Origin of the sequence: Actinospica durhamensis (assembly GCF_018139695.1) — a bacterium.
GTDB classification, from domain to species: Bacteria; Actinomycetota; Actinomycetes; order Streptomycetales; family Catenulisporaceae; genus Actinospica; species Actinospica durhamensis.
Window position 1 is genome coordinate 1 of the sequence record NZ_JAGSOG010000043.1, and the last position, 42,963, is coordinate 42,963.

37 protein-coding genes and 1 tRNA gene are annotated in these 42,963 nt (G+C 71.5%); 19 read left to right on the top strand and 19 right to left on the bottom strand.

Annotation, left to right across the window (positions count from 1 at the left end; translation table 11 throughout):
• Positions 1 to 2: 2 nt before the first annotated feature.
• The 4 genes from KDL01_RS44500 to KDL01_RS11570 form a co-directional block, all read right to left on the bottom strand.
• Entirely contained in the window at positions 3 to 1,442 is a 1,440-nt protein-coding gene (locus tag KDL01_RS44500) for a hypothetical protein (RefSeq protein ID WP_212528426.1), read from the bottom strand.
• 50 nt (positions 1,443 to 1,492) lie between these two features.
• Entirely contained in the window at positions 1,493 to 2,611 is a 1,119-nt protein-coding gene (locus tag KDL01_RS11560) for a ComEC/Rec2 family competence protein (protein ID WP_212528427.1), read from the bottom strand.
• A 163-nt stretch (positions 2,612 to 2,774) separates the two neighbouring features.
• Entirely contained in the window at positions 2,775 to 4,289 is a 1,515-nt protein-coding gene (locus KDL01_RS11565) for a ComEC/Rec2 family competence protein (RefSeq protein ID WP_212528428.1), read from the bottom strand.
• Entirely contained in the window at positions 4,286 to 5,251 is a 966-nt protein-coding gene (locus tag KDL01_RS11570) for a ComEA family DNA-binding protein (RefSeq protein WP_212528429.1), read from the bottom strand. Before KDL01_RS11570 ends, KDL01_RS11565 begins: the two co-directional genes overlap by 4 nt.
• A gap of 190 nt (positions 5,252 to 5,441) precedes the next feature.
• On the opposite strand from KDL01_RS11570, the gene KDL01_RS11575 reads away from it, so the two are divergent.
• Positions 5,442 to 6,293 (top strand): DegV family protein, encoded by an 852-nt coding sequence (locus KDL01_RS11575; RefSeq protein WP_212528430.1) that lies wholly within the window; start codon positions 5,442 to 5,444, stop codon positions 6,291 to 6,293.
• Between the two features lie 77 nt (positions 6,294 to 6,370).
• Here the strand turns inward: KDL01_RS11575 and KDL01_RS11580 are convergent, their stop codons facing one another.
• The 10 genes from KDL01_RS11580 to KDL01_RS11625 form a co-directional block, all read right to left on the bottom strand.
• Positions 6,371 to 9,583, bottom strand: coding sequence for an AfsR/SARP family transcriptional regulator (locus KDL01_RS11580; RefSeq protein ID WP_212528431.1), 3,213 nt, complete (start codon positions 9,581 to 9,583; stop codon positions 6,371 to 6,373).
• A gap of 25 nt (positions 9,584 to 9,608) precedes the next feature.
• Positions 9,609 to 10,106, bottom strand: a complete 498-nt coding sequence (locus tag KDL01_RS11585) for a pilus assembly protein TadG-related protein (protein ID WP_212528432.1) — start codon at positions 10,104 to 10,106, stop codon at positions 9,609 to 9,611.
• Entirely contained in the window at positions 10,103 to 10,549 is a 447-nt protein-coding gene (locus KDL01_RS11590; protein ID WP_212528433.1) for a TadE/TadG family type IV pilus assembly protein, read from the bottom strand. The genes KDL01_RS11585 and KDL01_RS11590 overlap by 4 nt, the downstream gene beginning before the upstream one ends.
• Before the next feature lie 28 nt (positions 10,550 to 10,577).
• A complete protein-coding gene (locus KDL01_RS11595) occupies positions 10,578 to 11,036 on the bottom strand; it encodes a TadE/TadG family type IV pilus assembly protein (RefSeq protein ID WP_281415351.1) in 459 nt (152 codons plus the stop codon).
• A gap of 13 nt (positions 11,037 to 11,049) precedes the next feature.
• Complete coding sequence (locus KDL01_RS11600) at positions 11,050 to 11,301, bottom strand: hypothetical protein (RefSeq protein WP_212528435.1); 252 nt, start codon at positions 11,299 to 11,301, stop codon at positions 11,050 to 11,052.
• A 25-nt stretch (positions 11,302 to 11,326) separates the two neighbouring features.
• Positions 11,327 to 12,163, bottom strand: a complete 837-nt coding sequence (locus KDL01_RS11605) for a type II secretion system F family protein (protein WP_212528461.1) — start codon at positions 12,161 to 12,163, stop codon at positions 11,327 to 11,329.
• Positions 12,164 to 12,225: 62 nt separating this feature from the next.
• Positions 12,226 to 13,101: a type II secretion system F family protein gene (locus KDL01_RS11610; protein ID WP_246576294.1), complete on the bottom strand. Its 876-nt coding sequence runs from the start codon at positions 13,099 to 13,101 to the stop codon at positions 12,226 to 12,228.
• Positions 13,098 to 14,396, bottom strand: coding sequence for a TadA family conjugal transfer-associated ATPase (locus KDL01_RS11615; protein ID WP_212528436.1), 1,299 nt, complete (start codon positions 14,394 to 14,396; stop codon positions 13,098 to 13,100). The genes KDL01_RS11610 and KDL01_RS11615 overlap by 4 nt, the downstream gene beginning before the upstream one ends.
• Position 14,397: 1 nt before the next feature.
• The gene (locus KDL01_RS11620) at positions 14,398 to 15,492 is read right to left on the bottom strand and encodes a CpaE/TadZ family protein (RefSeq protein ID WP_212528437.1); all 1,095 of its coding nucleotides are present in this window, start codon (positions 15,490 to 15,492) and stop codon (positions 14,398 to 14,400) included.
• A 9-nt stretch (positions 15,493 to 15,501) separates the two neighbouring features.
• Positions 15,502 to 16,065: a hypothetical protein gene (locus KDL01_RS11625; protein WP_212528438.1), complete on the bottom strand. Its 564-nt coding sequence runs from the start codon at positions 16,063 to 16,065 to the stop codon at positions 15,502 to 15,504.
• Between the two features lie 501 nt (positions 16,066 to 16,566).
• Here KDL01_RS11625 and KDL01_RS11630 point away from each other — a divergent pair.
• Together KDL01_RS11630 and KDL01_RS11635 are read left to right on the top strand one after the other, a co-directional pair.
• On the top strand, positions 16,567 to 17,232 hold the full coding sequence (locus KDL01_RS11630) for a hypothetical protein (RefSeq protein WP_212528439.1): 666 nt from the start codon (positions 16,567 to 16,569) through the stop codon (positions 17,230 to 17,232).
• A complete protein-coding gene (locus tag KDL01_RS11635) occupies positions 17,217 to 18,356 on the top strand; it encodes a hypothetical protein (RefSeq protein WP_212528440.1) in 1,140 nt (379 codons plus the stop codon). The genes KDL01_RS11630 and KDL01_RS11635 overlap by 16 nt, the downstream gene beginning before the upstream one ends.
• 37 nt (positions 18,357 to 18,393) lie before the next feature.
• Here the strand turns inward: KDL01_RS11635 and KDL01_RS11640 are convergent, their stop codons facing one another.
• Together KDL01_RS11640 and leuS are read right to left on the bottom strand one after the other, a co-directional pair.
• Complete coding sequence (locus KDL01_RS11640; RefSeq protein ID WP_212528441.1) at positions 18,394 to 18,870, bottom strand: prepilin peptidase; 477 nt, start codon at positions 18,868 to 18,870, stop codon at positions 18,394 to 18,396.
• 87 nt (positions 18,871 to 18,957) lie between these two features.
• Positions 18,958 to 21,822, bottom strand: a complete 2,865-nt coding sequence (leuS, locus tag KDL01_RS11645) for a leucine--tRNA ligase (protein ID WP_212528442.1) — start codon at positions 21,820 to 21,822, stop codon at positions 18,958 to 18,960.
• A 354-nt stretch (positions 21,823 to 22,176) separates the two neighbouring features.
• On the opposite strand from leuS, the gene KDL01_RS11650 reads away from it, so the two are divergent.
• The 7 genes from KDL01_RS11650 to KDL01_RS11680 all read left to right on the top strand — a co-directional run bounded on the left by KDL01_RS11650 (position 22,177) and on the right by KDL01_RS11680 (position 28,536).
• Positions 22,177 to 23,154: a peptidoglycan-binding domain-containing protein gene (locus KDL01_RS11650; RefSeq protein WP_212528443.1), complete on the top strand. Its 978-nt coding sequence runs from the start codon at positions 22,177 to 22,179 to the stop codon at positions 23,152 to 23,154.
• Positions 23,155 to 23,264: 110 nt separating this feature from the next.
• Complete coding sequence (locus tag KDL01_RS11655) at positions 23,265 to 24,005, top strand: M50 family metallopeptidase (protein WP_212528444.1); 741 nt, start codon at positions 23,265 to 23,267, stop codon at positions 24,003 to 24,005.
• Between the two features lie 265 nt (positions 24,006 to 24,270).
• Positions 24,271 to 25,671 carry a DUF6421 family protein gene (locus tag KDL01_RS11660; RefSeq protein ID WP_212528445.1) on the top strand — a complete coding sequence of 467 codons (1,401 nt, stop codon included), beginning with the start codon at positions 24,271 to 24,273 and terminating at the stop codon, positions 25,669 to 25,671.
• Positions 25,672 to 25,777: 106 nt separating this feature from the next.
• Entirely contained in the window at positions 25,778 to 26,836 is a 1,059-nt protein-coding gene (locus KDL01_RS11665) for a threonine aldolase family protein (protein WP_212528446.1), read from the top strand.
• A gap of 105 nt (positions 26,837 to 26,941) precedes the next feature.
• Positions 26,942 to 27,014, top strand: a tRNA-Lys gene (locus KDL01_RS11670).
• A gap of 289 nt (positions 27,015 to 27,303) precedes the next feature.
• Positions 27,304 to 27,831: a hypothetical protein gene (locus KDL01_RS11675; RefSeq protein WP_212528447.1), complete on the top strand. Its 528-nt coding sequence runs from the start codon at positions 27,304 to 27,306 to the stop codon at positions 27,829 to 27,831.
• Positions 27,832 to 28,044: 213 nt separating this feature from the next.
• Positions 28,045 to 28,536, top strand: coding sequence for a hypothetical protein (locus KDL01_RS11680; protein ID WP_212528448.1), 492 nt, complete (start codon positions 28,045 to 28,047; stop codon positions 28,534 to 28,536).
• Positions 28,537 to 29,044: 508 nt separating this feature from the next.
• Here the strand turns inward: KDL01_RS11680 and KDL01_RS11685 are convergent.
• Together KDL01_RS11685 and KDL01_RS11690 are read right to left on the bottom strand one after the other, a co-directional pair.
• Complete coding sequence (locus KDL01_RS11685; protein WP_212528449.1) at positions 29,045 to 29,569, bottom strand: hypothetical protein; 525 nt, start codon at positions 29,567 to 29,569, stop codon at positions 29,045 to 29,047.
• Positions 29,570 to 29,897: 328 nt separating this feature from the next.
• Positions 29,898 to 30,263, bottom strand: a complete 366-nt coding sequence (locus KDL01_RS11690) for a hypothetical protein (protein WP_212528450.1) — start codon at positions 30,261 to 30,263, stop codon at positions 29,898 to 29,900.
• Positions 30,264 to 30,697: 434 nt separating this feature from the next.
• On the opposite strand from KDL01_RS11690, the gene KDL01_RS11695 reads away from it, so the two are divergent.
• From KDL01_RS11695 to KDL01_RS11710, 4 genes are all read left to right on the top strand, one after another.
• On the top strand, positions 30,698 to 31,168 hold the full coding sequence (locus KDL01_RS11695) for a hypothetical protein (RefSeq protein ID WP_212528451.1): 471 nt from the start codon (positions 30,698 to 30,700) through the stop codon (positions 31,166 to 31,168).
• 276 nt (positions 31,169 to 31,444) lie between these two features.
• Positions 31,445 to 32,917 (top strand): glycosyltransferase family 2 protein, encoded by a 1,473-nt coding sequence (locus KDL01_RS11700; RefSeq protein WP_212528452.1) that lies wholly within the window; start codon positions 31,445 to 31,447, stop codon positions 32,915 to 32,917.
• Positions 32,914 to 34,086: a glycoside hydrolase family 113 gene (locus KDL01_RS11705; protein ID WP_212528453.1), complete on the top strand. Its 1,173-nt coding sequence runs from the start codon at positions 32,914 to 32,916 to the stop codon at positions 34,084 to 34,086. The genes KDL01_RS11700 and KDL01_RS11705 overlap by 4 nt, the downstream gene beginning before the upstream one ends.
• Positions 34,086 to 35,819: a glycosyltransferase family 39 protein gene (locus KDL01_RS11710; RefSeq protein WP_212528454.1), complete on the top strand. Its 1,734-nt coding sequence runs from the start codon at positions 34,086 to 34,088 to the stop codon at positions 35,817 to 35,819. The genes KDL01_RS11705 and KDL01_RS11710 overlap by 1 nt, the downstream gene beginning before the upstream one ends.
• Positions 35,820 to 35,835: 16 nt before the next feature.
• On the opposite strand, the gene KDL01_RS11715 is transcribed toward KDL01_RS11710, so the two are convergent.
• Positions 35,836 to 37,026: a UDP-N-acetylglucosamine--N-acetylmuramyl-(pentapeptide) pyrophosphoryl-undecaprenol N-acetylglucosamine transferase gene (locus KDL01_RS11715; RefSeq protein WP_212528455.1), complete on the bottom strand. Its 1,191-nt coding sequence runs from the start codon at positions 37,024 to 37,026 to the stop codon at positions 35,836 to 35,838.
• A 111-nt stretch (positions 37,027 to 37,137) separates the two neighbouring features.
• Here KDL01_RS11715 and KDL01_RS11720 point away from each other — a divergent pair, with 111 nt between their 5' ends.
• From KDL01_RS11720 to KDL01_RS11740, 5 genes are all read left to right on the top strand, one after another.
• Positions 37,138 to 37,659 carry a GNAT family N-acetyltransferase gene (locus KDL01_RS11720; RefSeq protein WP_212528456.1) on the top strand — a complete coding sequence of 174 codons (522 nt, stop codon included), beginning with the start codon at positions 37,138 to 37,140 and terminating at the stop codon, positions 37,657 to 37,659.
• A gap of 418 nt (positions 37,660 to 38,077) precedes the next feature.
• Positions 38,078 to 38,233, top strand: coding sequence for a hypothetical protein (locus tag KDL01_RS11725; protein WP_212528457.1), 156 nt, complete (start codon positions 38,078 to 38,080; stop codon positions 38,231 to 38,233).
• Between the two features lie 55 nt (positions 38,234 to 38,288).
• A complete protein-coding gene (locus tag KDL01_RS45210) occupies positions 38,289 to 40,724 on the top strand; it encodes an FxsB family cyclophane-forming radical SAM/SPASM peptide maturase (protein ID WP_212528458.1) in 2,436 nt (811 codons plus the stop codon).
• Between the two features lie 40 nt (positions 40,725 to 40,764).
• Positions 40,765 to 41,547: an AAC(3) family N-acetyltransferase gene (locus KDL01_RS11735; RefSeq protein WP_212528459.1), complete on the top strand. Its 783-nt coding sequence runs from the start codon at positions 40,765 to 40,767 to the stop codon at positions 41,545 to 41,547.
• Positions 41,548 to 41,662: 115 nt separating this feature from the next.
• Positions 41,663 to 42,961, top strand: coding sequence for a TIR-like protein FxsC (locus KDL01_RS11740; RefSeq protein ID WP_212528460.1), 1,299 nt, complete (start codon positions 41,663 to 41,665; stop codon positions 42,959 to 42,961).
• Positions 42,962 to 42,963: the final 2 nt, after the last annotated feature.

The following is a 42,963-nucleotide window of genomic DNA, read 5'->3' on the forward strand; positions in this document are numbered from 1 at the left end:
CCTCAGCCGTGGGCGGGGGGCTGGAGCACTGCGGCCAATTGCTCCCCCTGCTTGCCGGGCATCATCGTCGCGACCATGGAGCCGTCGCTGAAGTGCAGCTCGGCACGCGGGGTGCGCCCGTGCTTGAGCGCCTCCTTGCCGTTCTCCAGCCGCACGCCCGAGATGACCGTGCGCGGTATGCCGTAGACGAGGCGCATGTCCGAGCCGCCGACGCGGGCGCCGCGGAAGACGAGGTAGCGCTGGTTGGTGACGGCGCCGTACGCGCCGGGCCCGTAGTCCTCGGCGGTGGCCCGGACGTAGCGCACGAGCCAGCCGGCCTGGCTGGTCCAGCCGCCGGTGAACACCGGCCCGGCCAGACTCCGGAACAGCGCGTCGTTGGCCTTCTCGGTCAGCTTGTCGGTGAGCTTCTCGTTGAGCGCGTCCATCGGGTTGGCCGCCCACTTCATGCCCTTGTTGATCTTCGCCGAGGCCCGGTGCACGTCGCCGAGCAGGTGGTGCTGGCCCGCGATGCCGATCTTGAAATCCTCCGGGGTCTCCTCGATGGCGGAGTCCAGCTTGAGGATGAAGCCGTAGAAGACCTGCTCGCCCGGCTGCAGGAAGGGGCGCGCGCCGTTGAGGAACGCGTCGCGCACCTTCGGCGGGTTGGCCGGCGGCGGGAACGAGACGGGCGCGCCGCCGGACTGGTCCGGCGACGGAAGCTGCGCGGAGGACTGCGAGGCCGAGGGCGAGAACTGCTGCGGGATCTGCGGCGCGACGGGCTGCTGCGGCGGCTGGGCGGCCTGCGGCGGAGCGGTGGGTGCCTGGGCGACGGCTCCGCTCATGCCGAACGGGGGGACGTAAGCGTGCTGCTGCGGCTGCGGGTATTGCTGCGGCATCGGCTGCTGCTGCGGGGGAGCCTGCGCGTACTGCTGCTGCGGGACGTACGGCTGCTGCGGGGGCTGCGGCGCGGGCGGGTACGGCTGCTGGACGTAAGGCTGCTGCGGATACGGCTGCTGGGGGTAGGGCTGCTGCATCGGCGGCTGCGGATACTGCTGCGGCGGGACCGGCGCGCCCGGGTAGCCCTGCTGCGGCGGCTGCGCGTACTGCTGCGGCGGCATCGGCGGCTGAGGGTACTGCTGCTGCGGGACGTACGGCTGTTGCTGCTGCGGATAGGGCTGCTGGGCCTGGGGATACGGTTGCGGCGGCATCGGCGGCTGCGCGTACTGCTGCTGCGGTACGGGAGGCACAGGATAGCTCTGCTGCGGCTGCTGCGGATACTGGGCCTGCTGCTGCATCACGGGCTGCGGATAGCCCTGCTGCGGGTAGTTCTGTGGCGCACCGTACGGCGCGGTCGGGCCGTAGTGGGGCAGCTGATGGTCCGCCGGCCCGGCGGGTGGCTGCGGCCCACCCGCGTCGGGTTCTGGCGACCACTGCTGCGGAATCTGCTGCCCCGACTGATCCATGACCCCACCCGTAGTCTCTCGACAGTGAACTGCTTCAAAGCCATCTGAGTCTAGAGATAGGACATCAGGCGGGCAAGGGGCCTGACATGCCCGAAATGGACATCTGATGCTCGGATGGTGAGAAAGGCGTGGGAAACGCCGAGGCCCTCGTCGCGGCTCCCGCCCTCGCCGCCGTGCGTGCGCCGATGTCGGCTGTGGGAGTGTGAGCCGCCCTGTGTCCGGCCGAGGCCGCTCGGGGTCGGCTCGGCGGTCGGGACCACGCCCTCGCCCTTGTCGGCGCGTACCGGGATCGGCGCGTTCGGTCCGTCGGGGGCGCCGATGAGCACCATGCCGTCGAGGTCCGTGCGCAGGACGCGGGCGCCGTCGTCGCCCGCGAGGTAGACGGTGCGCGGCGAGGGATGGCCGTACGGATTGCCCGCGCCGACGGAGATGACGCTGACGCTGGGATGCACCGCCTCGAGGAACGCCGGGTCCTGATTCGCGCTGCCGTGGTGCGGCACCTTGAGGACGTCGGCCGGGAGGTACGGCGCCCGGTCGGCCAGCAGGATCTGCTGGACGGGGGTCTCGATGTCGCCGGTGAGCAGGATGCGCAGCGGGCCGTGGTCGGTGCGGACGGTCAGTGCCATGACGATGGAGGAGTTGTTGGGGCCGGAGTTCTCGCCCGGGCCGTCCTCCGCCATACCGCCACCGCCACCGTCGGCCCCCCGCATGCGCATCGGCTGCGCGAGGGGGTGCTCGGCCTGCGGCCACAGCACCCGCCAGGACAGCGGGCCGAGGGTGCGCTGCTCGTCCGGGGCGACGCGGCCGACCGGGATTCCGGCGGCGGCCGCGATGCGCTGGACCTGTGCGGCGCCGGCCGGCGGGTCGTCCACGGTCGTGGTCTCGATCGCGCCGACGCTGCGGCCGCGCAGCAGGCCGGGCAGGCCGTCGATGTGGTCGGCGTGGAAGTGGGTGAGGATGACGAGCGGGACCTTGGTGATGCCCAGCCGGGTGGCGCAGGCGTCTTCTTTCGCCGGGTCCGGGCCGGTGTCCACGGCGACCGCCTCGCCCGCGCCGGTGGCCAGGAACAGCGCGTCGCCCTGGCCGACGTCGCAGACGGCGAAGACCCACGGGGCGGCGGCGGTCGGCGCCGGATTGCCGCGCCACCACAGCAGCCAGGCTCCGAGCAAAGCCGCCGTAAGCAGGCCGACGAGCGCGATCGCCAGTGTTCTGCCCTGCTTTCGGCCCCGGCCTGTCCGCTCCCCTCCGGGCGTCAGACCGTTCGTCCCCTGAGCGCTGCTCGCGCCCCCGGCCGTTCGCCGGACGTGGGCGCCGCGCGAGACATCGCGTGGGTCACCCATTCAGATCACCGAAGGGGCCCTTAGGTTGCATCGATCGGCAGACTTTTGCGCCACATCCGTAAGCCGCGAGCAATGCGAGGCAGCCGAGCACCCCGCGCGGCCACGGCACCGTCGCGCCGGGAATACGGGCCGTGACGTGTCCCACCAGGCAGATCCAGCGCGTGGGCCACTGCGCGAGCCACGCGGCGGCGTGCCCGGCCGGCGGCCAGAGCGCCTGGCCGGCCATCGCGGCGGTGCCGAGGACGGTGGCCGCGGGCGCGGCCGGAACGGCGAGGACGTTGGCGGGGACGGAGAGCAGCGGCAGCCGGCCGGTGAAGGTGACGAGCAGCGGTTCGCAGTACAGCTCGGCGGCAGCGGTGAACGCGGCGGCGGTCGCGATCATGACGGGCACCCTGCGGATGATCAGCCGGTCGCGCCAGCGCGGGGCGGTGATGAGCAGGCCGGCGGTGGCGGCGACGGAGAGGATGAAGCCGTAGGCGTTGGCCAGCCAGGGATCGATGAGCAGCAGGATCAGCGCCGCGCCGGCGGTCGCGGTCAAACCGCGGAAGCGTCGGCCGGTGGCCAGGGCGGTGCTGGCGAGCAGCGCCGTCACGGTGGCCCTGACCATCGGCGGTCCGGGCCGGGCGAGCGCGGTGAAGCCGAGCGCGACCAGCGCGCCGAAGACGGCGAGTGCTCGGGCGCGCAGGCCCATCCGCTTGGCCAGGGGCAGCAGGGCGGCGCTGATGAACACGAGGTTTTCTCCACTGACGACCGTGAGGAAGCTCAGTCCCGCGGTCTTGAGGTCGAGGGTGGTCTGCGACGGCACGGCCGAGGTGTCGCCGAGGGTGAGGGCGGGCAGCACTCCGGCCGGTTCCGGCGGGAGCCCGGCGACGGCCCGGCGCAGATCGGCCCGCAGCGCCCCGGCGATCCGTTGCAGCAGATCCGGGCCGCCGATCACCTGCGGGGGCTGATTCACCAGCAGGGTCGCGGCGTCGCCGGAGCCGGTGTCCTTGGGCTGCACGAGCCGCCCGGTGAGCCGGATGTGCATGGAGGGAAGCAGCCCGGCCCACGCGGCCGCGGACGTGGGGCTGCTCACGTGCGCGAGCACGGTCGCCTTGTCTCGCAGGCGATACGCGTGTGACAGGGCCTGCAGTTCTTCGATCCGCACCGGGAGCAGGATCAGGCTTTTGACGGTCTTCGGGTCCCCGGTCACCTCGGCGTCGACCCGCACTCGGGCTCCGGTGGCCGCGAGGGTCGCCGACGGGCCGCGCCGCACGGCGTCCGCACGCAGCGCCGCCGCGGCGGTGAGTACGGCGCCGACCAGCAGGGCCGCGCCGACCGGGAGCAGCACGACGGCGCCGGGCCGCCTGCTCGGCACGCACAGGCAGCCGATGCCGACGAGCGCGGCGGCGCCGGCCAGCACGTACGGGGCGGCGCCGGGCAGGCTCAGCCCGAGGCGGGCGCCCACCGTACCCGCGAGGACGGGCGCGAGCAGCCGCAGGTCGGGCACGTTCTTGCGGCGGCTCACAGCGTGATCAGGGGTTCGAGGTTCTGGAAGCGCGAGCCGCCGAGCCCGCTGACCTGCTGCAGTTCGTCGACGCTGTGGAACGGCCCGTGCGCGGCCCGGTAGTCCAGGATGCGCTGGGCCAGCGCGGGTCCGATGCCCGGCAGCTGTTCGAGGTCTGACAGCGTCGCGGTGTTCAGCCGCACCGGCGTCAGCTGCCCGTCGTGCGCCCGCTTGCCGCCCGGCCGGGACGGGGAGGTGCCGGCGCCGCTGCCGGGCGGCGGGCTGATGCCGACCAGGATCTGCTGGCCGTCGACGAGCACCTGCGCCTGGTTGAGCGTGCTCAGGTCGGTGCCGGGCAGAGCGCCGCCCGCGGCCGTGAGGGCGTCGATGACGCGCGAGCCGCTCGGCAGGGTCCGCACGCCCGGGTGGGCGACCTTGCCCTCCACGTCGACGACGACTCCGGGGTCGGCACCGGAGCCCGAACCGCCCACCGACGTGGCGTCGAGCGGCGGGTAGGGCAGCGGCGTCGGCATCTGCGGCCGGGACCGGGGGTCGGCGGGCGCGGCGCGGGGCGGCGGCAGTTCGGGCATGGGGCGGGCGGAGCCGGCTTCGTCCACGCCGCCGGTGCCCTGGGCCACCGGGTGCGTGCGCGCGACGCTCAGCTCGTGCGGCCTGGCCCGCAGCCAGTTCCAGCCGCCGAGCACCACGGCCACCAGCAGGACGCTGACCACGAGCACGATCGCCGTGGTGCGGTCCAGGCTCCACCGGCCGCGCAGGGTGGCCGGGAGCCGGTCGGCGACGGCGTCGCGCCAGCGCTCGAGGCGGGTGGGGCCGACCGGGACACCGCTCGCGGCCTCGCCCGACGGCCCGCCGCCGATCCCCTCGGCGGCGGGCCCGGGGCCGGCCGCCGAGCCGCGCCGGGCCGAGGCGCCGAGCACGCCGTCGGGCGTGGCCCAGCGCCAGTGATTGTCCTGATCTGTCATGGTCTCGACGCTAGGCGGCCGATCCGGCGTCGGGCGAGGCCGAGTTCGCCGGCTGTGGACAAACCCGGCCTGTGGACGAAGGTCATCGCTCGAAGGGAGGGATGATTCGTAGGACTATGACGCCGATTCAGCGAGTACTTGGGCCCCGTGCCTCCTGTCTGGTGAGCGATCTTCGGCTATCGTGCGATTTATGAGCGGCCCGACGGTGGTGGTGACGGACTCGACGGCGTGCCTGACGCCCGAGCGTGCGGCTGCGGCGGGCATCGTCGTGGTGCCGCTGCAGTTGGTGGTGGGCACGGAGACCTACACCGAGGGCACACCCGACGCCCAGGCGGCGCTGATGAACGCGCTGCGGCGGCGGCTGCCCGCGACGACCTCGCGGCCCTCGCCCGAGCAGTTCGCCGCCTGCTACCGGACGCTGGCCGAACAGGGCGCCGGCGGCATCGTCTCGGTGCACCTGTCCGAGCAGCTCTCGGCCACCGGCGAGGCGGCCAGGCTGGCCGCGAAGAGCGCGTCGGTGCCGGTCGAGGTGGTCGATTCGCACAGCCTGGGGATGGGCCTCGGCTACGCCGCGCTCTCGGCGGCCGAGCTCGCCGCCTCCGGGGCCGGCCCGCTGCTGTGCGCCGACCTCGCGTCCAAGCGCGCGACCATGACGACCATCCTGTTCTACGTCGACACGCTCGAGTACCTGCGGCGCGGCGGACGCATCGGCAAGGCCGAGGCCTTCGTGGGCTCCGCGCTCGCCGTCAAACCCCTGCTGCACCTGGTGGACGGCCAGGTCGCGCCGCTGGAGAAGGTGCGCACCTCGGCCCGCGCGCTGGCCCGGATCGAACAGGTCGCGGTGGAGCGGGCAGGGGACGGGCCGGTGGACGTGGCCGTGCACCACCTGCACTCGCTGCCCCGGGCGGAACTGCTGGCGGAGCAGCTGCGCGGACGGCTGGCCGGGCTCGGCGAGCTCGCGATCAGCGAGGTCGGCGCGGTGATCGGGGCGCACGCGGGACCGGGCGTCCTCGGCGTGGTGATCTCGCCGCGGGTGAACTGAGCCGCCGGGAGCCGCTGGGAGCCGCGGGACGAGCGTGGCGGCCCGGACGCGGCCGCCACGTCGGAGCCGACCCCGCGTCAGCCCGCCGGCTGGGCCGAGCTCGCCGGGGCGAGTTCGGAGATCAGGGCCTCGGTGCGCGGGTGCAGTTCGCGCACGCCGTGCACCCGCCAGGTGCGGTCCCTGAGGTGGGCGATCGCCTCGGTCAGCCGGTCCTGGTCGCCGGTGGCGAAGACCGCCCGCAGCATGCCGCGCCACAGTTCCTCGTCCTCGGGGCTGGCCCGCAGGCCCGCCTCCACGGCGGCGATCGCGCGCTCGGCGGCGCCGTTGGCGATCCGGGCGTCGGCCAGGCGCAGCGCGGTGTCGGCGATCTGGGCCGGGATCTGGGCCTCGACGATCTCGTAGGCGAGCCAGCCGTAGCGGCCCTTGGCCCGGTTGGCCAGGAACCGGCCGCGCACCAGGTCGAGGGCGGCGGTGAGCAGGTTGTCGAGGTGCACCGGGGACTGCAGGTTCGCGTCGTAGAAGGCCCGCGCCTGCAGCGACTCGAACAGGTCCCAGTCCGACCACACGTAGCGGCCGAGCCGGATCCGCCCGTCCACCTCGATCAGCAGGTTCGGCTCGCCGTGCGGGTCGAGGCCGAGCCAGTGGCCGAGCCGGTCCACGGTGGCGCGGGCCACGTCGGCGGTGGTGCCGCGGGGCCAGAGGGCGGCGGCCAGCACGCTCGGGTGCACGCCGTCGCGGTGGTGCAGCAGGAACACCAGCGCCTCGTGCAGCAGCGGGGCGCGCTCCGGCTCGGCCAGCCCGGTGCCCACGGTCTCCAGCTCGCCGAGTACGCGGACGAACACGGCCGGCTGCTCGTCCGGCAGCGGGCCGGTGTAGCCGACCCCGGACACCCGCGCCACGCCGCCGCCTCCGCCGCTGAGCGGCACCCCGTCCACGTCGCCCACGGCCCGGAACAGGCCGAGGATCGCCGCGTACTGGTCGGCCGGCAGCAGCTGCGCCTTGGCCTCGAGGCCGAGCCGGTTCTCCCGGACGGTGCCCTCCTCGTCCACCTCGAGCCGTCCGACCGCGCCCGCCACGTCGCCGGCCACCACGAAGCCCATGCCCACCCGCGCGGTCTTCGGCGCCACCGAGATCAGCCGGCTGAGAATGGCCGGGTGCGGCTCCTCGGCGACCAGCACGAAGTGCGGGGCGAAGGATCCGGCCTGGGAGGCGCGGATGCGAGAGTCGAGCACCGAGTCGAGGCCGGCCGCGGACAGCGCGGCGGCGCGCTCGGCGGCCTCGGTCTCGAGCACCGGCAGCACCTCGTCGAGCACCTTCACGTGCCGGACCCGGGCCGGGGCCAGCGGGGTCAGGTCGCCCGGGAAGCCGACCAGGGTCACCGACATCCGGTCCGACCAGGCGTTGGTGGCCAGTTCCACCGCCATCGCCGCGACCAGGGCGGCGACCTTCTCCGAAGGCCCGGTGACCGCGAGCAGGCCGCGCACGGCCTCGAGGTCCACCAGGATCCGCTCGTCCCCGCGCTCCCCGCCGGTCCCGATCGAGACCAGGCCGGGGTAGGGGGCGAAGCGCACCCGGGCGGCGTCCGCGTCCACCTGGCCGATGGCCGGGCGCGGGAAGTTCCAGGACCGGCCGTCGGAGGCGGTGAACCAGGGCAGCGGCGCCTGCTCGGGGGCGGTCGGGTCGGCCGGCTCCTCCAGCATCAGCTCGATGCCCTGGGCGCGCAGGCGCAGCCCGGCGGCCGGGGGCAGCGGGCGGTCGCGGCGCACGAGTTCGGCCGAGAGGCCGCGCAGGGCCAGGTCGAGGAACCAGACCTCGACCTCGCCGGCGCCGACCCTGATCGACTCCTCGGCCACCGCGGCGTCCCCGGTGGGGGTGGTGGGCCGGCGTCCGCCGACCCGGTTCCACAGCTGGCGGCGGCGGTGCCGGCCGAGGGCGAGGAGCAGTCCGGCGGCCATCAGCGGGGCGCCCGCGATGCCGTAGAGCACGCGCTCCTCCACCGGGCCGAGCTGCCGCTCGTCCGCCGAGGCGCCGCCGCGGTGCGAGGTGCGCGGCACGCCGGCGCTGATGATGGGGCCGCCGCCCTGGCCTGACGGGTTCTCACCGTCGGCCGCCTGGGCCGCGGCGGCGACCGCGGAGGCGATGTCCTCGGCGGCCTGGCGCACCCGCACGCCCTGCGGGTTGGCCGGGGTGAGCTTGGAGGACGCGGTGGCGGAGGAGGCGACCCCGGTGGCCGAGTCCGCGCCGGCCTGCTGCGCGGTGTGCGCCGAGCCGGTGGAGTCGGTGGAGGCCTGCTGCGCCGTGCCCGAGGTGGTCCCGGCCGTGGACGAGGTGCCCGCGGTGGAGGTGGTCCCGGCCGTGGATCCGGACGTCTGGGCCGAGGAGCCGGTCACGGTGGAGGACGGCGCGGCCAGCGGCATCTGGGTGATCAGGTCGCCGCCGGTCGCGTCGGCGGGCATCTCGAGGATCCAGCCGGGCTTGATCAGCGAGGCCTCGGTGAGCTTCTGGCCGTCCGGCTGCACCCGGTCCTTGTTGAGCTCGTAGATCTCCTTGTAGCGCCGCCCGTCGCCGAGGTGGCGGTCGGCGATCTCCCAGAGCGAGTCGTGGTTGCGGCCCTGCGGCGGCTGGACCCGGTAGAGCTTCGTGCCAGCGGTGCTGTCGACGGAGACCGCGGTGAGCGAGCCGCTGTCCGTCCGGGCCAGCTGCTGGCCGGAGGCGCTGCGCAGCGAGGGCAGATTGGCGGCGGTGGCCACCGCTCCGCCCGCCTTGATCGCGGCCGGGGCGCCGGCGACCGCGCCGCGGCCCGGGTAGAGCTGTGCGGAGGCGGCCGTCTGCGCCCTGGGCATGGCCACCGGGGTGTGCCCGAGGTGGGTGATGTCGGGGGCGAAGGACGCGGCGGTCGCGGTGAGCATCAGCAGTGCGGCCACGAGCTGGCGGGCGACGAACTGGCTGGGCCCGGCACCGGGCACCCGCGCGGGCAGGCCCACCCCGTGCCGGGCGTTGGCGAACTCCACCAGCACGCAGGCGGTGAACTGGGCCCAGGCCAGCCAGACCACCACGGCCAGCGCCTTGAGCAGGGTCTGGTCGCTCAGCGGCTGCCGGAAGGTGTCCGCGGTCGGCATCTCGTGCGGCAGCGGCCAGCCGATGAAGTGGACGAGCGCCGTGGGGATGCCCCCGAGCAGCACGACGAGGACGAGCAGTGCGCCGAGCGCCTTGAAGACGTCGCCTATCGTGCGACGGTACTTCCTGGCCCGCCCGGTCTGCAGCTTGACCGGCTGCGGTGTGTACGTCATCTGGTTCCCCTCCCGCCCTCTCGCGCTATTGCGTACCCGATTGCGCCGTCGCCGTACCGGTCTCGCGGACCGTGATCGTGCCGACGCCGAAGATGTTGAAGATCAGTGGTGAATAGGTCAGATCCACCGAGACCGTGACGGTGTCGCCCGGTCCGAGCCGACACCCGTCCGGACCGTCGGCCGGGCCCTCGTTGCCGAAGGTCCTGTCCAGGCTGGCCGATCCGTAGTGCACGGTGCCGACCACCGATTTGTTGGTCAGATACGTCTCGGCCCGCTCGCAGCCGTCCTTCACGATCGCCACGGTGCCCGCGGTGCGCAGGTTGTTCAGGTTCAGGTTCTGCGCCTCGGCCCGCGCGGCCTGGTCGGCGAGGTCGGCCGCGCGTTCGCGCTGCGAGATGGCCAGGCCCACGTCCACCACCACGGCCAGCAGCACCCACAGCAGGATCGCCCAGCCGATCAGGATGAACGAGACAGACCCCTGTTCTCGCTCCGCCCGCGTGCGGGGCCGCAGCAGCGCTCTCACTGTTGGCCGCCGAAGAAGTCCAGCGGCGCGTACGACGACTCCGTGATGGAGTAGCTGACTCCGAGCACCCGCACGTCGCAGGTCACGGTGATCTTGATGGTGTGGGTGGTGCTCTCGGCCGAGGTCGTGCCGGCCGGCGGGCTGCCCGGCAGCGCGATGTTCATCGTGGCGGAGGAGATCGGCAGGCTGGTGCCGCTGTCCCGGTTGCAGGTGCCGGACAGGTCCGACCAGGCCGCGAGCCGGGCCGTGGTGCGCACGTTCGTGGTCTGGTACTGCACCGAGGCCATCCGCGCCGCGTCCGCCGCGGCCGCCTGCACCTTGGAGACGCTCTCCGCGTAGTAGCCGAGGAAGAACAGGGTCAGGATGAACAGCGTCATCACCGGCGCGGCGAGGACGACCTCGAGGGTCGAGACGCCTTCCTCTCCGCGCCGGCGCGCCGCCATCCGGTCACGTATCCGATCGCCTATCCGATTACGGGGCAACGCACTTCCCCGCCTTCGAGTAGTAGCACTCGATCGGTCCCTGGCTGGTCGCGTCGATCGTGAAGTGCCAGCCGGGAACCGCCGAGACGATCTGGAAGGAGACGCTCACGCCGACTTCGGGGTAGGTCGCGCCCTGCGGGCCGATGGTCTTCGGCTGCCAGCCCGTGTTCAGCACGAGGCCGCCGATCAGCTCGTTGACCCAGTTCTTGGCCACGCCCCGCGCGCTGTTGCGCCAGGCCGTGTTGGTCTCGGCCTGCTCGCGCGCGGTACGCGCACCCTCCTGGGCAGCCGTGACCGCCACGTGGCGGGCGAACATGGCCAGCCCGAACTGGATCGAACCGAACATGAACAGGAACAGCAGCGGGGTCCAGGCCACGAACTCGATGGCCGAGGCTCCCGACTCCCGGTCCCGCCTTGTCCGGCGCGACGGGCGCGACACTCCCCTCATCGCGGTCCCGGCCTCAGGTGCAGCTCGTACCGGCGCCGGTACCCCCCGCGCCGTTGATGTTGGTACACACCTGCTTGGCCTTGTCCTCCAGGGCGTTGGTCAGCCAGATGCCGACCGCGAGGACGATCACCACGACGATCGCCGAGATGATCACCCATTCGACCGCGGAGGCGCCCAGTTCGGTGTCTTCGGACCTGGCCTTCGCATAGCGGGCCGCTAGCGTGACCCGCAGGTAGTCCAGCGCGGGGCCGAACACGGTGTTCATGGCTTTGCTCCTTTCATCGGTCTTGCTACTGAAGGCCGGTGATCTGAATGATCGCCGGAAAAATGAGGTAGATCAGGAAGCCGGTGCACAGCAGCAGCTGCGCCACCAGCATCGACTGCGAGCGCTGACCCGCCTGGCCCTCGATCTCGGCCAGTTCGCGCCGGCGCATGGTCTCGGCCCGGGAGGCGAGCGACTGGCGGATCTTCGCGCCGTCGTCCGCGGTGAGCGCGATCGCGTGGCTCAGGTCCACGAGCTCTTCCACGCCCAGCGTGGTGCCGAGCGCGCTCAGGGCCGCCCACTGCGTCTGGCCGCCCAGCCGGGCCGACGTCAGGGCATTGCGGATCCGGATCACGGCCCAGCCGTTGCTGATCTCGGCCGCGGACATGATGGCCTCGGGCAGGCCGCGCCCGCCGGCCAGGTTCATCGACACCAGGTCGAGGAAGGCGGCGACCACGCGGCGGAAGTCGGCCCGCCGGGCCTTCGCGTCCCGCCGCACCTCCAGGTCCGGCAGCATGAACAGCAGCGCGGCCAGGGTCAGCGCGAGCCAGACCGGGATCAGCACGGAGACGTGGATGCCGCCGTACCATGCGGCGACGTAGAGCACCGGCGAGAGGATGAAGCCGACCGCCGCGAGCGAGAGCTTGGTGGTCAGGAAGGTCTCCCAGCTGCGGTCCAGGATCGCCAGGTCGGACCGGATGGAGCGCATCTGCCAGCCCTGGCGGGCGTAGAACTCGGCCAGCCTGCGCCCGATCATGTCCCTGAAGGAGGCCGGGCGCTCGCGCGCCTCGTTGCCGTACGGACCGAGTTCGCGCAGCGCGTCGATCTGGGCCACGGTCACCGCGGCGCTTCGGCGGCTCGGCATCAGGGCTATGACGAGCAGGAACAGGCCCGCGCCGATCAGCGCGCCGAGCGCGATGGCGTCGATCACTGATTCACCTCGACGCGCAGCAGGAAGCGCTCGGGCGTCTTCATCTCGGCCAGCCGGCGCAGCCAGAGGAAGCCGCCGGCGAAGAAGCACACGACGATCAGCAGTACGCCCTGGCCCACGGCCGAGTCGTACGCCTCCACGTATCTGTGGTCGAACAGCGCGAGCCCGAGCACCACCACCGTGACGCAGATCGCGATGATCTGCACCGACCGGCGGGTGCTGGCCCGCTGCGCCATGACCCGGTGGCGCATGTCCACTTCCTCGCGGGCCGAACTCGCCAGCGCCCCGAGTACGTCGCGCAGTCCGGGCCCGCGCAGGCGCGCGTTGAGGATCAGCGCGGCGATGATGAGGTCGGCGCTCGAGTCGTCGATGTCGTCGGCCAGCAGGTGCAGGGCCGCGGCCAGCGGCATCCGGGCCCGCAGCCGGTCGACCAGCAGGTCCAGGTGCGGGGCGAGCAGCGGTCCGGCGGAGCGGGCGGCCGAGGGGATGGCCTGTTCGAGCCCGACGGCTCCGGCGATGGTGTCGCGCAGCGATTCGGTCCAGGTCGCCAGCGCCTCCACCCGCTGCAGGCCGAGCCGCTCGCTGGACAGGCCGCCGAACAGCGCGTTCCAGAAGAAGATCAGCACGGCGATCGCGGCCCCGGCCACCGGCCAGTGCGTCAGCACCGCCACGCCGATGCCGATCAGCAGCGCGATGGCCAGGCGCTGCCCGGCCTTGCGCAGCCACGCGCCGAGCTTTTCGCCGATGCCCGCGCCCTCCTTCGGGCGCAGGCCGACCAGCGCGGCGATCAGCAGCGCCACGCCCCCGCCCGCGACGATGCCGGCCAGCAGCGCCTCGAGCGTGGGTACCTGCATCAGTTCCTGAGGCGTCATCGCCACACCCCGCTCGGCTGGTATCCGTGCGCCATGAGTTCCTCGAGGCAGGCGACCGGGGAACGCGGCATGGCCCGGCCGTCCGGGCCCTCGGCGAAGACCTCCGAGGACAGCACCCGGCCGTCCACGCCGTTGACCTCGCGCACCGAGGTCACCACCCGGCGCATGGTGCCGCCGCGGTGGAAGTCGTTGCGGCGCTCGAGGAAGACCACGAAGTCGATCGAGCCGGCGATGAGCATGTGGGTGGCCTCCACCGGCAGCCGTTCCTGCGCCTGCACCGCGTAGGTGGAGATGCGGTTGAACACCTCGAGCGAGGAGTTGGCGTGGATGGTGGAGAGCGAGCCGTCGTTGCCCTGGGACATCGCGTTGAGCATCGTCACGATCTCGTCGCCCAGCACCTCGCCGACGATGACCCGGCTGGGGTTCATCCGCAGCGAGCGGCGTACGAGCTCGGCCATGGTGATCGCGCCGAGGCCCTCGGAGTTGGGCAGCCGCTCCTCGAGCGCGACCGCGTTCGGGTGCAGCTCGGGGAACTGGTCGAGGCCGAGTTCGAGCGCGCGCTCGACCGTGACGAGGCGCTCGTGCGGCGGGATCTCGTTGGCCAGGGCCCGCAGCAGCGTCGTCTTCCCGGCGTTGGTGGAGCCCGCGATCATGATGTTCTTGCGCGCCTGCACGGCCGCGGCGAGGAAGGACCCGAGCTCGGTCATGATGGTGCCGTTGCCGACGAGGTCGGACAGGAACACCTTGCCCATGCGCGCGCGGCGGATGGACAGGGCCGGGCGGCGGGTGACGTCCATGACCGCGCTGAGCCGGGAGCCGTCCGGCAGCCGCAGGTCCAGTTGCGGGTTGGCCACGTCGAAGGGGCGCGAGCTCAGACCCGAGTAAGCGCCGAGGATCTGGATGAGCTCGACCATCTCCTCGTCGGACTCGGCGACCGGCTCCACCATCACCTCGCGCCCGTCCGCGTACGAGACGAACACCCGGTCGCAGCCGTTGACGTCGATGTTCTCGATGTCCGGGTCGTCGAGCAGCGGCTGGAGCCGGCCCACGCCGAACAGCGCGGCGTGGATGCCGGCGGCGAGCGCCTCCTCCTCCTCGGCGGTGGGCGGGCGCCGGCCTCCGGTCATCTCGGTGTGCGCGTGCTCGGCCAGGATCTGGCCGATGACGGCGCGGGCGTACTGCCGCTCGTCCTGCGCGGTCATCACCGGCAGGCCGCTGAGCTGGTCGAGCCGGCGCTGCTCGGAGATCCGGTCGCCGACCTCCTGACGCAGCCGTTTGACGAGGGCGTGGTCCATCTCAGGCCACCGTCCGGTCGCTCGGGTGCGGCACGCTCTTGAGGTTCGCGGCCGTGGTGGGGACGCCGCGCGGGTTGGTGAAGTACGGGTTCGTCGCGCCGTTGTGCACGGAGCCCGGAGTGACGGACGTCGGAGTGATCGGCGTCGTGGTCACGGTCTGGGCCCCGGCGGGATAGGGGTTCTCGGCGGCGGCGCCGTAGGTCCGCTGCGGTTGGGGCTGCGGCGGCTGCGGTGCGGCCGGCTGCGCCGGGGCCTGCTGCGGGGGCTGTTGCTGCTGCGGCGGGGGCGGGGCCTGCGGGCGGATCAGGCCGTAGCGATGGGCGACCGTCGCGGCCAGCTCCCGCGCGGTGCGGGTGAGCAGCGCCTTGTCCACCCGGCCGCGGCCCCGGCCGGCCAGCGCCGCGGCGCCGGTCTGGTCGTACGCCAGGACGCCGAGCACCTCGGCCCCTGGCGTGGAGGCCGCGAGCAGCTCGCCCACCTGCCTGGCCACCTGCTTGGCCTGGTGCGGCGCGGCGATCAGCACCACGCCGATCGGCGGGCGGGCCAGTGAGACCGCGCTGCCGCCCTGGGTGGCGTGCAGCCGGGCGGCGAGGCTGTTGACCCGGTCCCGCACGTGCGCGATCTGCTCCGCCTCGGCCCTGGCCACCAGCAGCACGAGCCCCGCCTGGGCCAGCAGGTCGACGGTGGGTGAATCAGGGCCGATACGTCCGCAGTCGGCAATCACGTCGGCGCCGTGCGCCAGTTCGCCGAACCGGTCGAGGGCGCGGCCGAGCTGGGCCCAGAGCCCGGCCATGCCGTGCGCCTGGTCCGCGTTGCCCAGGCCCACCAGGATTTCCAGGCCGCCGCGCAGCCGCTGGGTGTGCTGCGGCAGCACGCCCACGTCGAGGCCGCGCCGGGCGTCGACCGCCAGCGAGACCAGTCCGCGGTTGGGGTCGAGCGGGCCGCCGTGGTCGGCCGGCATCCGGTACACCAGGTCCCCGCCGTGCGGGTCGCACTCCGCGTAGAGGGCACGCCTGGGCCAGACGGCGGCCAAGGCCACGGCCGAGGTGGTGACCCCGGGAGAGCCCTTGTCCGCCGCGAGCGCGATCAGTGTCATGACATGGGCCTAGGTCGCCGCGGAGCTCGAGGCGCTGGGCGAGGGCACCGTCGCGCCGGGCGCGGAGTTGCCGCTGCCCGCGGTGCTCGCGCCGCTGGTGAACACGAGGTGGCTCTCGTCCGAGGCGGCCAGCACGTTCATCGCGTCGGCCTTGTCCACGGAGACCTCGAACACGTTGTTCGCGCTGCCGTCCGAGGAGCCGCCGACCGGCAGCGAGAGGATCTTCACCGTGGTCGCCAGCAGGATCGTGACGTCCTGGGAGGAGGAGTTCGAGTTCGCCGGCGGGCCGACGTAGTACGCGGAGACCGTGTCGCCCACCCCGAGGCTCGGCGGGTACTGGTCGTCCTTGAGCGCCACCGCGATCGTCATGAGATTGCTGCTCACCGCAGGCGTCGTGGTCAGCATCGGCCCGATCAGCAGCGTGCCGGGCACCAGGTCGGTCTCCGCCGTGTACTGACTCAGCAGGCCGCGCTGCGCCCAGGTGACGTAGTTGATGGACGAGTCCTGGGCCACCATCACCTCGGTGATGTCCGAGTCAGTGATCTGCTGCCCTTGAGGCACGTGTTGCGTCACTTCGATCACTCCGACTCGGTTTCCCGCCTGCATCTGCAGGTAAACCGAGGCGAGCACGCCTGCTGCGATAAGCAGCAATGCCAGGGCGGCGAGAGCGGGTTTGCGCTCGCGCGCCGCCGTGGGCGGACGCACCGGTCCCGGCGCCGGGGCAGGCGCGGTCGACCGGGGTGCGGGGGAACCAGAAGGCTTCCATCCCGTCATCCCGGCGACATTGTTCTCCGTGCTGCTGCTCACGATCCGCATACCCCCGGTGTGGCCGACTGGCTCCCGATAGTAGCGGCGCGACCGCAAAACTCAACAGACCCCACCCGAATATGTGGCAAACCGCAATCGGAACTTCAAGATCATCACAGGGTACTGGCAAGATCGTCTAAGGACACGGTTTTGCTACACGTATACGCTCCGGCGTTATCGGACTACCGGCGGCTTGGTCGGCCCGGTACGATCCGGTGTCGACCCATCTGTCGGGATAAGAATTCCGGGACCTACGCAGGGGGAACTGTGCGTTCGCGGACCGTCGCTCTCGTCTTCGCCACCACACTGTGCGCGGCGCTGTACGGTTGCTCGAGTTCCGTACAGCAGACCGGGACGATTTCCGGCGCGGCCACCGGGAACGCCCCGACCGCATCCGCCGCGCCCGTGACCTCGCCCTCCGCCTCGCTGGCGGCGGTCGCCGGCCTTTCGATGACCTTCCGGATCCCCTCGGATCTGACCCTCGACTTCCAGACCTCTGATCTGGGTTCGGCCACCGCGAACCAGATCGAGACGGTCCTGGTGTACCAGTACGAGGGCTTCATCGAGGCGTTGAGCTCGAGCGAGGCGACCGAGGCGAACTACAAGTTCCTCACCGTCAGCGACGCGCTGTCCACCGAGAACGGCGAGCTCGACTGGTGGAAGCAGAAGAAGGAACGGCTGACCGGAGTCGACCGGCTCTACGACTTCACCGTCAAACTCTCCGGCACCGACCAAGCCGTCTACTCGTACTGCGAGGACTCGACCCGACTCGGCTACGTGAACCTGGCGAACAGCCAGACGATCCAGAACACCGCAGGCACCACGGAGAACTACACCCTGCGCCAGGGGATCCTGGTCAAGGGCAAGGGCGAACTGTGGGCGGTCCAGAGAATCCTGACCCAGGACGGAGCGGCCTCATGCATCGGAAACTGAGCGGGCGGGCGGTTCTGGCCGCCGCGATCCTGACCTTCTCCTGCGCGCTGTCCGCGGCCTGGTCCGCGGCGCCCGCGCAGGCGGCGAGCGGCTCGAGCTCCTGCCAGAGCAGCGGCGGCAGCAGCGGCGGAGGCGGCGGCTCCGACGGCGACTACAAGCTCTGGGTGGCGGTCAACTCCCAGATACCCTCGTGCCCGGGCGGCGGCAACGCCTCGCAGTCCGACGGCACCGGCGGCGGGGTCAGCGTGCACGTCCCGTGCTGGTGGGGCGAGGAGTTCGACCCCGCCGGTCTCGAGGGCTACGTCCAGGGCTTCGAGGCGACCAGCTCCACCGACAACTGGTACATGATCCTGGCCGCCGAGTACGACAAGAACGGCACCGATCCGTTCACGGCCGGCTACACCTCGGACGCCGGGCCGCCGTGGGAGAGCTACAACGTCGGCTCGTCCCCGCCCGGCGAGTGGTACGGCCTGATCCTCAACAACGGCGACACCTCGGACCAGCTCACCGCGTGCACGAACGAGGAGGACGCCCGGGCGCCGGAGATGTTCTACTGGGGCGACAACGGCAACCCGCCGGCCGACCTGCCGACGAACGCGCCCGGCTTCACCGCCGAAGACCTCGCCAAGTACGTCGAGAGCGTCGTCCAGCTGCCCTCCGCGGACGTGCTCACCAGCCAGGGCAAGGGGACGAAGGCCACGGTCGGTCTGCCGATCTGGTACTGGCAGGACGAGGGCACGGCCGCGACCCTGATGAACTACGAGGTCTGCGCGTTCGACGTCTGCGTCCACTTCACCGCCAAGGCCGTGTCGTTCTCGATCGTGGCCGACACCGCCAAGAGCCCGGCCACGACCTGGAGCTCCGGCTGCACGGCGCACACGGCGACCAACACGCTCGGCACGCCCTACACGAGCCAGCCCGCGTCCACCAATCCCAGCTGCGGCGTGCTCTACACCGCCCGCGCCACGCAGGTGAGCCCGCTCGTGCTGACCACCTGGCACGTCGCGATCACCTGGGCCGGAGGCCGGTGGAGTCCGCCGGCCAACCCGGTGATCACCACCGTCCTGGACCAGAGCGCGGTCCAGGACATCCAGTCGGTGAATCAGGCCACCTCGACGCCGTGAGCGGCGCCGCGGCGCGGCCGTCGAGTTCGCAGCGGACTCAACCGCGCAGCAGATGCACGGCCTGGGCGGCCGACGCCGCCCAGGCGCCGAGGATGAGATAGGCCCCGAAGGCGACCTGGGACTTGCGCTTCGCCCGGCCCAGCGCGATCCGGCCGAGCGAGACCAGCATGGCGACCACCATGCCGCACAGCAGGCCGGCCATCGCCAGCGGCAGGCTCGCCCAGCCGAGGAAGAGCCCGAGCAGCCCGGCCAGCTTCACGTCGCCGAAGCCCATCAGGCCGAAGAACCACTGCGCCCAGAAGAACCCGTAGAAGACCGCTGCCACGCCCAGCGCGAGGAGCAGTCGCCACCACTCCTCGCCCGCCCAGGACGCCGCCGCGAGCCCGAGCAGCCCCCAGGCGTAGAGCGGGAACATCACCTTGTCCGGCAACCGGTTCGTGCGCGCGTCGACCGCCGCGAGGACCGCGCTGCCGAGCAGGAATCCCGCGTACACCACCCCGACCACCCACTGCATGCAGGCGACGATACCCCGACCGAACGCACAGGGGTCGGCGCGCAGCGTGCGCACCGACCCCTGGAGGGCGGGAAAAGGCGAAACCCGTTACGCCGGCACGATGTTGACCAGCTTCGGCGCCCGCACGATCACGGTCCTGACACCGCGGCCGTCCAGCGCGCGCTGCGCGCCCTCGGTAGCCAGTGCCAGCTCCTTCAGCGCCTCGTCGGTGATGTCCGGCGCCACCTGGATCTTGTCGCGCACCTTGCCCTGCACCTGGATCACGCAGGTCACCTCGTCCGCGACCAGGAACCGCGGGTCGGCCTGCGGGAACGGCGCGTAGGCCAGCGAGCCCTCGTGGCCCAGCCGGGACCACAGCTCCTCGGCCAGATGCGGGGCGAACGGCGCGACCGCCAGCACCAGCGCCTCGGCCGAGGACCGCGGCACCCGCTCCAGCTTGGTCAGGTGGTTGTTCAGCACGATCAGCTTCGCCACGGCGGTGTTGAACCGCAGCCCGGCCACATCCTCCTGGACGCCCGCCACCGCCTGGTGGGTGGCCCGCGCCGTGGCCAGGTCCGGCTCGTCCTCGACCACCCGCAGCGCGCCGGTCTCCTCGTCCACCACGTTGCGCCACAGCCGCTGCAGGAACCGGATGGAACCGGCCACCGCCTTGGTGTCCCAGGGCTTGGAGACCTCCAGCGGCCCCATGGACAGCTCGTAGACGCGCAGGGTGTCCGCGCCGTACTCCGCGCAGAACTCGTCCGGGGAGACCGAGTTCTTCAGCGACTTGCCCATCTTGCCGGCCTCGCGGGTCACCGCGGCGCCCTGCCAGAAGTAGGCCCCGTCGCGCTCCTCGACCTCGCCGGCCGGGACCGGGAAGCCCCGGTCGTCGCGGTAGACGTCGGCGGTGATCATGCCCTGGTTGAACAGCTTGTGGAACGGCTCCTTGGAGGAGACGTACCCCAGGTCGAACAGCACTTTGTGCCAGAATCGGGCGTACAGCAGGTGCAGCACCGCGTGCTCGGCGCCGCCGATGTACAGGTCCACCCCGCCGGCCCGCTTGTGCGCGGTCGGGCCCATCCAGTACCGCTCGTTGGCCGGGTCGACCAGGTCCACGGCGTTGTCCGGGTCGACGTAGCGCAGCTCGTACCAGCAGGAGCCGGCCCAGTTCGGCATCGTGTTGGTCTCGCGGCGGTAGCGCCGCACACCGCGGCCGTCGCCCAGGTCCAGATCCACGTCGACCCAGTCCGCGTTGCGCGACAGCGGGGTCTCCGGCTCGCTCGCGGCATCCTGCGCGTCGAAGGTGCGCGGGGAGTAGTCCTCCACCTCGGGCACCTCGACCGGCAGCATCGACTCGGGCAGCGCGTGCATCGCGCCGTCCTCGTCGTAGACGATCGGGAACGGCTCGCCCCAGTAGCGCTGTCGGCTGAACAGCCAGTCGCGCAGCCGGTAGTTGACCGTGCCCTCGCCGATCCCCTTGCCCTCCAGCCACTTCGTGATCGCGGCCTTGGCCTCGACCACACCCAGCCCGTCCAGCGAGACCTCCGCGTTGGCGGAGTTGACCAGCACGGCGTCGTAGGCCACGAAGGCCTCGTCCCAGCTCGCCGGGTCCTCGCCGCGGCCGTCGGTGGGCTTGACCACGCAGCGGATCGGCAGCCCGAAGGCGCGGGCGAAGGCGAAGTCGCGCAGGTCGTGCGCGGGCACGGCCATGATCGCGCCGGTCCCGTAGCCCATCAGCACGTAGTCGGCGATGAACACCGGGATCGACTCGCCGCTGACCGGGTTGACCGCGTAGGCGCCGGTGAACACGCCGGTCTTGGTCTTGGCGTCCATCTGCCGGTCCACGTCGGACTTGGCCGCGGCCATCGCCCGGTAGGCCTCGACCGCCTCGGCCGGGGTGGCCGCCCCGCCGCGCCACGGCTCGGGGGTGCCCTCCGGCCAGGCCGCGGGCACGATCGAGGTCACCAGCTCGTGCTCGGGCGCCAGGACCATATAAGTGGCCCCGAACAGGGTGTCCGGGCGGGTGGTGAAGACGGTGATCTTCCCCCCTTCCACGGCGAACTCGACCCGCGCGCCCTCGGACCGGCCGATCCAGTTGCGCTGCTGCAGCTTGATCGCCTCGGGCCAGTCCAGCAGGTCCAGGTCGGAGATCAGCCGGTCGCCGTACGCGGTGATACGCATCATCCACTGGCGCAGCTTGGACTTGAACACCGGGAAGTTGCCGCGCTCGGAACGCCCGTCCGCGGTGACCTCCTCGTTGGCCAGCACCGTGCCCAGGCCCGGGCACCAGTTGACCGAGACCTCCTTGGCGTAGGCCAGCCGGTACTCGCCCAGCACCTCGTCGCGCTCCACGGCGCTCAGCTCGGCCCAGGCGCGCCCGTCCGGAGTCGGGCGGGTGCCCGCGGCGAACTGCTCGATCAGCTCACTGATGGGGCGGGCGCCGCCGCGGGCCGGGTCGTACCAGGAGTTGAAGATCTGCAGGAAGATCCACTGGGTCCAGCGGTAGTACTCCGGGTCGATCGTCTCGATCGAGCGGCGCGGGTCGTGCGCCAGGCCCAGCCGGTTCAGCTGCCGCCGGTAGATCTCGATGGCCCGCTCGGTGGAGGCGCGCGGGTGCTCGCCGGTGGCCACGGCGTGCTGCTCGGCCGGCAGCCCGAAGGCGTCGTAGCCCAGGGTGTGCAGCACCGTGTAGCCGTTCATCCGCTGGAAGCGGCCGTAGACGTCGGTGGCGATGTAGCCCAGCGGGTGCCCGACGTGCAGCCCGGAGCCCGAGGGGTAGGGGAACATGTCCATGATGAAGCTGTGCTTGGCTTCGGAGACCTCACCCTTGAGCGAACCCACCGGGTTCGGCGCCTCGAAGGTGGCGTGGGTGCGCCAGTAGTCCTGCCAGCGCTCCTCGATGTCCGAGGCCAGCTTCGCGTTGTAGCGGTACGCCGGTTCGTCTCCGGCCGCCGCGACCGTGCTCTGAGTCATGGTCCGTTCCTCGCAGTCAGTCGCAAGTGCTTAGTCGGAAGTGCTCTTGTGCCGCAATGAAAAAACCCCTCGCACAGGAGGGGTCGCCACGCTGAGGTCAATTCCGTCAGCGCGGCCGGCCAAGAAGCAGGCGTACCGCTTGCATGCCAGCAGGATACCACTCGATCACGGCCGGTCCGTCGGATATCCGCGCTGTTCGCGCCAGGGGCGCGCGACCCCGGGCGACGCGCTGGGCGAATCGGCGCGGCCCGAGCCCGGTGGCGGCGACCCGAACACTCTTAACTTCCGCCGCGTAATGCGATACGGTCCGGTGGGCCCACCCGCACCCACATCCCTCTCCCCGCGCGAGGACCCTTGGACGCAACCCAGACCTCTGATCCGACCGGAGTAGGCCCGGGAACGCCGGGTCAGGCTTCGGCGTTCCGTCGCGCGCTGGACGAACAGGCGCTGCCCGGTGAGGCCAAAGAGGGACCGCTGGATCTGACCGTTCCGCTCAACTTCGCCGAGATACGCGCGGCGCTTTCGAGTTCGGGTTCGAACCTGAAGAAGCCGCCCGCGCCCGAAGCCGCCCCGGTCCCGACCGCGGGCGGCGCGCGTCACGGCGGCCGTCGCCGCGGCGGCGGCCACGCGGCCGCGCCGGTGCACGTCGGCTCCAAGCGGCTCGGCCGGATCGGCGTGTTCGTCGCGCTGGCCACCGCGCTGTCGATGGGCACGGCCGCCGCGCTCGTGTTCTCCAGCGGCGGTCAGGGCAACTCGGTCTCGCTGCCCACCACGAACGGGAACATCCCGGTGGCCACGGCCCCGGCCGCCGGCGGCGGGCAGTCGCCGCTCGGCTCCCCCACGCCCTCGGCCGCCCGCGCGTCCTCCGCCTCCGCCACCCCGGACGCGGCGAGCGCCTCGGCCGCCGCCTTCGCGGCCCCGACCTCGGCTTCGGCCGCGCCGGACCCGAGCGCTTCGGCCACGGCCACCGGCTCCCCCTCGGCCTCGGCGTCCTCACAGGGTTCTGCCTCGCCCTCGCCGACCGGTTCGCCGTTCACCACGCTGCAGCAGGGCTCGACCGGTACCGAGGTCTCCCAGGTGCAGCAACTGCTGGTCGAGATCGATCTGCTGATGGCGCAACGCGATCACCGCCGCACCGTGTTCGTGGACGTCGAGGACTACGCGCTGGCCGACCCCAGCGGCTCCTACGGCCAGGCCACCGCCTCCGCCGTGGCGGCGTTCCAGCAGGCCGCCGGCGTGGGCGCGGACCCCGGTGTGTGCGACCAGGCCACCTTCGAGGCGCTCTCGGCGCAGGCCTCGGCCCAGTCCTCGGCCCAGGGCGGCGACTACTGAGCCGACCGGGCGGGCGCGGGCCGGGCGAGCCGCGCGCCCGCACCCGCGCCCGCGGCGCCGTCCATGCCGCTCATGACCCGGCTCTCATCCCACTGTCCTAGGGTGTGCGCATGTCCGTGACGAGTTTGACCGAACTGTGGCACGAAGTCGTGGGTACGCAGGTGGATCCGCCGCGCTGGCAGATCATCGGCGCCGGCGCCGCGGCCCTGGTGGCGGTCGCCCCGCGGCCGATCTGGCGGCTGACCAGAAACGCCGTCACCATCGCGCACGAGGGCGGGCACGCGTTGGTCGCGCTGTGCACCGGCCGCCGGCTGAGCGGGATCCGGCTGCACGCGGACACCTCCGGGGTGACCGTCTCCTACGGCAAGCCGCGCGGCCCCGGCATGGTGTTCACGGCGCTGGCCGGATACGTTTCCCCGGCCCTGCTCGGCCTCGGCGGCGCGGCCCTGGCCGGCGCCGGGCATATCACGGCCCTGCTGTGGGCGTGCGTGGCGCTGCTCGCCTTGATGCTGCTCATGATCCGCAACTTCTACGGCCTGCTCACCCTCGTGGCCACCGGCGCCGGGGTGTTCGCGGTGACCTGGTTCGCCACCGCGCAGGTACAGGGGGCGTTCGCCGACTTCGCGGTCTGGTTCCTGCTGTTCGGCGGGATAAGGCCGGTGTTCGAGCTGCAGTGGCAGCGCAGCCGCGGCCGGGCGCCGCAGTCGGACGCGGACCAGCTGGCCAAGCTCACCGGCGTACCCGGGCTGCTGTGGGTCTTCGTCTTCGGCGTGGTGGCGCTCGGTGCCGCGTTGCTCGGCGCGCACTGGCTGGTGCCGCACTGGACCACCGTCGCGCTGCCGGGGCGCTGAGGCCCGCTCCGCCGTTCCCCTGCTTGGGCGCCCGCCCGCGCCGCCTGATCCCTCCAGCCTGATCCCTCCGCACGGCCGTCCCACCTGCCCCTGCGGTCCCACACGAACCCCCCGCCTGCTCGAGAGGCGGGGGGTTCGCGGCGTCTCCGCCCTGGTCAAGGCCCCCTCTTCTACCCCTGCCTTGCCGTTCAATCCATGATCTACGATAATTCTTACAGTAGATCTGCGATTCAAGCGTAAATTTTTCCGTGGAAGGAGCCGGGTGATGGCAAGCGTGGACGAAGCCGTGCTGGAGCGTACGGCCCCCGTGGCAGCTGTGGACGCCGAGTTCCCGGCGTGGGGCCGTCTGGTGGAGGCGATCGAGCGGCTGCGCCCGCTCCAGGCCAAGGACGGCTCGGTCGAGCCCGACGCGGCCGCCCGCGAGACGGCCGGGGCCGCCGTGGACGCGATGCTCGATGCGATCGCGGAGCTCGCCCCGGCGTTCCCGCACGACGCCGACTACCTGCGCGCGTTGCTCACGGACCTGCGCCGGTGGGCCGCCGAGGGCTTCGGCGTGCCGGACTTCCTGGACTCGCTGCTGGCCTTCCGGCCCGAAGCGCGGCGCGAGGACGGCCTGCGCCACCTGGTCGTGTTCCCGATGTACACCCAGAACGGCAACCCGGACCGCAACTTCGAGGCCGTGCTGCTGCGGGTGTTCTGGCCGGACTGGCTGGCCCGGCTCGAGGCCGAGCGCTACGACAACCCGCAGTTCCTCTCGATCTCCTTCGAGGCCTTCACGGCCGGCTACGACACGAACTCCGCGGTGCTCTTCCCGGAGACCGTGGCGGTGCGCGAGGTGCCCAAGTTCACCTGGGGCGCGATCTTCAGCGACCGCGAGGCGGCCCGCTTCCGCACCGTGACCGCCGCCGCGGCCGAGGTCACCCGGCTCGAACTGCCCGAGGACGCCGCCCGGCTGGTGGCCGACCAGGCCCTGGCCCAGGACGCGTTCGGCCTGTGGGACATGATCCACGACCGCACGCACAGTCACGGGGACCTGCCCTTCGACCCGTTCATGATCAAGCAGCGTATGCCGTACTGGCTCTACTCGCTCGAGGAGCTGCGCTGCGACCTGAACACCTTCCGCGAGGCGGTGCGGCTCGAGGCCGAGGGCCTGACCCAGGCCAAGGCCGTGCAGCAGGCGATCTTGTTCGACCGGCTCTTCCGCTTCCCGATCAGCGGCGACCGGGTGCGCAACTACGACGGGCTCGGCGGCCAGCTGCTGTTCGCCTACCTGCACAAGAACGGCGTGCTGCACTGGACCGACAACCGGCTGCGGATCGACTGGCCGGCCGTCGCCCCCGCCGTGATCGCGCTGTGCGAGCAGGTCGAGCGGCTGTACCGGGACGGCATCGACCGCCCCAAGACCGCGCACTGGATCGCCGCGTACGAGCTGGTGGCCGGCTACGTCACGCCGCACCCGGGCTCCACCTGGGCCCGCGGTCTCGCCGGACACCCGGGCGCCCAGCCGTGGGCCGACGTGCTGCCGCTGGACGGCCCGAACAAGGGTCTGGTGGACCTGGTCCTTTCGGACGAGTTCCCGCTGAGTATGTTCTACGAGGCCCTGGAGAAGAAGCTGCGCCCGGTGGTGGCCGCCACCCGCGGTATCACCGCCGACGCGCGCAGCTGAGCTCCCAGTTCTTCCCCCGGGCGTCTCTGGACGGGACGCCCGGGGGGTTCCAACCCGACTCCACGCCGACTCCACCCCAACCGAACGACGGAACAGGACCCGCACCGTGCCCGTGCAGCGCCGACACGACCCGGAATACCGCGGCTTCGCCAGCGACAACTACGCCGGCGTCCACCCGGAGGTTCTCGAGGCGATCGCCCTCGCCAACGGAGGCCACCAGATCTCCTATGGTGAGGACGCGTACACCGAGCACCTGCAGGAGCTCTTCCGCGAGCACTTCGGCCCGAGCGCCGAGGCGTTCCCGGTGTTCAACGGCACCGGCGCGAACGTGATCGCGCTGCAGGCGATGACCGACCGCTGGCAGTCGGTGATCTGCGCCGACAGCGCCCACATCCACGTGGACGAGTGCGGCGCGCCGGAGAAGGTGGCGGGCCTGAAGCTGCTGACCGTCCCGACCCCCGACGGCAAGCTGACCCCCGAGCTGGTGGACCGGCAGGCCTACGGCTTCGACGACGAGCACCGGGCCCAGCCGGCTGTCGTGGCCATCACCCAGACGACCGAACTCGGCACCTGCTACACGCCCGAGGAGGTGCGCGCGCTGGCCGACCACGCCCACAGCCTCGGCATGAAGCTGTACATGGACGGCGCCCGGCTGGCCAACGCCGCCGCGAGCCTCGACGTCCCGCTGCGCGCCTTCACCACCGACGCGCACGTGGACGTGCTCAGCTTCGGCGGCACCAAGAACGGCCTGCTGCTCGGCGAGTGCATCGTGGTGCTCGACCCGCAGGCCGTGCACAGCGTGAAGTACCTGCGCAAGGCGGGCATGCAGCTGGCCTCGAAGATGCGCTTCCTGTCGGTCCAGTTCGACGCCCTGCTCGGCACCGACCTGTGGCTGCGCAGCGCGCAGCACGCCAACGCCATGGCCCAGCGCCTCTACCAGGCCGTACGCGAGGTTCCCGGCCTCGAGATCCCCCGCCCGGTCCAGGCCAACCAGGTCTTCGCCGTGCTGCCCAAGCCGGTGACCGAGCGGCTGCAGAAGCGTTTCCGCTTCTACACCTGGAACGAGCACACCGGCGAAGTGCGCTGGATGACCTGTTTCGACACCACCGAGGCCGACATCGACGCCTTCGCCGCCGCCATCGCCGAGGAGTTGCGCGCCGGCTAGCCCCGCGCCACCCCCCGGCCACTGCGCGCCCCCCGACGATTGGGCGATCAGCCCCAGGATCGGGTATCGTATTCCTCGCACCGGCCGCGCAGGCGGACCGGACGCGCGCCGTTAGCTCAATAGGCAGAGCAGCTGACTCTTAATCAGCGGGTTCGGGGTTCAAGTCCCTGACGGCGCACCGAACGAACGGCCGGATCGCACCAGCGATCCGGCCGTTTCGCTTGTCCGGGGCAGGCCGGGTAGGTCCGGACGCGCCGCGACACGCCCGGGGGCGCAGCGAATCACTTCCCGCCGGCATTCCAGATCCCCCGTCAGGCGTCGCTTATCGGACGAGCCGACCGCAGGATTAACCCAGGTCTGATTTGTTTGCGTCTATCGGCCTCGGCCACCCGGGAACCGCACCTGCCCCCGCCTATACTTTCGCCTCCGAGAACTCATTTCGGACATTGAAAGAAACGGGGCTACCCATGCAGGCTCTGACATCCCTCACACCGGTGCGGACGTTCACCGTCGCCGCGTCGCTGGCACTGACTGCCGTCTTCGCGGCGGCGCCGTTGGCGAGTGCGGCCATTGGCGATCCCTCGCTCAACACCCCGCGCGTCCTGGACAACGGCAGGACCCTGAGCCTGCCGTTCGACGTGAGCGCGGACGAGGTCGGCAACACGGCGATGGCGCAGGATCTGGCCGCCTCGCTGGTGGGCGGATGGGCCGGGCAGCTGATCGGCTACGCCGCGGCGAACGCGCAGCAGGAGCCCGCGACCTGCCACGCGACCGTGACGGCGAACGATTCCGACGGAGCCAGGGGCACCGGCTCGGTGGACGTTCCGGCCGGGGCGACGATGGAGACCGTGGCGATCGCGGACGAGGCGCGCGACACCAGGTGGGGGGTGGGCGACGTGGACCACTTCACCCTCAAGTTCGCCTGCACCGACGTGCACCGCAACAGCAAGCTGAGCGAGGTCGAGGTGGAGCAGGCCGCGATCGCCGGGTCCTGAGGGCCCGGTCCTGGCATCGCGTGACGAAATATCCTACGAGGATTTGAAACACCCAGATGATCACTCGTTAGGGTCTATTGCCACGATACGGCGGGCACTCGGTGTACGTTTGAAGGCGACGCGCAAAGGTGTCATACCTCGACCCCGTCAGCTTTCGGTGTCGCGCGTCATTAAATACGATTATCACTCACGTGTAGGCGGAGGATCATTACTATGGCTTTGCTGAAGAAGGTCGCCACCATCGCCGTGCTCGCGGGCTCGGGCGTCATGGCCACGGCGGGCATCGCGTCCGCGGCTTCGGGCGACGACCACCTGCAGCAGGACGGTCTGGTCGCCGTCAACGCTCTGAACAACGTCGACATCTCGCCGAACCTCGGCTGCGCCCTGGACCAGACCGCTCCGGACCTCACCGCGCAGAGCCTGATCGGCCTGATCCCGATCGGCGTCGGCCTGAACCACGCGCTCGAGCACGCCAACCTGAACGTGCTGGCCAACGGCAACACCACGACCGATGTCGAGGACAACTCCTGCACCTCGAACCAGGGTTCCTCGCAGGCGGGCAACAACAGCCACCACAGCGTGGGTGCCGGCAGCTCCTCCTCCGAGCACAACACCGGCGACGGCGCGGGCGCGGGCAACTCCAAGAACGGCGAGGGCGCCGGCGGCCTGCTCGGCGGCACCGGCATCCTCGGCACCGGGCTCTGATAGTCCGGGCGCCGCAGCTTGGGCGCCGACCCCCGGAAGGTTCATATCGACCCGGAGCACTGGGACACAGGGCTCCACCCGACACAGTGCTCCGACCGACACCGTGGCGCGGGAGAACCGGGACTACATCCCCGGCCTCCCGCGCCACGGTTTTCGTCTTTGTACGTGTTCGTTCCCTGTGTACGTGCTCGCTCTCTGCCTACGCGTTCGTCGTCTGCGGGCGGGGCGGATGACGGCGACGAGACGGGCGACGGCGCAGGACGCGAGCCAAGCCGGGCCGACCCTGTGTGGCGCTGGATGGATCGAGGAGACCGAGCGGACCCTGCGCGGAGCGGAGCTCGCGGACTGCGGGTCGCCTCCGAACCCCCCGGACACACGGATGCGGCCCCGGGCCCGCGGGTTACCGCGAGTCCAGGGCCGCACTGTCGGTTCGGCGGGGTGGCCGAGCCTTCGGTGGGAGCGGCGCCGGGGTTGGACCCGGCACGCGCCGTACCACTGTCGATTCGATTTAGAGCCCGGTGCCGAGGATGCCGGTGCCGCCGAGCAGGCCGCCCGCGCCCTTGCCGTTCTCGGAGTTGTCCGCGCCCGCGCCGTCGCCGGTGTTGTGCTCGGAGGAGCTGCTGCCGGCACCCACGCTGCCGTGGCTGTCGTTGCCGGCCTGCGAGGAACCCTGGTTCGAGGTGCAGGAGTTGTCCTCGACGTCGGTCGTGGTGTTGCCGTTGGCCAGCACGTTCAGGTTGGCGTGCTCGAGCAGGTGGTTCAGGCTCACGCCGATCGGGATCAGGCCGATCAGGCTCTGCGCGGTGAGGTCCGGCAGGGTGCCGTCGGCCAGGCAGCCGAGGTTCGGCGAGATGTCGGTGTTGTTGAGCAGGTTGACCGGGATCAGACCGTCCTGGTGCAGGTGGTCGTCGCCCGCCTGCGGGGCCGCCGCCGGGGCCCAGCCGCCCTCGTCCGCGGCCGCGATGCCGGCGGTGGCCATGACACCCGCGCTCGCGAGAACGGCGATGGTCGCGGCCTTCTTCAGCATTGCCATGTTGATCGTTCTTCCTGTGGGATGCAAATCATAAACTTAGGACCGTGATAGCCGAATTCCACTATCGTGCATTTCTGAACGTAGCAGTCTTCGGCTGAAAAACTACACTGGAATCATCTGCTTCAACGGCAGCCGACACTAATGAGTGATCATCCGGCCGCTTATCACAGCATTTTCAGGGTAGTTGACGCCGACTAGCGGCGATTCGCGCATGCCCTGCTCATGCCTATGTTATTGCGTCGAAACCTGAATTCCGTCCGACATACGCGGATACCACTCGATCGGGCGCATTTCTATGATGAGTGCGACTGTGGAGGTGTGGTCCCGCTCACTGCATCGCGGCGGGCGCGGCCTCGGGTGCGTCGTGCGCGAGCATCGCGGCGCCGGCCGCCTGGGCCGAGGAGTCAGCGTTCATCACGTCGGAGTATCCGGGCAGATCGCGCACCGGCAGACCGTCGGAGAAAACCTGGGACACGCCCACGGAATTCAGCGGAACGCCAGCCACGGTCGCGGCGACCGAGTGCGAGAGCGGATCGAGCTGCGTGCCCGCGAACGGGTAGAGCCGCATGCTCCCCACCGAGCCGATCAGCGGCGCGGCCGAGGTGGCCCCGCCCGCGGCGGCCTGGGCGACGGCGGGGACGGTCGCGGCGGCCAGCGCGACCGGAATGAGTGCGAACCGTGCGATCCCTGCCATGGAAACGCCTCCTTCAGGATGGGGATGAGCCAACAGTGTCGGCATGAAACTTAGCGGCCGGACTTCATTTGAGAAGACAGGACACGCGACGCCGAGGCATCACTCGGGCCGCGGAAATATTTCACCAATAAGCACTTCGTCTACACGTCTCCAGCGTTTCTGACCGGACGTGTGGTGCGTCGCCGGAGCCGGTACGAGACGACCGCGTGGATACCGGGGCACGGGCCGGGTAACCCGTCCGGCCGAGAGCATGCTGGGCTGAATGGCCTTCAGATATTCCAATCGAGTGATGTGATGACAAACCGCGAATGCGCCCGGCCGGCCGGGGCACCCAAGCTCCTGGGTCTGGAAGATCCGGGCTTCCCACCGGTCGGCGGGCCACCCCGCTTCGGTGAGAGGCAGTCAGTCAGCCACCCGATAAAGGAGAAATACCTATGCGCGTTTCCCGTGCCGTGTCGCTCTCGATGCTCACGCTGGGCCTGACCGTCGGCGGCATCAGTGTCGCGGCCGCCGACTCCGACACCAGGGGGGCCTCGTCCACGACGGCCTCCGGCGTCACGAGCAGCTTCACGCACAGCACCGACGACTCCTTCGCCGCCGGTTCGAACTCCACCAGCGCCGCCGGCGTGGCCGACACGCGTGCCGAGGCCGGCGTCGCGAGGGACGGTGCGTCCTACGATCGGATCGCCACCACGCACGTCACCGATGCGGGCATCACCCACACCGGCAACTTCGAGGCTGCCGGCCCGCGCCAGCGCGGTGACGACGAGTGGCGGGGCGAGGACTCCGACCACAACCGCCACGGCGACTGCGACCGGCGCCGCGACCACCGCGGCGAGGACGGGGAGTTCGGCGAGCACGAGCACGGCGGTCTGCTCACCGACGTGGTCGAGGACCTGCTCTAGTCTCCCGGCTCCATCCGCGTCCAGCGCGCGGGCCACACGCCCCGGTCCATCCGCCGATGACCGGGGCGTTCGCCATTGTTAACGCCCTGTTGACGCACGTGGACACAGTGACGCGATTTGCCATCTCATTGCTAAGATGCGGCAGTACCCAGACGAGTGCTTGGCGGATTCATGAATATACCGGGGGCGGGCGAGCCGCACCGTGCCATACCGCACAGTCGTAGGCGCCGGGCCCGTCCCGCCACCGCCGCGCGCTTTCTGAGTACGGGTCAGAAGGTGCTCGGCCTCTGCCTGCTCCTGCTGCTCGGCCTCGGGCTCGCGCTCGATCCGCGGGCGACCGCGACCGCGCTGGTCGGGGCCTGCGTCCTGTTCTACGTACTGATCGCCGGCATGCGGATCGTGATCATGGTGGCCGGGCAGTCCTACCGGTCGCCGCGCCGGGTGACCGTGCGCGCGCAGGATCCCTCGCTGCCGGACTACGCCGTCCTGCTGCCGGTGCACAAGGAAGCCAACATGCTCCGGCATCTGGTGACCCGCATCAGCAGACTGGAATACCCGCGCGAGCGGTTGCACGTGCTGCTGCTGATCGAGCAGGACGACGAGGAGACCCTCGCGGCCGCGCGCTCCATCGGGCTGCTGTTCGACACCGACGCCGCGTACGACGCCACGGTCTCCGGACGCGTCGCGCGCGTCGGCCATCCGCTCGACCACGTGACCGTGGTGGTGATCCCGCCGGGCGGGCCCAAGACCAAGCCGAACGCGATGAACGTGGCGATGCGGCGGGTGATCGAGGCCGGCTGCGAGGTGCTGACCATCTTCGACGCCGAGGACCGGCCCGATCCGGACCAGCTGCTCAAGGCGATCGGCACCTTCCGGCTGGCTCCGCCCGAGGTCGCCTGCCTGCAGGCGGAGCTCGCGTTCTGGAACGACGACACCAACTGGGTCACCGCGCTGTACTGGATCGCCTACAAGATCCACTTCCTGCGCTTCCTGCCGGGCCTGGCCCGACTGCGCCTGCCGATCCCGCTCGGCGGCACCTCGAACCACTTCAAGGTCTCGGCCCTGCGCGACGTCGCGCTGCCGGACGGCTCGGTCTGGGACGCGCACAACCTGACCGAGGACGCGGACCTCGGCGCCCGGCTGATCAGCGCCGGATACCGGATCGAGCTGCTCAACTCCATCACGCTCGAGGAGGCGCCGGTCACCAGCCGCGTGGTGGACAAGCAGCAGCGGCGGTGGAAGGGCGGCTACCTGCAGACCGGGCTGGTGCACACCCGCCACCCGCGCGAGGCGATACGCCGGATGGGGCTGCTGCGCTGGCTGTGCTTCAACCTGCTGATGTTCGGCACGCCGCTGTCCTTCATGATCAACCCGCTGTTCTACGCGCTGACGGTGGTCTACTTCGGCACCCGCGCGCACGTGATCGCCGAGCTGTTCCCCACGGCGATCTACTACCCGGCCCTCGGGCTGCTGGTGGTCGGCAACTTCTTCCTCGTGTTCGAGCTCATCCACACCTGCCTCGAGGAGGCGAACTCGACCCGGGGCCGCTACTCGCTGCTGTGGTACATGCTGCTCGCCCCGCTCATGTGGCTGTGGATGAGCCGGTCCACGTATATAGCAGTCTGGGAGCTGGCGACCGGCAAGCGCGGCTGGCACAAGACGCCGCACGGCCACACCTTGGACGAGGGCGAACTCGACGCGGGGCTGTTCGCGCAGCCGGCGCTCGTCGCGGATCAGGAGCTGGTGTGACCGCCTTGCGCAGCCGCCTCGTCCCCACACTCGCCCTCCTGCTCGTCCTCGGCACGAGCGCCTGCTCCGCGCTGGCGCCCTCAATACCGACCGGAACGCCGCAGGCCGGGCTCGCGGCAGCCGGCGCGTCGACGCAGGCGACGACGGGCGCCTCGACTCAGGCCTCACCGACACCGACACCGACACCGACACCCAAGGTCTCCGCGACCGCGCAGGCGTCCACCAGGCAACTGGGCATCCAGGTCTACTGGCACACCTCGGGCACCACCGAGCAGGTCGAGTCGGCGGCGGCCAAGGTGCTCGACTACGTCGTCGGGCTCGGCGCCAACAGCGTCGCGCTGACCTTCCCGATCTACACCGACGGGGTGCGCCCGACCAAGATCTACGGCGTCTCCGGCTCCACGCCGACCCCGGCCACGCTCGACCTGGTGATCAAGGCGGCGCAGGCGCGCGGGCTGCGGGTCATGGTGCGGCCGCTGATCGACGAGACCAACATCAAGGACGACTCCGGGGACTGGCGCGGCTCGATCAAGCCGGTCAGCGTCTCCGGCTGGTTCGCCAGCTACCGGTCCTCCATCACGCCGTACCTGCGACTGGCCCAGCAGGACGCGGTGGACTACTTCGACCTCGGCGTGGAACTCGACTCGCTGGAGTCCTACCAGAGCGATTGGACCAGCCTGGACTCCTACGCCGCCGGGATCTACCGGGGCGAGCTCGACTACGGCGACAACTGGTCCACCTGGCAGGAGGGCGGACCCGACAAACCCGCCGCGCACGTCGGCGTCGACGCCTACCCCGACGTGGACCTGTCGGACGACGCGTCGGTCGCCGAGCTGACCAACGCCTGGGAGGAGTGGCTCGAGCACCGGTCCGCGGCGGTGTTGCAGAACACGGTGATGCAGGAGGTCGGGATCCCCGCGTCCAGCGGGGCCTACCACCACCCGGCGCAGTGGGCCACGGCCGGGGCGACGCCGGTCACCTCGATCCAGGTCCACTGGTTCACCGCCGCGTGCGACGCCGCGCAGTCGCTCGGCCTGCCCGGCATCTACTTCTGGGACGTCGACAGCTACGCCGAGCCGTCCCTCGGCGCCACCTCGGACACCGGGTCCTTCATCGGACGCGGCGACCAGGCGATCAAGTCGTGCTTCGCGAGCGGGTGGGGGAACTGATGAGTACCGACGACGAGACGATGCTCATCTCGCCGCCACGGCCGGGCGGATCGCAGCGCCCGGCGCTCCCGACGCTGCCCGCCCAGCGGACCCGCGGGACGGCCGGTCCCGGTCCGGGCGACGAGACGGTGCTGATCCGGCTCAAGCCCGGGCGCGACCGCGTCGCCATGGCACTGGCCGTCGCCGCCGCGCTGCTGTCGGCCGCGGCGACGTACCACTTCTCCCGGGTGCACCTGCTGCTCGGCATCCGCGACTCCTTCTCCCACCTGGAGATCAGCCGGCGGGTGCTGGTCGGCCAGACCACCGGGATCGCGCAGCTCGGCGGCATCTGGCTGCCGCTGCCGCACATCCTGCAGGCGGCGTTCGCCTGGAACTGGACCCTCTACTCCACCGGCCTGGCCGGCAGCCTCGTCTCCGGCGGCTGCTACGTCGGTGCCACGGTGCTGATCTACAAGATCATCAGGGCCCTGTCGGCCACGAAGAGCTCGGCGGCCGCGCGTAGTTCGAAGTCCTCGCCGTGGCCGGCCGTGGTGGGCGCCACGGTGTTCATGACCAACGCGAACGTGCTCTACCAGCAGAGCACCGCGATGGACGAACTGCCGCTGTACCTGTTCGCGCTCTGGACGGTCTATCTGCTGGTGCGCTGGACCACCACCGACCGGCCCACCTACGTGCTGCTGGCCGCGATCGCCAGCGCGGCCGCGATGCTCTGCCGGTACGAGGCCTGGTACCTCGGGCTCGCCTACACGCTGCTGGTGCTGGTGGTGGCCCGGCGCAAGGGCCACAGCTGGAAGGACACCAGCGGCCTGACGCTGGTGTTCGCCAGCTTCGGGTTCGCCGCGCCGGCCGGGGCCTGGTTCGTCTACAACTGGGTCATCTTCGGCACGCCGGTCTACTTCCTGACCGGGCCGAACTCCAGCTCGGACCAGATGGCCGACCAGCAGGGCGAGATCGAGATCCACAACTGGACGCTCACGCTCAAGGCCTACGGCACCGCCGCGACCTCCGACCTCGGGCTGCTCGTGATCGGCGCGGGCCTGCTCGCCCTGATCGCGGTGCTGGCCCGGGACCGGCTCTCGGCGCGCGTCCTGCCGGTCCTGGTGTTCGCCACGGTGGTGCCGTTCTACTGCTACACGCTGGAATCCGGGCAGGAGCCGATCGGCACGCCCGTGCTCAACGGCGGCCTGACGAACTTCCGCTTCGGCCTGATCGGCCTGCTGCCGGCCGCGATCCTGATCGGCTTCGCGCTGGACTGGGCGCTGCCCCGGGCGGCGCGGCGCAGGCGCGCGGTCAAGCTCGGCGCGCCCGCGGTGGCCGTCGCGCTCAGCCTCGGCCTGGTCGGCATGACCGGCTACACGGTGGCCCGCCACCAGATCGTGCTGGAGCAGGAGGCCGAGCAGAACCTGGCCGCCCAACTCGATCCGCTGGCGGCGAGCGCGTATCTGGAGCACAGCACCAGCGGCAGGATCCTGATCGACGACGTGCGCAACGAGCTCGTCGCCTTCTACGTCCTGGACCGCACCGTCTACTCCGGCACCCGCGACCGCCTCGGCAACGTCTACACCCGGGCCCTGGTGGATCCCGAGGCCAACGACATCAGCCTGATCGTCATGCGCACCACGCCCGGCGACGTGGACCAGGTCTACCGGGCGCTGTACGGCACCGCGGCCCTCACAAGCGGCTACCGCGAGGTCTACCACAACGCCGACTACGTGATCTACGGCCTGAAGTAGCACCGGCCGCAGGTCGTCAGCGCTCTGCTACGCCCGCGACGCCGAGGATGAGCGCGGCCAGGGTGCGCGCGGCCTCCGGGCGGCCCTGCTCGCGCGCTGCGGCGGCCATCTCGGCGCGGGCGGCCGGGTCGGCGAGCAGCGGCTCGAGGGCGGCGCGCAGGTCCTCCGGGGTGAGCGGGCCCACCAGGGCGCGGGCCGCTCCGTGCTCCTCGAGGTACTTCGCGTTGTGCGCCTGCTCGCCGCCGGCCGAGGAGGCCAGCGGGATGAGCACCGCGGCCTTGCCGAGACCGGTGATCTCGGCGATGGTGCCGGCGCCGCTGCGCGAGATCACCAGGTCGGCCAGGGCGTAGACGTCCGGCATCTCGGCGCCGACGTAAGGCGTGAGGTGATAGCGGGCGGCGAGTTCGCGCGGGAGGGCGAAGGAGGTCTCGCGCTGCCGGTCGAAGTCGGCCGCGCCGCACTGGTGGATCACGTTGGCCCGCTCGAGCAGCCAGGGCAGCAGCTGCGTCACCAGGGCATTGATCTGCTTGGCGCCCTGCGCGCCGCCGGTGACGTAGACGGTGGGCTTGTCGGCGTCGAATCCGGCCAGGTCCAAGGCCTTGCGGGCGCGGTCCGGCTCGCCCTGGAAGAGCTCGGGGCGCACCGGGTTGCCGGTCACCTCGGCCCGGGCGCGCGCGCCGGAGGGCAGCAGGGCGAGGCTGGACTCGGAGGACAGCGCCGTGCGCGTGGCCAGACGCACCAGCATCCGGTTGGCCAGGCCGAGCCGGACGGTCTGCTCGTGCACCATCATCGGGCGCCGGCCCACCCGGGCCGCGACGCTCACCGGCACCGCCACGTATCCGCCGAAGCCGACCACGACGTCCGGGCGCACGCCGCGCACGATACCGAGGGCCTGGATCGCGCCGAGCGGGACGCGGACGGCGTCGCGCAGGTTCGCCCAGGTGATCATCCGCAGCGGGTTGCCGGCCCGGCGCAGCTTTCCGGTCGCCACCGGGCGGAAGGCGATGCCCGACTCCCGGGCCACCCGCTCCTCGAGGCTGCCGGCCGCGCCGATCCACAGCGTCTCCGCGGGCGCGGCGCCGCGCTCGGCCAACTCGGCCTGCAGCATCCGCACGGTGGTCAGCGTCGGGTAGACGTGGCCTCCGGTGCCTCCGCCGGTCACGATCACCCGTACCGCCCGGTCCTGGACTTCTCGCCTGCTCGCCACCGGCTCGCCCCTTCGTCTCTCGCGCTGTGCAGAGCCTGCCACACCGCCGGGGCCGCGGGCGAATGAACCGCCGGGGCCGTGATACAAGGGACGGAAGGCATGGAGGTCGGAATGCTGTTGCGTGATGTCGAACTCGGGGACGTCGAGGCCTACGTCCGGATGCGCTGCGACCCGGTGATGATGGCCGAACTCGGCGGCCCGCTGCCGCGCGAGGGCATCGAGGCCAAGGTGGCCAGGGACGCGGGCGAGGCGGCGCGGGACACGTCCTGGATCAAGATGATCGTGCCGGACCAGCAGCGGCCCGAGGTGGTGGCGGGCAACGTGGTGCTGTGGCGGCACGATCCGGAGGGCGCGGACGGGCAGCACGGCGCGGTCGGCGAGCCGATCTCCGAGATCGGCTGGATGGTGCTGCCGGAGTTCCAGGGCCGCGGCCTCGGTTCGCGCGCGGTCGCGCTGCTGTTGGAGCGGGCCAGGGCGGACGGCCGGTGGGGGCTGGTGCACGCCTATCCGGGCGCGACCAACGCGGCCTCGAACGGGATCTGCCGCAAGCTGGGCTTCACCCTGGTCGGCCGGCAGCGGGTGGAATTCGCCGGCCGGCTGCTGCAGACGTGCCACTGGACGATTCAGACCTGAGCCGGAGTGCGCGCGGCGGCGGCACGAATGCAATTCCGCGCGTCCCTGGGGCCTTTCGGTGGGCGACTCTGTGTTCTGACGATGGGCTCGAATTCGATCTCAGTACGGTGAGTCGCCGCATCTGGCGGAATTGCGTTCGGAGTGTGTTCGAGTTCCCGCGCCAGTATGCGCCAGACCGTCACCCGGACGGCTGCATACGCACCGACCTGCGCCGGGACTCGGTTTTTGACGGGGTTACACCTATCCGAGCGAGTGCCCTTCGTAGCCCGCCTCCGGCTACTGAGGGCCGTGATACTCTACGTTCAAGCCTACCGACTGATCACGTTTACCGACCATCAGTGATCAGCGAACGTGGTGGCGCGAAGAGCGTGTACACACCACAGCCGGTCTTACCGGATACGAAAGGAGCAGGACCCTCATGGATAACACCGATGAGAAGTCCCTCGTCGCCTCGAACCTGGACGATGTCCGCCAGGCCCCGCTCGACCGACTCCCGAGTACCCCGACCCTGCGCCGTGTCCGGCCGGTCGGAGAGCGGCCCGTCGCGGTCGCCGCCTTCAACGCGTCGCTCTGAGGAAGCACCGGCGGGCTTCGCGCCCGCTCTCGCCGCCCCCGTCGAGGTAGGTCCCGTGCCCGCCCGCTCCGCTGCGTTCCGCCAGTTCGTGGTGAAGGTGCATTCGCGCTGCGATCTGGCCTGCGACCACTGCTATGTGTACGAGGCGGCCGACCAGGGCTGGCGGGCGCAGCCGAGGGTGATGAGCCGGGCCACGGCCGAGGCGCTCGGCCGCCGGATCGCCGAGCACGCAGCGGCCGCCCGGCTGGATCTGGTCCGAGTGGTGCTGCACGGCGGCGAGCCGCTGCTGGCGGGGCCGGCCCGGCTCGGCGAGATCATCGAAGCGCTCTGCGACCCGGTCCGCCGGCTGCCCGATCCGCCCCGTCTCGACCTGCGCGTGCACAGCAACGGCGTCCGGCTCGACCGGGCCTTCTGCGAGCTGTTCGCGCGGCACCGGGTCACGGTGGGCATCTCCCTGGACGGGGACCGCGCGGCCAACGACCTGCACCGGCGTTACGCCGACGGCCGCTCCAGCCACGCGCAGGTGCGTGCGGCGCTGGCCCTGCTGCGCAGTGAGCCGTATCGGCGGCTGTACGCCGGAATCCTGTGCACCGTGGATCTGCGCAACGACCCGGTCGAGGTCTACCGCGCACTCGCCTCCGAGCAGCCGCCGCGGATCGATCTGCTGCTGCCGCACGCCACCTGGGACACCCCGCCGCCGCGGCCGGACGGCCTCGCCCGCCCCTCCACCGCGCAGGATCCGGCCTACGCGCACTGGCTGCTGCGTGTCTACGAAGCCTGGGACGGCGACGGGCGGCCCTTCGGCATCCGCGTCTTCGACTCGATCCGCTCCACCCTGCACGGCGGCCCGCCACTCACCGAGGCCCTCGGCCTGGCCCCGAGCGACGTCCTGGTCGTCGAGACCGACGGCGCCATCGAGCAGGCCGACTCGCTGAAGGTGGCCTTCGACGGGGCCGCGGGCACCGGCCTGAACGTGCACCGCGACCCGCTCGCCGCGGCCGGCGCGCACGCCGGGATCATCGCCCGGCAAAGCGGATCGGCCGCGCTCAGCCCGCAGTGCCAGGCCTGCCCCGCGCTCGCCAGCTGCGGCGGCGGCCTGTACGCCCACCGGTACCGCGCGGCGGACGCCCGCGCCGAGGATCCTGCGGCGGCCTTCCGCAATCCGACCGTCTACTGCGCCGATCTGCTCCACCTGGTCGCGGCCCTGCGCGAACGGGAGGAGCGCGCGGCCCCGATGGTCCGGCACGCCCTGCACTCCGACCTGTTCGACCAGCTCGCCGCCGGCTACGGCGACGCCGAGGCGCTGCGTCAGCTCGGTGCGGGGCAGGCCAGCGTCAACCGGACGCTGCTGGCCGAGGCCGGGAGGGTCCTGGCTCAGCAGAGTCCTGAAGGATCCCGGGCCTGGGAACTGCTGCTCGCGCTCGACGCCGCGCATCCGGCTGCGGTGGCCGAGGCCGTGGCGCATCCGTTCTTCCGGCCCTGGGCGCTGGACGTGCTCGACGACCCGATAGCCGCGCATCCGGCCCCGCTGGCCGGTTACGCACTCGTAGCCGCGTCGCTGGCCGGGACGCAGGCCGCGCTCCCGTTGCCGCCGGACCGCACGGCACTCATCCTGCCCGGGATCGGCCGGATCGTCGTGACCGACGGTGTCGCCGAGCTCGGGCCGGGCGGAGTGGCGCGGAATCTGTCGGCAGAGGCGCGCTATCTCGGCGACGGGCTCGCCCGGCCGCGGATCCTGCTCGAAGACCTCGACCCGTCCCGCGACCGGTTCCAGCTGCCGGCCGCGCCGCGCCTGACAGAGGACGAACTCGCCCGGTGGCACGCCGCGTACGCCGAGGCCTGGGCGTTCGTCGAGCGGCTCTACCCCGACTACGCGCCCGCTCTCGCCACGGCGCTGCGCGCCCTCGTCCCGCTGCCCGCCTCGGCCGACGGGCACGCCGTCAGCGGTACCGCCCGCCAGGCCTTCGGCGCCCTCGGCCTGGCCCGGCCGCAGGACCCGCGCGTGCTGGCGCTGTTGCTGATCCACGAGTTCCAGCACGTGAAGCTGGGCGCGGTGCTCGACCTCTACGACCTCTACGACGACGCGGACACCCGGCTCTACTACGCACCCTGGCGCGAAGACCCGCGCCCGCTCGAAGGACTGTTGCAGGGCACCTACGCCCACGTCGCCGTCATCGACTACTGGCTGCGGCGAGTGCGGGCCGGGGACGCGGACGCGCACACGCCGTTCGCCCGTTGGCGCGCGCAGACGTGGGCGGCACTGGACACGCTGGACGCATCCGGCTCGCTCACCGCGCTCGGATCCCGTTTCACCGCGGGCCTGCGCGCCACCATGACGCCGTGGCTCGCGGTGCCGGTCCCAGCCGAGGCGCTCGAGGCCGCGGCGCGCGAGGGCGCCGAGCACCACGCGGCCTTCGCCGCGAGCGCACACACGGGCAGACACATGGACACGCACTCGGACACATGCTCGGACGCCGGTCCCCGCCGCTGAGGCTCGACCGCGCTTCGGCGCTTTCGTCAGGATGGGACTCATGGAGCCAAGCGGCATCCGGCTGCGCGCGCAGCTGGCCGAACTCGGGCTGACGGCAGGACAGACCGTACTGGTGCACAGCTCGCTGCGCGCCGTCGGCCCGATCCGGGGCGGCGCGCAGGCGTTGCGCGACCTGCTGCTCGACCTGCTCGGCCCGGACCGGGGCACGCTGGTGGTCCCGGCGCAGACGAGTTCGGTCTCCGCCACCTCCGGCGAGTTCCTGGCCGCCACCGCCGCGATGGACGCCGCGCGCTACCTGGCGTACCTCGACGCGCTGCCCGGCTTCGACCCGCGGCTCTCCCCCTCCGAGGGCATGGGCGCGTTGGCGGAGGCGGTGCGCACCCATCCACGGGCGCGGCGCAGCGCGCACCCGATCACCTCGTTCGCCGCGGTCGGGCCGCTGGCCGAGGAACTCATGGCGGCGCATCCGCTCGACTCCCTGCTGGGCAAGGAATCCCCGCTCGGGCGCATGTACGAATGCGGCGCGCTCGTCCTGCTGCTCGGCGTGGGATACGACAAATGCACGGCTTTCCATCTGGGGGAGAGCCCGGAACTCGCCCGGGAACGCGCCTATCGCTGCAAGATCGGCGATTCCTGGCAGATATTCTCGGGATTGGAGCATCGGGACGATGAATTCGGCGAACTAGGCTCAATATTCGAAAACACGTGCCCGGACCGGGTACGCCGCGGTGTCGTCGGCGCGGCCTCGGCCCGAGTGTTCGCGCTGACGGAGGCGGTGGACTTCGCCGCGCGGACGCTGCCTTACCTGAGATTCGCTCCCTGATACGCTCCGGCCGCGCGCCGCATGCGCCCCTACAGCGTGGCCGACGTCGGCCCTATAGTAAGAGGACTGTCTCTCTGGGATCTTGGGCCGCGGGGCGAGGCGAAGGGAATGATCCATGGGGCCGAGCCTTCGGGAATCCGCCGGCGATTCCGCTGAGGGTGAGGGCGACACGCTCGGGACGGGCTTCTATTTCAGCTATGCGCACACTCCGCCGCTGCGCGGAGACCGCCTGGATCCGGACTACTGGGCCAAACGCTTCTTCCACGAACTCGAGACCGAGGTCAGGCATCTCGACCCCCGGCTCAGCGGCGGCTACGTGGACCACCGCATTCCCGCGGGCCTCGACCCGCTCGAGTACGCCGCCCGGAAGCTGGCCGAGTGCCGGGTGTTCGTGCCGCTCTACAGCGACGGCTACTTCGATTCCGAGCGCTGCGGCCGCGAGTGGTCGGTGTTCGAACGCCGGCGCCGCCTGCGCAAGGCCAGGACCGGCGACGAGGGCCGCGCGGTGGTGCCGGTGCTCTGGACTCCCGCCGCCCGCGACGTGCCCGCGTGCGCCCGCCGGCTCGCCCCGGCCCGGCTGCTGGAGCACGACCTCTACCTGGATCTCGGGCTCTACCAGCTGATCCGGCTGCACGAGCACGCGTACCACGAGGCGGTGCTGCGCCTGGCCCAGCTGATCGTGCACCGGGCCAGGGTCGAGTCGCCGCCCGCGGTCCCCCCGGCCGCCTATCACGACGTCGAGCCCGCCTTCCCGGGCCAGGCCAACCCACAGCGCCCGCTGTACGTCTCGGTCGCCGCCGCGCTCGGCCGCGCCGTGCCCAAGGACCGCGATCCCGCGTACTACGGCGCGAGTCCGCAGGACTGGCGCCCCTACCATCCACGGGCCTCGGAGCCGCTGGCCGAGCGGGCCGCGCGCGTCGCCCGGACGGCCGGCTACACCGCCCGGATCAGCGTACTGACGACGTTCTCGCCGGAGACCAGGATCCCGGGACCGCAGCGAGAGCCCGCGCACCGGCCGCAGGGCCCGAGCATCCTGCTGGCCGACCCGTGGGTGTTCGACGGCTTCGCCTCCAGCCGCACCGCGCTGGAACGGGTGGACCGCGCCCGCCGCGAGACGGTGCGCCTGATGGTGCCGTGGAGCGACTCCGATCCGGAGACGCTCAGGCAGCGGCTCTTCCTCGAGTCCCGGGTGCAGAACACGGTGCCGTGGATGTTCCAGAGCTGGCGCCGCAGCGTTCCCGAGCGCCTGCAGGACCTGACCACGGCGGAGCAGTTCGACGAGGCGCTGCTGCTGGTGATCGACCTGGCCCGCGACTGCTTCCTGAGCAGCAGCGATCCGCTGCGCAACGCCCCGTTCACCCGCTACTCCAGCCGGCCGCGGCTGCTGGCTCCGCCCTCGGACTCTCCGCCCTAGTC

Bases quoted from the DNA above. Each gene is read 5' to 3' on its own strand.
- KDL01_RS11640 (WP_212528441.1), bottom strand. From the start codon at position 18,870: ATGCAGTGGGTGGTCGGGGTGGTGTACGCGGGATTCCTGCTCGGCAGC.
- KDL01_RS11615 (WP_212528436.1), bottom strand. From the start codon at position 14,396: ATGGACCACGCCCTCGTCAAACGGCTGCGTCAGGAGGTCGGCGACCGG.
- KDL01_RS11610 (WP_246576294.1), bottom strand. From the start codon at position 13,101: ATGACGCCTCAGGAACTGATGCAGGTACCCACGCTCGAGGCGCTGCTG.
- KDL01_RS11570 (WP_212528429.1), bottom strand. From the start codon at position 5,251: ATGACAGATCAGGACAATCACTGGCGCTGGGCCACGCCCGACGGCGTG.
- KDL01_RS11725 (WP_212528457.1), top strand. From the start codon at position 38,078: ATGGATAACACCGATGAGAAGTCCCTCGTCGCCTCGAACCTGGACGAT.
- KDL01_RS44500 (WP_212528426.1), bottom strand. From the start codon at position 1,442: ATGGATCAGTCGGGGCAGCAGATTCCGCAGCAGTGGTCGCCAGAACCC.
- KDL01_RS11655 (WP_212528444.1), top strand. From the start codon at position 23,265: ATGTCCGTGACGAGTTTGACCGAACTGTGGCACGAAGTCGTGGGTACG.
- KDL01_RS11740 (WP_212528460.1), top strand. From the start codon at position 41,663: ATGGGGCCGAGCCTTCGGGAATCCGCCGGCGATTCCGCTGAGGGTGAG.
- KDL01_RS11695 (WP_212528451.1), top strand. From the start codon at position 30,698: ATGCGCGTTTCCCGTGCCGTGTCGCTCTCGATGCTCACGCTGGGCCTG.
- KDL01_RS11710 (WP_212528454.1), top strand. From the start codon at position 34,086: ATGAGTACCGACGACGAGACGATGCTCATCTCGCCGCCACGGCCGGGC.
- KDL01_RS11690 (WP_212528450.1), bottom strand. From the start codon at position 30,263: ATGGCAGGGATCGCACGGTTCGCACTCATTCCGGTCGCGCTGGCCGCC.
- KDL01_RS11600 (WP_212528435.1), bottom strand. From the start codon at position 11,301: ATGAACACCGTGTTCGGCCCCGCGCTGGACTACCTGCGGGTCACGCTA.
- KDL01_RS11680 (WP_212528448.1), top strand. From the start codon at position 28,045: ATGGCTTTGCTGAAGAAGGTCGCCACCATCGCCGTGCTCGCGGGCTCG.
- KDL01_RS11620 (WP_212528437.1), bottom strand. From the start codon at position 15,492: ATGACACTGATCGCGCTCGCGGCGGACAAGGGCTCTCCCGGGGTCACC.
- KDL01_RS11720 (WP_212528456.1), top strand. From the start codon at position 37,138: ATGCTGTTGCGTGATGTCGAACTCGGGGACGTCGAGGCCTACGTCCGG.
- KDL01_RS11590 (WP_212528433.1), bottom strand. From the start codon at position 10,549: ATGGCGGCGCGCCGGCGCGGAGAGGAAGGCGTCTCGACCCTCGAGGTC.
- KDL01_RS11660 (WP_212528445.1), top strand. From the start codon at position 24,271: ATGGCAAGCGTGGACGAAGCCGTGCTGGAGCGTACGGCCCCCGTGGCA.
- KDL01_RS11635 (WP_212528440.1), top strand. From the start codon at position 17,217: ATGCATCGGAAACTGAGCGGGCGGGCGGTTCTGGCCGCCGCGATCCTG.
- KDL01_RS11675 (WP_212528447.1), top strand. From the start codon at position 27,304: ATGCAGGCTCTGACATCCCTCACACCGGTGCGGACGTTCACCGTCGCC.
- KDL01_RS11605 (WP_212528461.1), bottom strand. From the start codon at position 12,163: ATGCCGAGCCGCCGAAGCGCCGCGGTGACCGTGGCCCAGATCGACGCG.
- KDL01_RS11685 (WP_212528449.1), bottom strand. From the start codon at position 29,569: ATGGCAATGCTGAAGAAGGCCGCGACCATCGCCGTTCTCGCGAGCGCG.
- KDL01_RS11575 (WP_212528430.1), top strand. From the start codon at position 5,442: ATGAGCGGCCCGACGGTGGTGGTGACGGACTCGACGGCGTGCCTGACG.
- KDL01_RS11595 (WP_281415351.1), bottom strand. From the start codon at position 11,036: ATGAGGGGAGTGTCGCGCCCGTCGCGCCGGACAAGGCGGGACCGGGAG.
- KDL01_RS11735 (WP_212528459.1), top strand. From the start codon at position 40,765: ATGGAGCCAAGCGGCATCCGGCTGCGCGCGCAGCTGGCCGAACTCGGG.
- leuS (WP_212528442.1), bottom strand. From the start codon at position 21,822: ATGACTCAGAGCACGGTCGCGGCGGCCGGAGACGAACCGGCGTACCGC.
- KDL01_RS11580 (WP_212528431.1), bottom strand. From the start codon at position 9,583: ATGACGTACACACCGCAGCCGGTCAAGCTGCAGACCGGGCGGGCCAGG.